The organism is Yoonia maritima, from assembly GCF_002933395.1.
In the GTDB taxonomy this organism is placed as follows: domain Bacteria; phylum Pseudomonadota; class Alphaproteobacteria; order Rhodobacterales; family Rhodobacteraceae; genus Yoonia; species Yoonia maritima_A.
The window spans coordinates 1-54,707 of record NZ_PKFN01000007.1 but is presented as its reverse complement, the minus strand read 5'-3'; the positions used below and the strand labels follow the sequence as shown (position 1 = coordinate 54,707).

General features: G+C 53.6%; 62 protein-coding genes, 1 tRNA gene and 1 pseudogene (1 of these 64 running past the window's edge). 31 read left to right on the top strand and 33 right to left on the bottom strand.

Features of this window, described 5'->3' with window-relative positions:
- Both CYQ09_RS01705 and CYQ09_RS01700 read left to right on the top strand, forming a co-directional pair.
- A protein-coding gene (locus CYQ09_RS01705; protein ID WP_106743729.1) for a DNA gyrase inhibitor YacG crosses the window boundary here: on the top strand, positions 1-80 show its 3' end. It extends 106 nt beyond the left edge of the window; 80 of the gene's 186 nt are visible here — the last part of the coding sequence; its start codon lies beyond the left edge, outside the window; the stop codon is at positions 78-80.
- Positions 81-174: 94 nt separating this feature from the next.
- Positions 175-249, top strand: a tRNA-Phe gene (locus CYQ09_RS01700).
- Positions 250-805: 556 nt separating this feature from the next.
- On the opposite strand, the gene CYQ09_RS01695 is transcribed toward CYQ09_RS01700, so the two are convergent.
- The 5 genes and pseudogenes from CYQ09_RS01695 to ychF form a co-directional block, all read right to left on the bottom strand.
- Positions 806-3,640, bottom strand: a complete 2,835-nt coding sequence (locus CYQ09_RS01695) for a UvrD-helicase domain-containing protein (protein WP_106743727.1) — start codon at positions 3,638-3,640, stop codon at positions 806-808.
- A 519-nt stretch (positions 3,641-4,159) separates the two neighbouring features.
- Positions 4,160-4,612, bottom strand: a pseudogene (locus tag CYQ09_RS18610) (AAA family ATPase); the annotation flags it as partial.
- On the bottom strand, positions 4,582-4,824 hold the full coding sequence (locus tag CYQ09_RS01685) for a terminase gpA endonuclease subunit (protein ID WP_106743724.1): 243 nt from the start codon (positions 4,822-4,824) through the stop codon (positions 4,582-4,584). The gene CYQ09_RS01685 and the pseudogene CYQ09_RS18610, both read right to left, overlap by 31 nt.
- Positions 4,825-4,877: 53 nt before the next feature.
- Positions 4,878-5,207 (bottom strand): hypothetical protein, encoded by a 330-nt coding sequence (locus tag CYQ09_RS18220; protein ID WP_162617533.1) that lies wholly within the window; start codon positions 5,205-5,207, stop codon positions 4,878-4,880.
- 167 nt (positions 5,208-5,374) lie between these two features.
- The gene (ychF, locus tag CYQ09_RS01675) at positions 5,375-6,472 is read right to left on the bottom strand and encodes a redox-regulated ATPase YchF (protein WP_106743720.1); all 1,098 of its coding nucleotides are present in this window, start codon (positions 6,470-6,472) and stop codon (positions 5,375-5,377) included.
- Between the two features lie 144 nt (positions 6,473-6,616).
- On the opposite strand from ychF, the gene trpA reads away from it, so the two are divergent.
- The 4 genes from trpA to CYQ09_RS01655 all read left to right on the top strand — a co-directional run bounded on the left by trpA (position 6,617) and on the right by CYQ09_RS01655 (position 9,834).
- Positions 6,617-7,408 (top strand): tryptophan synthase subunit alpha, encoded by a 792-nt coding sequence (gene trpA / locus CYQ09_RS01670; RefSeq protein ID WP_106743718.1) that lies wholly within the window; start codon positions 6,617-6,619, stop codon positions 7,406-7,408.
- The gene (locus tag CYQ09_RS01665) at positions 7,408-8,208 is read left to right on the top strand and encodes a hypothetical protein (protein WP_106743716.1); all 801 of its coding nucleotides are present in this window, start codon (positions 7,408-7,410) and stop codon (positions 8,206-8,208) included. Before trpA ends, CYQ09_RS01665 begins: the two co-directional genes overlap by 1 nt.
- Before the next feature lie 59 nt (positions 8,209-8,267).
- On the top strand, positions 8,268-9,431 hold the full coding sequence (locus CYQ09_RS01660) for an alpha-hydroxy acid oxidase (protein ID WP_106743710.1): 1,164 nt from the start codon (positions 8,268-8,270) through the stop codon (positions 9,429-9,431).
- Between the two features lie 202 nt (positions 9,432-9,633).
- Complete coding sequence (locus tag CYQ09_RS01655; RefSeq protein ID WP_106743708.1) at positions 9,634-9,834, top strand: hypothetical protein; 201 nt, start codon at positions 9,634-9,636, stop codon at positions 9,832-9,834.
- 53 nt (positions 9,835-9,887) lie between these two features.
- Here the strand turns inward: CYQ09_RS01655 and CYQ09_RS01650 are convergent, their stop codons facing one another.
- The 3 genes from CYQ09_RS01650 to CYQ09_RS01640 form a co-directional block, all read right to left on the bottom strand.
- A complete protein-coding gene (locus CYQ09_RS01650) occupies positions 9,888-10,946 on the bottom strand; it encodes an MFS transporter (RefSeq protein ID WP_239495829.1) in 1,059 nt (352 codons plus the stop codon).
- 290 nt (positions 10,947-11,236) lie between these two features.
- Entirely contained in the window at positions 11,237-12,622 is a 1,386-nt protein-coding gene (locus CYQ09_RS01645; protein WP_106743706.1) for a PepSY-associated TM helix domain-containing protein, read from the bottom strand.
- Positions 12,623-12,686: 64 nt separating this feature from the next.
- Positions 12,687-13,010, bottom strand: coding sequence for a hypothetical protein (locus CYQ09_RS01640; RefSeq protein ID WP_162617532.1), 324 nt, complete (start codon positions 13,008-13,010; stop codon positions 12,687-12,689).
- 319 nt (positions 13,011-13,329) lie between these two features.
- Here CYQ09_RS01640 and CYQ09_RS01635 point away from each other — a divergent pair, with 319 nt between their 5' ends.
- Positions 13,330-13,962: a 50S ribosomal protein L25/general stress protein Ctc gene (locus CYQ09_RS01635; protein ID WP_106743702.1), complete on the top strand. Its 633-nt coding sequence runs from the start codon at positions 13,330-13,332 to the stop codon at positions 13,960-13,962.
- Between the two features lie 124 nt (positions 13,963-14,086).
- On the opposite strand, the gene CYQ09_RS01630 is transcribed toward CYQ09_RS01635, so the two are convergent.
- Complete coding sequence (locus CYQ09_RS01630; protein ID WP_162617531.1) at positions 14,087-14,812, bottom strand: class I SAM-dependent methyltransferase; 726 nt, start codon at positions 14,810-14,812, stop codon at positions 14,087-14,089.
- 86 nt (positions 14,813-14,898) lie between these two features.
- Positions 14,899-15,528, bottom strand: a complete 630-nt coding sequence (locus tag CYQ09_RS01625) for a cation transporter (RefSeq protein WP_106743699.1) — start codon at positions 15,526-15,528, stop codon at positions 14,899-14,901.
- A gap of 74 nt (positions 15,529-15,602) precedes the next feature.
- On the opposite strand from CYQ09_RS01625, the gene CYQ09_RS01620 reads away from it, so the two are divergent.
- The 6 genes from CYQ09_RS01620 (at position 15,603) to CYQ09_RS01595 (ending at position 19,967) form a co-directional block, all read left to right on the top strand.
- On the top strand, positions 15,603-16,019 hold the full coding sequence (locus CYQ09_RS01620) for a MerR family transcriptional regulator (protein ID WP_106743697.1): 417 nt from the start codon (positions 15,603-15,605) through the stop codon (positions 16,017-16,019).
- A gap of 32 nt (positions 16,020-16,051) precedes the next feature.
- The gene (gene pth, locus CYQ09_RS01615) at positions 16,052-16,726 is read left to right on the top strand and encodes an aminoacyl-tRNA hydrolase (protein ID WP_106743695.1); all 675 of its coding nucleotides are present in this window, start codon (positions 16,052-16,054) and stop codon (positions 16,724-16,726) included.
- A complete protein-coding gene (locus CYQ09_RS01610) occupies positions 16,723-17,748 on the top strand; it encodes a DUF2332 family protein (RefSeq protein ID WP_106743693.1) in 1,026 nt (341 codons plus the stop codon). The genes pth and CYQ09_RS01610 overlap by 4 nt, the downstream gene beginning before the upstream one ends.
- Positions 17,749-17,809: 61 nt before the next feature.
- A complete protein-coding gene (locus CYQ09_RS01605; RefSeq protein ID WP_106743691.1) occupies positions 17,810-18,985 on the top strand; it encodes a serine hydrolase domain-containing protein in 1,176 nt (391 codons plus the stop codon).
- A complete protein-coding gene (locus tag CYQ09_RS01600; protein WP_106743689.1) occupies positions 18,963-19,346 on the top strand; it encodes a DUF2237 family protein in 384 nt (127 codons plus the stop codon). The genes CYQ09_RS01605 and CYQ09_RS01600 overlap by 23 nt, the downstream gene beginning before the upstream one ends.
- 111 nt (positions 19,347-19,457) lie before the next feature.
- The gene (locus tag CYQ09_RS01595) at positions 19,458-19,967 is read left to right on the top strand and encodes a hypothetical protein (protein WP_162617530.1); all 510 of its coding nucleotides are present in this window, start codon (positions 19,458-19,460) and stop codon (positions 19,965-19,967) included.
- Between the two features lie 134 nt (positions 19,968-20,101).
- On the opposite strand, the gene trpB is transcribed toward CYQ09_RS01595, so the two are convergent.
- The 4 genes from trpB to ihfB all read right to left on the bottom strand — a co-directional run bounded on the left by trpB (position 20,102) and on the right by ihfB (position 22,720).
- Positions 20,102-21,328, bottom strand: coding sequence for a tryptophan synthase subunit beta (gene trpB / locus CYQ09_RS01590; protein WP_106743685.1), 1,227 nt, complete (start codon positions 21,326-21,328; stop codon positions 20,102-20,104).
- 94 nt (positions 21,329-21,422) lie between these two features.
- A complete protein-coding gene (locus tag CYQ09_RS01585) occupies positions 21,423-22,073 on the bottom strand; it encodes a phosphoribosylanthranilate isomerase (protein ID WP_106743684.1) in 651 nt (216 codons plus the stop codon).
- On the bottom strand, positions 22,073-22,429 hold the full coding sequence (locus CYQ09_RS01580; protein ID WP_106743682.1) for a lipopolysaccharide assembly protein LapA domain-containing protein: 357 nt from the start codon (positions 22,427-22,429) through the stop codon (positions 22,073-22,075). Before CYQ09_RS01580 ends, CYQ09_RS01585 begins: the two co-directional genes overlap by 1 nt.
- A gap of 9 nt (positions 22,430-22,438) precedes the next feature.
- A complete protein-coding gene (gene ihfB / locus CYQ09_RS01575) occupies positions 22,439-22,720 on the bottom strand; it encodes an integration host factor subunit beta (protein WP_106354922.1) in 282 nt (93 codons plus the stop codon).
- Positions 22,721-23,136: 416 nt separating this feature from the next.
- On the opposite strand from ihfB, the gene CYQ09_RS01570 reads away from it, so the two are divergent.
- Together CYQ09_RS01570 and CYQ09_RS01565 are read left to right on the top strand one after the other, a co-directional pair.
- Positions 23,137-23,778, top strand: coding sequence for an NAD(P)H-dependent oxidoreductase (locus tag CYQ09_RS01570; RefSeq protein WP_106743681.1), 642 nt, complete (start codon positions 23,137-23,139; stop codon positions 23,776-23,778).
- Between the two features lie 104 nt (positions 23,779-23,882).
- Positions 23,883-24,569 (top strand): pentapeptide repeat-containing protein, encoded by a 687-nt coding sequence (locus tag CYQ09_RS01565; protein WP_106744524.1) that lies wholly within the window; start codon positions 23,883-23,885, stop codon positions 24,567-24,569.
- Here CYQ09_RS01565 and CYQ09_RS01560 read toward each other — a convergent pair whose 3' ends face one another.
- On the bottom strand, positions 24,570-25,334 hold the full coding sequence (locus CYQ09_RS01560) for an NAD kinase (protein WP_106743679.1): 765 nt from the start codon (positions 25,332-25,334) through the stop codon (positions 24,570-24,572).
- Positions 25,335-25,520: 186 nt separating this feature from the next.
- Between CYQ09_RS01560 and glyA the strand changes: the two genes are divergently transcribed.
- On the top strand, positions 25,521-26,816 hold the full coding sequence (glyA, locus tag CYQ09_RS01555; protein WP_106743677.1) for a serine hydroxymethyltransferase: 1,296 nt from the start codon (positions 25,521-25,523) through the stop codon (positions 26,814-26,816).
- 51 nt (positions 26,817-26,867) lie between these two features.
- Here glyA and CYQ09_RS01550 read toward each other — a convergent pair whose 3' ends face one another.
- Complete coding sequence (locus CYQ09_RS01550) at positions 26,868-27,479, bottom strand: hypothetical protein (RefSeq protein WP_162617529.1); 612 nt, start codon at positions 27,477-27,479, stop codon at positions 26,868-26,870.
- 156 nt (positions 27,480-27,635) lie between these two features.
- Here CYQ09_RS01550 and CYQ09_RS01545 point away from each other — a divergent pair, with 156 nt between their 5' ends.
- Positions 27,636-28,517, top strand: a complete 882-nt coding sequence (locus tag CYQ09_RS01545) for a DUF817 domain-containing protein (protein WP_239495827.1) — start codon at positions 27,636-27,638, stop codon at positions 28,515-28,517.
- Here CYQ09_RS01545 and CYQ09_RS01540 read toward each other — a convergent pair.
- Positions 28,447-28,815 (bottom strand): hypothetical protein, encoded by a 369-nt coding sequence (locus CYQ09_RS01540; RefSeq protein WP_106743673.1) that lies wholly within the window; start codon positions 28,813-28,815, stop codon positions 28,447-28,449. The genes CYQ09_RS01545 and CYQ09_RS01540 overlap by 71 nt on opposite strands.
- 78 nt (positions 28,816-28,893) lie before the next feature.
- On the opposite strand from CYQ09_RS01540, the gene CYQ09_RS01535 reads away from it, so the two are divergent.
- The 3 genes from CYQ09_RS01535 to CYQ09_RS01525 all read left to right on the top strand — a co-directional run bounded on the left by CYQ09_RS01535 (position 28,894) and on the right by CYQ09_RS01525 (position 30,295).
- Complete coding sequence (locus CYQ09_RS01535; protein ID WP_106743672.1) at positions 28,894-29,646, top strand: alpha/beta fold hydrolase; 753 nt, start codon at positions 28,894-28,896, stop codon at positions 29,644-29,646.
- Between the two features lie 56 nt (positions 29,647-29,702).
- Positions 29,703-29,819, top strand: coding sequence for an entericidin A/B family lipoprotein (locus CYQ09_RS01530; protein WP_106743670.1), 117 nt, complete (start codon positions 29,703-29,705; stop codon positions 29,817-29,819).
- Between the two features lie 116 nt (positions 29,820-29,935).
- Positions 29,936-30,295: a hypothetical protein gene (locus tag CYQ09_RS01525; RefSeq protein ID WP_106743668.1), complete on the top strand. Its 360-nt coding sequence runs from the start codon at positions 29,936-29,938 to the stop codon at positions 30,293-30,295.
- Between the two features lie 135 nt (positions 30,296-30,430).
- Here the strand turns inward: CYQ09_RS01525 and CYQ09_RS01520 are convergent, their stop codons facing one another.
- Both CYQ09_RS01520 and CYQ09_RS01515 read right to left on the bottom strand, forming a co-directional pair.
- Positions 30,431-30,937: an alkylphosphonate utilization protein gene (locus tag CYQ09_RS01520; RefSeq protein ID WP_106743667.1), complete on the bottom strand. Its 507-nt coding sequence runs from the start codon at positions 30,935-30,937 to the stop codon at positions 30,431-30,433.
- A gap of 43 nt (positions 30,938-30,980) precedes the next feature.
- Complete coding sequence (locus tag CYQ09_RS01515) at positions 30,981-31,280, bottom strand: TraR/DksA family transcriptional regulator (protein WP_106744522.1); 300 nt, start codon at positions 31,278-31,280, stop codon at positions 30,981-30,983.
- A 145-nt stretch (positions 31,281-31,425) separates the two neighbouring features.
- Here CYQ09_RS01515 and CYQ09_RS01510 point away from each other — a divergent pair, with 145 nt between their 5' ends.
- A complete protein-coding gene (locus tag CYQ09_RS01510) occupies positions 31,426-31,569 on the top strand; it encodes an entericidin A/B family lipoprotein (RefSeq protein WP_106743665.1) in 144 nt (47 codons plus the stop codon).
- Positions 31,570-31,643: 74 nt separating this feature from the next.
- On the opposite strand, the gene CYQ09_RS01505 is transcribed toward CYQ09_RS01510, so the two are convergent.
- The 4 genes from CYQ09_RS01505 to CYQ09_RS01485 form a co-directional block, all read right to left on the bottom strand.
- Positions 31,644-32,840, bottom strand: coding sequence for a hypothetical protein (locus CYQ09_RS01505; protein WP_106743664.1), 1,197 nt, complete (start codon positions 32,838-32,840; stop codon positions 31,644-31,646).
- A 637-nt stretch (positions 32,841-33,477) separates the two neighbouring features.
- Positions 33,478-34,116 (bottom strand): RNA helicase, encoded by a 639-nt coding sequence (locus CYQ09_RS01495; RefSeq protein ID WP_106743660.1) that lies wholly within the window; start codon positions 34,114-34,116, stop codon positions 33,478-33,480.
- 99 nt (positions 34,117-34,215) lie between these two features.
- Positions 34,216-36,015 (bottom strand): translation elongation factor 4, encoded by a 1,800-nt coding sequence (lepA, locus tag CYQ09_RS01490; protein WP_106743659.1) that lies wholly within the window; start codon positions 36,013-36,015, stop codon positions 34,216-34,218.
- A gap of 145 nt (positions 36,016-36,160) precedes the next feature.
- Positions 36,161-37,726, bottom strand: a complete 1,566-nt coding sequence (locus tag CYQ09_RS01485) for a DUF4034 domain-containing protein (RefSeq protein WP_106743657.1) — start codon at positions 37,724-37,726, stop codon at positions 36,161-36,163.
- 211 nt (positions 37,727-37,937) lie between these two features.
- On the opposite strand from CYQ09_RS01485, the gene CYQ09_RS01480 reads away from it, so the two are divergent.
- On the top strand, positions 37,938-38,273 hold the full coding sequence (locus CYQ09_RS01480) for an arginine transporter (RefSeq protein WP_106743655.1): 336 nt from the start codon (positions 37,938-37,940) through the stop codon (positions 38,271-38,273).
- On the opposite strand, the gene CYQ09_RS01475 is transcribed toward CYQ09_RS01480, so the two are convergent.
- Both CYQ09_RS01475 and CYQ09_RS01470 read right to left on the bottom strand, forming a co-directional pair.
- On the bottom strand, positions 38,233-38,664 hold the full coding sequence (locus CYQ09_RS01475; RefSeq protein ID WP_106743654.1) for a low molecular weight protein-tyrosine-phosphatase: 432 nt from the start codon (positions 38,662-38,664) through the stop codon (positions 38,233-38,235). The two genes, CYQ09_RS01480 and CYQ09_RS01475, sit on opposite strands and share 41 nt — an antisense overlap.
- A complete protein-coding gene (locus tag CYQ09_RS01470) occupies positions 38,664-39,344 on the bottom strand; it encodes a site-2 protease family protein (RefSeq protein WP_106743652.1) in 681 nt (226 codons plus the stop codon). Before CYQ09_RS01470 ends, CYQ09_RS01475 begins: the two co-directional genes overlap by 1 nt.
- A 138-nt stretch (positions 39,345-39,482) precedes the next feature.
- On the opposite strand from CYQ09_RS01470, the gene meaB reads away from it, so the two are divergent.
- The 5 genes from meaB (at position 39,483) to CYQ09_RS01445 (ending at position 45,636) form a co-directional block, all read left to right on the top strand.
- Complete coding sequence (gene meaB, locus CYQ09_RS01465; RefSeq protein WP_106743651.1) at positions 39,483-40,472, top strand: methylmalonyl Co-A mutase-associated GTPase MeaB; 990 nt, start codon at positions 39,483-39,485, stop codon at positions 40,470-40,472.
- A gap of 221 nt (positions 40,473-40,693) precedes the next feature.
- Positions 40,694-40,978 carry a 50S ribosomal protein L28 gene (gene rpmB / locus CYQ09_RS01460; protein WP_090196094.1) on the top strand — a complete coding sequence of 95 codons (285 nt, stop codon included), beginning with the start codon at positions 40,694-40,696 and terminating at the stop codon, positions 40,976-40,978.
- A 161-nt stretch (positions 40,979-41,139) separates the two neighbouring features.
- On the top strand, positions 41,140-43,545 hold the full coding sequence (gene hrpB, locus CYQ09_RS01455) for an ATP-dependent helicase HrpB (protein WP_106744521.1): 2,406 nt from the start codon (positions 41,140-41,142) through the stop codon (positions 43,543-43,545).
- Positions 43,546-43,625: 80 nt separating this feature from the next.
- Positions 43,626-44,078 (top strand): NUDIX hydrolase, encoded by a 453-nt coding sequence (locus CYQ09_RS01450; protein ID WP_106743650.1) that lies wholly within the window; start codon positions 43,626-43,628, stop codon positions 44,076-44,078.
- Between the two features lie 76 nt (positions 44,079-44,154).
- Positions 44,155-45,636 carry an inorganic phosphate transporter gene (locus CYQ09_RS01445; RefSeq protein ID WP_106743648.1) on the top strand — a complete coding sequence of 494 codons (1,482 nt, stop codon included), beginning with the start codon at positions 44,155-44,157 and terminating at the stop codon, positions 45,634-45,636.
- Between the two features lie 85 nt (positions 45,637-45,721).
- Here CYQ09_RS01445 and argF read toward each other — a convergent pair whose 3' ends face one another.
- From argF to CYQ09_RS01430, 3 genes are read right to left on the bottom strand one after another with little or no spacing between them, the layout of a single operon-like run.
- A complete protein-coding gene (argF, locus tag CYQ09_RS01440; protein WP_106743646.1) occupies positions 45,722-46,627 on the bottom strand; it encodes an ornithine carbamoyltransferase in 906 nt (301 codons plus the stop codon).
- A gap of 36 nt (positions 46,628-46,663) precedes the next feature.
- A complete protein-coding gene (locus tag CYQ09_RS01435) occupies positions 46,664-47,146 on the bottom strand; it encodes a GNAT family N-acetyltransferase (RefSeq protein WP_106743645.1) in 483 nt (160 codons plus the stop codon).
- A 5-nt stretch (positions 47,147-47,151) separates the two neighbouring features.
- Positions 47,152-48,318, bottom strand: coding sequence for an aspartate aminotransferase family protein (locus CYQ09_RS01430; protein WP_106744520.1), 1,167 nt, complete (start codon positions 48,316-48,318; stop codon positions 47,152-47,154).
- 239 nt (positions 48,319-48,557) lie between these two features.
- On the opposite strand from CYQ09_RS01430, the gene CYQ09_RS01425 reads away from it, so the two are divergent.
- A complete protein-coding gene (locus CYQ09_RS01425) occupies positions 48,558-49,436 on the top strand; it encodes a DMT family transporter (RefSeq protein WP_106743643.1) in 879 nt (292 codons plus the stop codon).
- On the opposite strand, the gene CYQ09_RS01420 is transcribed toward CYQ09_RS01425, so the two are convergent.
- Positions 49,433-50,236: an ABC transporter permease gene (locus CYQ09_RS01420; protein ID WP_106743641.1), complete on the bottom strand. Its 804-nt coding sequence runs from the start codon at positions 50,234-50,236 to the stop codon at positions 49,433-49,435. The two genes, CYQ09_RS01425 and CYQ09_RS01420, sit on opposite strands and share 4 nt — an antisense overlap.
- Positions 50,237-50,469: 233 nt before the next feature.
- Between CYQ09_RS01420 and CYQ09_RS01415 the strand changes: the two genes are divergently transcribed.
- Positions 50,470-51,078, top strand: coding sequence for a GcrA family cell cycle regulator (locus CYQ09_RS01415; RefSeq protein ID WP_106743639.1), 609 nt, complete (start codon positions 50,470-50,472; stop codon positions 51,076-51,078).
- 108 nt (positions 51,079-51,186) lie between these two features.
- On the opposite strand, the gene CYQ09_RS01410 is transcribed toward CYQ09_RS01415, so the two are convergent.
- Positions 51,187-51,441: a hypothetical protein gene (locus tag CYQ09_RS01410; RefSeq protein WP_106743637.1), complete on the bottom strand. Its 255-nt coding sequence runs from the start codon at positions 51,439-51,441 to the stop codon at positions 51,187-51,189.
- 67 nt (positions 51,442-51,508) lie between these two features.
- On the opposite strand from CYQ09_RS01410, the gene CYQ09_RS01405 reads away from it, so the two are divergent.
- Positions 51,509-51,901 (top strand): YbaN family protein, encoded by a 393-nt coding sequence (locus CYQ09_RS01405; protein WP_239495826.1) that lies wholly within the window; start codon positions 51,509-51,511, stop codon positions 51,899-51,901.
- 16 nt (positions 51,902-51,917) lie between these two features.
- Here CYQ09_RS01405 and CYQ09_RS01400 read toward each other — a convergent pair whose 3' ends face one another.
- From CYQ09_RS01400 to CYQ09_RS01390, 3 genes are all read right to left on the bottom strand, one after another.
- Entirely contained in the window at positions 51,918-52,415 is a 498-nt protein-coding gene (locus tag CYQ09_RS01400) for a Dps family protein (protein WP_106743636.1), read from the bottom strand.
- Positions 52,416-52,486: 71 nt separating this feature from the next.
- Positions 52,487-52,684, bottom strand: a complete 198-nt coding sequence (locus tag CYQ09_RS01395) for a CsbD family protein (RefSeq protein WP_106743634.1) — start codon at positions 52,682-52,684, stop codon at positions 52,487-52,489.
- A gap of 92 nt (positions 52,685-52,776) precedes the next feature.
- Positions 52,777-52,968: a PLDc N-terminal domain-containing protein gene (locus CYQ09_RS01390; protein ID WP_106744518.1), complete on the bottom strand. Its 192-nt coding sequence runs from the start codon at positions 52,966-52,968 to the stop codon at positions 52,777-52,779.
- Between the two features lie 152 nt (positions 52,969-53,120).
- Between CYQ09_RS01390 and rimO the strand changes: the two genes are divergently transcribed.
- A complete protein-coding gene (rimO, locus tag CYQ09_RS01385; protein ID WP_106744517.1) occupies positions 53,121-54,512 on the top strand; it encodes a 30S ribosomal protein S12 methylthiotransferase RimO in 1,392 nt (463 codons plus the stop codon).
- Positions 54,513-54,707 lie beyond the last annotated feature (195 nt).

The following is a 54,707-nucleotide window of genomic DNA, read 5'->3' as shown; positions in this document are numbered from 1 at the left end:
CAATTCCAGCCGCCAATCCCGACGATGCAGAAGAGTTGGAAAACGAACTTCGTGCCGCCGAAGAAAAGAAACCGCACTAAGTACGAAATTAACCCAACTTCCCTCTGGACACCCCCCGCCCCCGCGTCTAAAACGCCGCTACCCAAGGGGATGCAGCAAGCATATCCAACCCGTGCCCGGGTAGCTCAGGGGTAGAGCAGTGGATTGAAAATCCTCGTGTCGGTGGTTCGATTCCGCCCCCGGGCACCATTTAACACACTGATAAAAATTAATAAAACCCGCCGTGGATGTGGCGACTGTTCTTGTCGCATTTGACTTGGGTGCCATATGGGTGACATCAGCCTGAGCCAAAATGGATTGGTCAGATCATTTCCATTTGAATGACCGCTATTTGGAACATCCTTGCAGTTTGGTCGGACTCGCCCTTGGGTGGCATTTTGTGAGTGAAGTATTGCCAGCATACGGCTAGTCTTGAAATGAGTGGTTCCTGCTGCATCCAGAAAGTGCATCTGTTTCAGGATGTTGTGATTGCCATTCACGGTTTTGCTAAAACCATTTGAGATGTGTTCCCTGCGATTTGGGAAAAGTGAATTTTGAGAAACGGATGGTCAGACAGTGTTAAATAAAGGTTCAGAATGGCGCAGGTGAGCATCTACGAATTGTCGCGAAGAGCCGACTTGGCATTGCCCAGGAGGAGGGCAAGGCGTAATCGGTCCGATTTGAATTTTCGCAGATATCGCGCGCATTTTTCCGAAAGGTTGCGCTGTGGAACTGAGGTTGGCCATTACTCCCTAGTTGGGCCCGGCTATGACTTCGAAATCTTCGCCTTTCCTTTGCAGCGTGGGTAGCTGACACATCCAAGAAACGCTCCGTATCGCCCTTTCCTTTCGACCAGCCAGCCGTCTTCACAACTGGGACAGCTCGGGTATTCAGCGCCGCAAGAACACTTGCTCAAACCTGTGCTTTTTTTTCGAACTGGCAGACCAATACCGCAGGAAGAACAAGCATTCAAAGAATGTCCGCAGAGCGTGGCATGTTCGCACCTGTACCATGTCCGGCCATCTTTGGTCGGGACAGGAACCAAATGCCCACCACATTCGCCGCAGGTATGATTGAATTCCACTTGGTCGTCAGCGCCAGCTGTCCCGTACTCAGGATCATCCAGTAACTCGGTAATGAAAGCCGATTGTTTTGAAGCTGAACCCATGAGAGTCACGGATTTTCGGGCACGTGTAAGCGCAACGTACATAACCCGGCGTTCTTCGGCATTCTCAAATGGCTCAGCCTCCGGCGAAACAAGGCTTAGGAGTGGGTCGTCAACAATTTCTGACGGAAAGCCTGTACGGCCACGAAACATGTTCAGGATCACCACGTGATCAGCCTCCAGCCCTTTGGATGCATGGATCGTGCGAAACGAGATGTCCAAATCAGAGAACTCGCGACGCAGTTGCGCAAGATTGGATGGGGCTAAGTGTCGATAACGGCCAAGCAACAAAACCGAGACTGGCTGCTTTCGTTGAGCCGTCCCTTGCAATGAATGAAGCACTTGCTCCAGCTTGTTTTTCTCGTCGGCTTTGATCGTCGAGACAACCTGCAACGCAGGCGTATCTGACGTGCCTGCTGGTATCACTGTCTTGTTCAACTGAGCCGGGTTTTGTAGCACAAATCTCTTCGCAGCATGTGCAATCTGATCGACGGAACGGAAAGTCCTTCCCAGATCCACAGTGCGATGAACTCCTGATTGCCCGTCAAAGACGCCCCCAAACTCGTCGCCGAAATTTCGCATGAGGTTGATGTCAGACCCGGCAAATCGGTAGATCGATTGCCAGTCATCACCAACTGCGAAAATGCGTGCATCACTGTGTTGGGCTTTTAGAGCTTTGACCAAGCGCCCTCGGCTGCGCGATATGTCTTGAAACTCATCCACTAAGATGTGTTTGAACGGGCTGGCATACTCTCCCGTCTCGGCATACTTGGTCGCCCGAAGGATCATATCTTCAAAATCGATCCGTCCGTTTAACTGTTTTTGGTACTCCAAATAGACAGGCTCAAAGATTGACAGGAACGCCTTGGCACGTTTGCCAAGTTTCAAGGTCTGCCCCTTCTCGGCGCATTCGTTGATGTGGTATCCACCCCCTTTGTAGTGCTTCAAGAAGGTTCCAAGAAGCTGCACAAAACTGTCTGCTTGGTTTAGCTCCACCACCCTGTCAAAGAGCGTTTCTGGTGACCTCGGACTGATGGTCTCAAAGGGCGCAATTTTCTCCGCAAGCGCCTCAAGCAGCTGACCGTCTTTACGCTCATAGCTGAACGTCTCGATCAAAGTCGTTTCATGTTCAGCGTGAACCCCGCGCTTCCATTCCATACCCGCGAGATATTCTTCGCGATCAACAAATGGAGCTGTCGTCAGGCGATAGCTTCCATCTGACGATTCCGTACGGCGAACCCCAAAGTGCTCAATGTAAGTGCCGCTTTTTGTTAAGCGAAAATCTGGGCAGTAATCACGGAAACCGCCTTCGGAAACCTTGTGCTCGTAATCAGGTTCGTACTCGTACTCGATGCCGTTCTCATACAGCCAGTTGGCAATCATCAACTCTTCAAAGCTTTTGACCTGCTCCCCTTGAAGGGTGCGGAGGTCGAGCTTTTCAATGTAAGTGTAGTAACTGTGCTTTTTCTTGAAATCCCACTCGCTTTTTTCTTCCAAACGGGTGTGGGAGAACCAGCCAACAATAGACTTTGACACCTCTGAAGCCGTCTTGACCAAGGCCCTCAGAATATCTCGGATCAAGGCCAGATACGCCTTGTCGTCGGTAGCATGTGCGGCCAGCGCTGGCTTGCTTCCCTCAACTGTTCCTATGATGTCATAGGCCAACGAATGAAACGTTCTGGCCTCCAACGGCTCACCGCACTTTGCCTCAATCCGCTCACTCATTTCTTTGGCGGCAGCACTTGCAAACGCCAACAGCAGAACTTCCTCTGGTCTGCGTGCACCAGACTTTAACAGGTAACCAGCTTTGGCCGTTATGACGCTGGTTTTTCCTGAGCCTGCGCCTGCCAAAACCAGTGTTGCATCTTCATCCGAAACGATTGATTTTCGCTGTTCTGGTGTCAGTGGATTGCTTTCAAAGGTTTCAAAGAATTCTGACCACTCAACCAGTTGGCGTTCCTCAAATGCTGAGATCGATTGCTGCCTAATCTGCTGGGCATGTTGCAAAAACGACTGAGTTTCTTTGATTTGATCTCGATGGACGTCCCCTAGAGCCTCCTGTGGTAGCTTTGAAAGAAGGCGCTGGTCGAGACCACGAGCGCGTTCCAGAATTGGAGCCACCACGCAGGCTGCCGGATAGGCTACTGGGTTCGAAAGCCCTTCAATTTCCAAGAGTAACGCATCGATGGCCCTTCGGCTGTTTTCAAATTCGGCTTGGTTGGTCGCTTCCCAGTCCGAGCGAATGCTATCCGAGAAGTCTACCGCATCTTTGAACCGCGCTCCTTTGAGCAAATGAATAGGTTCGTCATCAAATTGGAGCCTTAGTGTAGCCCCGCAAAACCTACTCTCAACTGTTGGAGCCGAAGAAAGCTCTCTCAGCGTGCCAGTGGCCGCACGGCTAGCTTGGATGACAATCTCATTGCCATCATACCTCATGACTTTGGCATGCTTGCCAAAGGGGTTAAGAAGGAAGCCCACCAACGGTTTTGGCTGTAAACGGTTCAATATTAAGGAACTTTCAAGTAAATATAACAGAAGAGCTAGGTTCTCAGGATATCGACCAATGAGAAGACCTTAAAGCCGAAACCGGGAAATTTCCGACTAGCTTTATCTGATCGTAAAGAGGTTAGAATTGACCGCTGGGTGCGTTATGGGTGCCAAAAGCAGTGGGCTAGAGTGAATTGGGTTGGTTTACTCTGCGATTGATTGGAGACCACAGGGCATTGAAGCTAAAGAATTTTTGCGTCGGCCTGAACCAGAGTGCGAGAGTTTGACTGGACACCTAGGAAAATTGAAAATCCTCGTGTCGGTGGTTCGATTCCGCCCCTGGGCACCATTTAAATCAAATTAATACAATGACTTAGGCGGCCTTCCTGTTTAGACTGTAAGGCCGAATAAACTCTTGGGTATCATTGGGGTATCTTTTTTGCCGATGCCATGCCGCAGACCGCTGAACTATTTTGTTGCTCGTATGGCCTCGGTCAACGCCGGCACTTCAATAACCTCACAACGCGTCCGTAAAGGCACAGACACATGTTGCAGGCTGTTGGCAGTCAAGATCCAGCTGACATGCGACATATTGCAAACCAACCCGCTGGCCGGGCAGTGAAACTTGCGCGCGGTTCCACGCTCCAAAAACGGCAGGAGAGCATTTGGCAGTGAACTTGATGTCCCGCCTGATGACCGCACACCACCTGCTGCTTTATCGACCTCATTCACGATGATCATGGGGTTAGGGCAGCCGGTATCTGCGATCAGCCGTAAAGGCTCGCCGATTTGACGTGTGGACCAGCCTGCTTCAACGCCAGCAACCCGAAACGCGGCCGCACCTGCAGATGCATCAATCTCAGTCGTCGCTGTTCCAGCATGCGTAGCGATCAGGTCTGCAAGGCTCGACTTGCCGGTCCCTGGTGGGCCGTACCCTCAATTATTTCAAGGTCAGGACATGAAACAACGTGCTGCAAAAAGGTGCTCTTGCCGCTATCAATCACGGCAGCGTCTACGTTCAACACGCCGCCCAGCGGGTGACGGAACTGGCGGCGCAAGGCGTCTTCCACCTCAATCCAAGTTTCGGCTTCGGTCGGATCGCCCCAAATCGGGACATTGCCCAGCACCCGCATATCGCCTTCAGCCGTCCAGCCCGCACCCGAGCATATGTCGGGCAGGTGATGCGTCACGGTATTGCAGCTGGCCTTGCGTCCCGCGACCCCAGCCCAGATTTGCGGGGGCTCGTCGCATCACCAAAGACGAAAAACCACGCCGCAATTAAGGATCCGAAACTCTTCGGTGAGTTTCTGAATACTTGCGATGAATACTCGGGTAATCCGGTGACCGTTTTGGCAATGCAGATTGCACCTCTCGTCGCATTGCGCTCAATCTTGGCGGTATCCATACCCTTCGGCACCCCGTAGATCAGCGCTTCATTTGTGCGCAACCCTGACAGAAGTTCCGCAAATTCTGCGATGTCAGCAATCTCTCGAACCGAGCACGTCCCTTCGGACATTTTCCCGCCCGGCTCTTTTCGCGGTCGGTGATGACTGGCAGTCCATCTACCGCTTTACGGGCGTTTCGAAGAGATCTATAGAAGAATCATATGTAGGGGCTCTCGCCACAATATGGCTATACTCCAGCACAAAACTACAGACTTATACTCAACCCCGAAGCATCGTTTTATGTATTGAACAAGAAATGCATCACGTCGCCGTCTTTAACGATGTAGCCTTTGCCTTCGGCCTTCATCTTACCAGCTTCTTTCGCGGCTTGTTCGCCACCAAGGCCGACAAAATCGTCATAGCCGATTGTTTCCGCACGTATAAACCCGCGTTCAAAGTCGCCATGAATAACGCCAGCGGCCTGTGGGGCGGATGTTCCTTCTTTGATAGTCCATGCGCGGGCCTCTTTCGGGCCGACGGTAAAATAAGTCTGTAGGTGCAACAGTTCGTAGCCAGCACGGATCAGACGGTCGAGGCCCGCTTCCTCTAGGCCCATTTCGCCCAAAAACATCTCGGCCTCTTCAGCGTCCAACTGGCTGATCTCTTCTTCGATCCGGGCAGAGATCACAACATGGGAATTGCCCTGCGCCGCGGCCATTTCGGCCACACGTGTGGATTGGCTGTTACCAGCGCCAGCGCTTTCTTCTTCGACATTGCACACATAAAGAACGGGCTTGGTAGTCAGCAGTTGCAGCATCTTCCACGCCTTGGCGTCATCGGCATCGACCTCAACGGTCCGTGCAGGTTTGCCATCTTCCAGCACAGCTTGGGCCGCCTCAAGCAAGCGCACTTGCTGAACTGCATCTTTGTCGCCGCCACGGACCTTACGTGTTAGGTTCTGCAGGCGCTTTTCAATGCTTTCCAGATCGGACAGCATCAGTTCGGTTTCAATCACATTGGCGTCTTCAACCGGGTCAACGCGACCTTCGACATGGGTAATGTCGTCGTCTTCAAAGCAACGCAACACATGGGCAATCGCATCACATTCACGGATGTTGGCAAGAAACTGGTTACCTAGACCTTCCCCCTTGGACGCGCCTTTGACCAGACCAGCGATATCAACAAACGTCATCCGGGTCGGGATGATCTGCTTGGACCCAGCAATTTCAGCCAATTTATCAAGGCGCGCATCAGGCACAGCCACGTCACCCACATTGGGTTCAATCGTACAAAACGGAAAGTTCGCAGCCTGCGCGGCGGCGGTTTTCGTCAACGCATTGAACAGGGTTGATTTGCCCACATTTGGCAAACCCACGATACCCATCTTGAAACCCATGTCAGCTCTCCTTGAAACTCTTGTGGGCTTCTAGGGGGGGAATGGGTTTGGTGCAAGATAAACAGGGTGCAATTGCGTGCGCCCCATTGATTTTCCGCCTTTCTTCGCGCAAACTCGAACCCAAGAATTATACTGGGGATTGAGATGAGCAGAATCGACGCGAAATTTGCGCAGTTGCAGGCCGAAGGCAAAAAGGCATTTGTTGCCTATGTGATGGCAGGTGATCCCGATTATGACACCGGGCTTGAGATCGTCAAAGGTCTGCCAGATGCGGGCGTCGATATCATCGAACTTGGTGTGCCCTTTACCGACCCGATGGCAGACGGTTCGACAATTCAGCTGGCGGGCCAGCGCGCGCTCGAGGCAGGTCAGACGCTTGAAAAAACGCTGCAATATGCCCGTGAATTCCGCAAAAATGACGACACCACGCCGATTGTGATGATGGGGTACTACAACCCAATTTATTCGCGCGGCGTTGATAAGTTCCTAAAAGACGCGGTCGAGGCCGGGATCGATGGGCTGATCATCGTGGATCTGCCGCCCGAAGAAGACGACGAACTGTGCATTCCCGCCCAAGCCGCAGGTATCAACTTTATCCGTCTAGCGACCCCAACGACCGACGATAAACGCCTGCCCAAAGTGCTGCAAAACACATCCGGCTTTGTTTACTACGTCTCCGTCACAGGCATCACCGGCACCGCCGAGGCCCAAGCAGGAGACGTCGCCCCAGAGGTCGCACGGATCAAAGCCAAGACCGACCTACCCGTGATCGTAGGTTTCGGGATCAAAACACCCGAAGCCGCCGAAAACATCGCGAGCATCGCCGATGGCGCCGTCGTGGGGTCCGCCATCGTCGACAAAATCGGCAAAGGCGAAAGCGTCGCTGACGTGCTAGCGTTTGTGAAGTCGTTGGCGGATGGGACGCATCGGGGGTAATGAACGATCGCGGAAGTGAATTGAACCAACACACGCCGCTGACGGGTATTCTTGAGCATATCTATGGCACAGCGCGTGATGCGTTTTTCGGTAACTTTCTATTTTTCGCAACACTTGGTCTAATCCTTGTCGGGATCGAAGCCTTGTTACTACAAGGCAATCCCGTGTTGGCGTTGTTGAGTTTGATCATAAATGTGGTGTGCGCCGTGCCTATCGCATTTATTGGACACCGGATCATGATGCTCAATGAATCGTTCCGACCGCGGGACCTTTTTACAACGCGCGTTATTCCTTCGCGAAGATTTCTAAAAACATCCCTACCGTTTTTTACGTTGAATGCGGCAATCTACGCATCAATCATCTTCTTGTTGTCCGCAGAAACATATCTGGGTCCTAATATCGTCCCGGCGTTCCTCCTTTTTCCCATCCTTATTTTGATTTTGTTCAATTTTTACTTTTTGGGGCGGTTCGGATCTGCCTTACCGGCAGCCGCAATTGGTACCAACCCCGGCCTTGCCCAGGCCGCGTTGCGCAGTAAGGGGCGGCGCTGGTTCCTCGTACAAAACATTCTGATTGGACCGGTTTTATTTGGATGGGGTACGAACAAGTTGTTTGCCGAATGGCAAAGAGCTGGCTTGCCATACTCTGTCTGGGACGATTACGGCACTTTCAGCCTGATCGGCACAATTATGAGTTACCTCTCACAGCTTGTGGGTATTTTTGCCCTGTTGTTACTCGTTTCCGCACTTTGCCAAGCATACCGCAGCGGTGAGGCAATCTTAGGACATGAAACGCCTTAGCATCTTGCATGAAGCCCTAATATCGGTAATAAATAATTACCAATTTCAGGATCTCAGCCATGCCAGTCATTACCACTATCGACGACCTTAAGCGCCTGCACAAACGTCGCGCGCCTAAGATGTTTTATGATTACGCCGAAAGCGGTAGCTGGACCGAACAGACGTTTCGCGAGAACACGACTGACTTTGACCAAATCCGCCTACGCCAACGCGTCGCGGTGGATATGTCGAACCGCACGACGAAATCCCAGATGATCGGGCAGGATGTGGCGATGCCTGTGGCGCTCGCCCCTGTTGGGTTGACGGGGATGCAATGCGCGGATGGGGAAATTAAGGCGGCTAAAGCCGCCGAAAAATTCGGCGTTCCTTTTACCCTATCCACCATGTCGATTTGTTCGATCGAGGATGTGGCCGCGAACACCAAAAACCCATTTTGGTTTCAGCTATACGTCATGCGAGACGAAGAATTCGTCGACAACATCGTAGCCCGCGCCAAGAACGCAGGCTGTTCGGCGCTGGTCCTCACGCTTGATCTGCAAATTCTTGGACAGCGGCACAAGGACCTAAAGAACGGTCTAACCGCCCCGCCCAAGATGACGATCCCGACTATGATCAACCTATCGACCAAATGGCGCTGGGGGATCGAGATGCTGCAAACCAAACGCCGCACGTTTGGCAACATCGTTGGTCACGCGAAAAATGTTGGTGACACCAGCAGCCTGTCATCTTGGACCGCTGAACAGTTCGAACCCAAACTAGACTGGGGCATGATTGCAAAGCTCAAAGAAAAATGGGGCGGCAAACTGATCCTCAAGGGTATTCTAGACGTCGAAGACGCGAAGAAAGCGGTTGAGATCGGCGCAGACGCGATCATCGTGAGTAACCACGGTGGTCGCCAACTTGACGGTGCACTTTCCGCGATCCGCATGCTGCCATCCATCGTGGCGGCTGTTGGGGATCAAGTAGAGGTCCACATGGACAGCGGCATTCGCTCTGGCCAAGACGTGCTCAAGGCTTTGGCACTGGGTGCAAAGGGCGTCTATATCGGTCGCGCGTTTATCTATGGCTTGGGCGCGATGGGCGAAAAAGGCGTTACGACGGCGCTCGAGGTCATTCACAAAGAGCTCGACGTTACGATGGCACTGTGCGGGCGGCGTGACGTGACCACGCTTGATCCCGAAGTGCTATTGATACCGCAAGATTTCGAAGGAAATTGGCGTTAGTAGATAGGCTTTGTGAAACCGTTTTCAACATTCGTGTGAAATGCACCACCTTTCTGAAAATTCGTTCAGAAAAGGGGAAAAATTCGCGATGAAAACATTGACCTCACATCAATTCAAATGAAGTTTACCAGCGAATGCTGCTCAGGCGAAAATTTTGCCAATCAGCACTCGCGTGAAAAAGTAATTAACTAGGAGCACTACAATGCGCATCACAACAACTCTCGCCGCTGCGGCTACTCTGGCTGTCGTTTCTACATCTGCTTTTGCTGGCGGTGTTGCACCCACTGTCATCGAAACACCAGAAGTTATGGAAGCACCAAAAACGTCTTCTGTAAACCCAACATACATCGTTGTTGGTGTTGTTGCTGCGCTGCTCATCGCGGCTGCTGCGTCAGAAGACTAAAAAATGTCCGCTGCTTCAGCGGATATCAAATCAATCGGCACATGCTGATAGGATTATGGGGTTGGCGCTTTGCCAGCCCCTTTTTTATGCCATTTTGGCAGTTTTGCGATGATCAACGCCAAAGGTATCGCCGTGAGTAACAATAGCGCCACGCCAGCAAAGGCCATACGCAGCCCGAACGCATCTGACACAACCCCCATAAGGACAGGGGCGAAAAAGAAGCCCGAAAACCCTATCACCGCAGTGCGCCCAATGGCTTCGGTACGCAAATGCGGCGCGACAAGCTGACCAACCAACGCAAGCCCCATCGGCCCAATAACGGAAACGCCTAATCCCAAGATACCGAAACCCACATATGCAACCAAAGGAACAGGGGCGAACGCAGCAATGACCGCGCCGCAGGCGGAAATAATTGCGGCCACAATAACAACTGTGATTTCACTCCAACGGGCCGCAACGGCCTGCCCTGAAAAGCGACCAATCGCCATCGTCAGGCCCAACATCACCGGCCCAAGCGCGCCTTCGGCCGCACCCCCGTGCAAAGTACGTTCAAGATGCAACGCAGACCAAGCCTCCACTGTTGCTTCAGACATGAAGGCCACCAGTACAACGGCACCACAAATGACGATCGGCCAAAGCGGGTAGCGGGCATTCACACTGTCCGCATCTGGGGCAACATCAGTAACCTCCATCCAGACAAACGACACGATAAGGCAGCTTAGCACCGCAAAACCCGCGAACACAGGCGCGGGCGGAAGGCCCGCTTCGCGTGTGAATGCAACGACCAAAGCTGCAGCACCATACGCCACTGAAAACATCGCATGGTTTGCGTTCATCAGCGGTGTTTCATGCGTTGTCTCAAGCATACTAACCCGCGCATTCATGATCACATCCAACAGACCTGACGCCAAACCGACCAAAGCGAGCGACGCCGCAAATGCCAGCGGCGTCGACATAAACCCGGGAACCAGCCAAGCGGCCGCAAGAAAGGCAACGCCCACTTGCAAAGCACGCGCGCCAAGCCACCGATCCATGATCGGCGCAAGCCACATCGAAGACACAAGCCCGGTCGCCGATCCGAGCAGCAATGTGCCAAACATCGCGTCGGACACGTCCAAAGTGGCCTTAATATGTGGGACATATGCGGCAAAGCACCCCCAAAACATGCCGACGACAACAAAGGCGGCAGCGGGGCGACGGGATAGAAAAAGAGCGTTCTAAATAGACATGACGCAATGGCTGACCGATATTTTCTCCCAAAGCAAGTTTCAAATTCTTCAACTATCACCCGGGCTTCCGTTCGCTCTCAAAGCGCTACGGACTTGGACCCACGAAAGCCGCATAACACGCACTTCTCCGGCATCTCACCACACCCAACCAAAGCTGGGTGTGCTGCCATAATTTAGCTTAGTACATCACGTAGTTTCGGTATCCGCGACAGGATCAGCGTGTCTATTGCTAGCACTGTAAGAAGCGCCAAACCGGCCATTGGGAATGCCATTGATACCCCCAAACCGACCAATGCCGCCCCCTGCCATAGCGGCATTTCTTTTGGCATTGGCGGCGCAGCAAGACGGCCTGCTTTTGTTGGGCGGCGTTTCCACCACAGCACAAGCGCGCTGACGCATAGGAATATCACCGATAGACAAACGACAGTGTTGGCCAAGACACTCCATAGGCCCAACGTGCCCATATGTAGCGCAATCCCAACAGCCATTGCTTTGCCAGCAAGCGAATAGTCTGCGTAGCGTACATCGGCCAGAACTTTGCCAGTGAACCGGTCAACGTGCACCGTCCGGTCAGACGTTGGGTTGGTACTATCTGTGCTCATTGAATCGCGGCTTAGGGTCCAAACACCCGCGTCGCCGCTCGGCACGTTTAGCTGATACCGCGCATCAAAGCCGATCTCGCGCGCCAATGCATCGACCGTATCGATTGTCACCGCACCGGTGATAGCAACCTGCCCCGCGTCACCGCCCGACGCAGGCATCGGCGTTTGCTCTAGCGCCCATGGGACTTCGTGGCGACTATGGTTCATGCTTGCGTGTGTCTCGTCTGATAGGGGGATGTTATCCCATTTTTCAGCCGGAAACTGGCTCCAAGCTTGGACCATTTTACCACCCCATATTCCAGCCCACGACAGGCCCGAAATCAAGAAGAGCACCAAGATCAGAGACACCCAAATCCCCACAACACCGTGCAAGGATTTCCAAAGACCGCGCCCTCGCCCGAATGTCGGTAACAAAGCCCGTTTCCACCCGCCCTGCCGTGGCCACCACATGTACAAGCCCGTCGCAACCAGCACGAGGCAAAGCGACGCTGCCGTCTCAATCATCCGATCCCCTGCCACGCCAAGCATCAGATCACTATGGATACCGTCGACAAAGTCGTACCAGCCGCTGCGCCGCGGAAAGGTTTCAATCACCTGCGCCGTGTAGGGGTCAACTGCGACCATGATCGCGTCATCCCCTTGATCCACACGAAATAGCGCCGCAACATCGTCGGTCCGTGGGGCAACATATTGCTTCAATACCCCATCGGGAATGGCAGCCACCACAGCATCCGCTTGGGTGGAAATCGGGGCTAATATGTCTTGTGGTGTTACCACAGTGCGTTCCCCGTCCCGCCCATCAATCCAAGCGATCCACAGCATCAACATACCTGTAACTGCAAGGATGGTAAGGAATGGGATCACCACTAGGCCAGTATAAAAATGCCAGCGCCATGCAGCAAAATAAAGTTTATTCACGCCACCCGCAGGCTGCGTATTCGTATCAGTCGTCGTCATAAGTTGGCTCCAAGCCTATTGCTCTGCCGGTTGGCAGATGTGTTGAACTCAATTGGGAGAGAGATCAGGCGTGGGGCGGTGCCCGCGACAGCCGCGCAGGGTCTAAGCGTTGCGCGTTTCGGATGTTTTGGGCAACGGCGATCAGCTTGTCATAGTCACCAGCCACAACCAGAGGTGGGCCATGGCAAACTGATGGCAGCACTACAGCTGCAATCAAATGACAGGCCGCACAATGCGTAAATGCAGCTTTGCTAGGATCAGTCGTATCACCACAAAGGTCAGAAAATGACCCGCCAGCAGCCAAATACGCGGCAAGATCAGCGGTTAGCGCAGGTTTCTTTGCGACTGTCGACACGCCTGCCGCCGCCAAGGCAATGAACAATGCCAAGGTAACAAAAAGCCTACTGGTGATGCCAAATTTGTGACGCATGAGGGGCGGTGTATTGGAATTATCTGCCAAGCGCGAGTGCGGTTTTGACGCAGGTAAAGTCATCTGAACCAAACACCCCCTAACCGCGCTAAACCCCTTGTTTTGCCGCCAATGCGGCGGCACAATGCACCTACCGATCAAGACAAGCCCCTTTCGAACGAAAACAGTGTTTAAAAGGTAAAAATGGCTTTCCAAACGTGCGAATCTCGCCTATAGCGCGGGCTTCATCGGGCTCGGACACCCTTGGAGGCGGGCCCCTACATTAAGGAATATGACTATGGCTGGAAAGATCCCAGATCTTAACGCCAAGGTACGCGCGGGGACAGGCAAGGGGGCCGCCCGCCAAGCTCGCCGTGATGGCGACGTACCTGGCATTGTTTATGGTGGTGGCGCAGAGCCCCAATCCATTAGCATCCCATTTAACTACCTGCTGACTATGCTGCGCAAAGGCCGCTTTATGTCTACGCTTTTCAACCTCAAGGTTGAAGGCCAAGAAGACGTACGTGTGATCTGCCGTGGCGTTCAGCGCGACGTTGTCAAAGACTTGCCCCGCCACATCGACCTGATGCGCCTTAAGCGCACAAGCCGTGTGAAACTTTTCATCCCTGTTGAGTTTGTTAACGCAGACACATGCCCAGGTATCAAAAAAGGCGGCACGCTGACTGTTGTTCGTAACGAAGTCGAACTTGACGTTCTGGCTGGCGACATCCCTGATCACCTGACGATCGATCTGGCGTCACACGAAATGGGCGACACCATCCACATCAGCGAAGTAACACTTCCTGAAGGTGCGAAACCGGTTATCGACCGTGACTTCGTCATCGCAAACATCGCAGCACCACGTACGCTGGCTGCCGACGATGAAGATGAAGCAGAAGAAGGCGCGACTGAAGAAGCCGCAGCAGAATAATCCAACGCAGACGCGTGGATCAAAGGGCACCCAATCGGGTGCCCTTTTTCGTTACAATATTATGTTTTAGGGCCAAATACGCTGGTCACACGCGCACTTCGACATAAAATCAACACCGCGCAGTTTACCCACCCGCATTCAGTATTGGAAAAACCCGATGCCCCGGCGTTCGCTCTATTCCCATATGGCTCAGGTCACGCGGTCTAGCGATGTTTAGCTTTTTCACCTGATCAATGCCTTTTCTTACGGGTTTGGTGTTCGCATCATCGAACACAACATAGCCGTCTTCATTCATAAGCGGCAATATCGCCAGAAGCTCGCGCAGGTGGGTATCTTTAGCACCATCAAGGTGGACAGCATCAACCACTGTTGTTTCATTTTTCAAAGCAAACTTTGGCAGCTCAACAAGCGAATTCCCTTTGATAAAGGTACAACGGCCAGGAAACTCTTTCTTGAGCCAGCGAAATGCTGCAGGCACATATTTGTGTACAGGTGCCCAGCTTGGATCTAGCGGCTCGCACACATCAATACCGACAACCTTAAGCGATGGGTTCGCACTGAGCGCAAGAAATAGACTATGCCCCCCATTCACCCCTACCTCTAAAAGAGACGAAATGTGCTTTGCCAATTGAAAAAAATTCTTCCGCTTTACTTCAAAACGTTCAAGCAGTTCGCCTTCAATAAACTCTAGATCCTTGTGCGCATAAAATAGATTACCGTTTAACGACGGTAACTCATCCATCCCATGCATCGTTTTTGCCAAGGCTTTATTCAAAGACAGTAATCTCTTGCGCCACGCAGGATCGGTGACCATGTCCTCGTATCTCTCGTAATTATAGGTATGTGCCATCGCGCTGTTCCATCCACTCACTGCCCCTACCACCATGTAAGGTGTAAGGGGCTTTTAGGTCACGATCGTAGCGTTGTTAAGAGCAGTCACCCATGTTGATGGCCAGCGGACGCGCGCCCTTCGGCCAAGGACTGTCTGATAATCTGCACCGCCGAAGATAAAAACAGCCCCGCCATGATCGCAGCAACAATCAAGTCCGGCCAGCCCGTCGCGGTTCCCCAAACACCAAAGGCTGCAATCATAACCGCAATATTCCCAATCGCGTCGTTGCGTGAACATAACCAGACGGACCGCACGTTGGCGTCGCCATCTTTGTAACGCATCAGCAGTCCCACACTGGCAAGGTTAGCGACAAGCGCCAGAAATCCAATGATCCCCATTACCTCTGCAGTTGGCACACCAATTGTGAATACACGGTAAGCCGTCGATCCAAACACCCACATCCCCATCAGAAGCAGGCTAACCCCTTTGGCCAATGCAGCCGTGCTACGCACCCGTAGTGACGCACCAATAACGGCCAATGAAATACCATAAGTCACTGCATCCCCGAAGAAATCCAACGCGTCGGCCTGCAATGCTTGGCTACGCGCCATATGACCGGCTGTCATTTCAACCACGAACATACCAGCGTTAATCGCGATCACGGCCCAAAGACGCCGTTTATAGTCGGCTGACACCCCTTCAAATTGGGCATCATGCCCGCAACAACCTGCCATCTTAAGATCCTTTCATCTTTGCGACTCATGATCTAACGTCTCTAGTAACTAGAGGTTCAAGAGGTTTTTTTTAGATGTTTTCCATCGGCACACTTTCTGACCGTACGGGGGTCAAAATCCCGACAATTCGTTACTACGAAGAAATGGGGTTACTGCCTGAACCTGAACGCACGGCAGGCAATCAGCGACGCTATACACAGGCTGGGCTGGACCGGTTGGGCTTTATCAAACACGCTCGCGATCTGGGATTCACCATCGAGTCGATACGCGCGCTAATTGATCTAAACGATCACCCGGATCATTCTTGTGCGACCGCAAATGCCATTGCCACAAGCCAACTTGATGACGTGCGTGCCAAGATTGCGCGCTTACAGCGGCTGGAAACGGAACTGGTCCGGATCGCCACCCACTGTGACGGAAAAGGGCGGGCAAGCGATTGCTATGTTCTGACATCTCTTGCCGATCATAGCCTGTGCGAAACCGCGCACTAGCGCTGCGGTGCGGCATGGGTTAAGTAAACGCTATGAAACTTATCGTAGGCCTAGGTAATCCCGGCGCGAAATACGCGCAAAATCGTCACAACATCGGCTTTATGGCCATGGATGTTATCGCAGCAGACCACGGTTTTTCACCGTGGCGTAGCAAATTCCAAGGACAGATCTCCGAAGGGCGGTTTGGCTCTGAAAAGGTTGCCCTGCTCAAACCCGAAACATTCATGAACCTGTCTGGCCAATCCGTAGGCGAGGCAATGCGCTATCTTAAACTTGCGCCCGAAGACATCATTGTGTTCCACGATGAGCTGGATCTTGCTCCCGGTAAGGTTCGCCTGAAAACAGGTGGCGGTCATGCGGGACACAACGGATTGCGGTCAATCCACGGGCACATCGGTCCTGATTACGACCGCGTGCGAATGGGCATCGGGCACCCCGGCCACAAGGATGCGGTCGCTGGATACGTGCTGCGCGATTTTGCCAAGTCTGACGCTGAATGGCTGGACGATGAAATGCGCGGGATCAGTGATGGCATCGTAAATCTTGTTGCGGGTGACGGACCCAAATTTCTAAACGCGATTGCGCTACGCGTCGCGCCCCCGCGGTCATCGACAAGCAAGCCAAAGCCGAAACCAACGGTCGCAGCACCAGAGCCAGACAACGACTCGCGGTCGCCCATGCAAAAATTGGTGGATCGCTTTCGGTGATCCCCGCGAATGTCTCTGCGGCATTCGCCAATCAATCCCAATCCTGTACGGAACTTGGGTCGCCCTTTATGGGCCAACTCATGGGCCTTTGCGCGGCGCGCGAATGGCCTAACTGCCCGGTCACGGATCGGATATTCCAATGGAAAGGTGATCTAAGTCCGCGCAGCCAATCGGTGCCCTTGCGGCTTGCCGGAGCATTACATGCCGTACGCCTAAATGGCGACGCCGTGCTTGATGCGGTCTATCCACCCCATGCCGTGCCAGACGGCATTTTATGGCAGGCGGTCAGCCAGACACTGTGCGACCAATCCCCAACCATCATGGCATGGCTCGACAGTCCACCTCAAACCAACGAAGTCCGTAGGTCTGCCGTGCTTATCGCCGTCGGGCATCTCTTGACTGATCGCTTTGGCCTGCCAATCCGCACATCTGAGTTGGGCGCAAGTGCCGGCCTGAACCTGCAGTGGGATCGCTATACATTAGAGGTTAACGGGCAGCGTTTTGGCCACGATACCCCCGTCCTCACGCTGCGCCCTGATTGGACTGGCCCCCTGCCCCCAAAGACCCAGCCAAACGTGATTAACCGCGCAGGTGTGGATTTGAACCCGCTTAAGCCGCAAAGCGACGCACTACGCTTGCAGGCCTACCTATGGCCAGACCAACCCGAACGGCTGCGACTCACTCAGGCGGCCATTGCCGCAGCTCAGACACCGGTTGATCAAAGCGATGCGATTGATTGGCTGCGCTCCCGGCTTCACCATAAACCGGGCGAGCTGCACCTGATCTACAGCACCATCGCTTGGCAGTATTTTCCAGCGGACAAACAGGCCGAAGGAACGGCGGTGATTGCCAACGCGGGCGAAGCGGCAACAGATGATACGCCTCTTGCTTGGTTTGGGATGGAGGCAGACGATCAAAGCCCCGGAGCGGCGCTAACGCTGCGCCTATGGCCGGGCGACTTAACCATACCTCTCGGACGCGCTGATTTTCATGGGCGCTGGGTGCATTGGGCTGCCCCATAAACAGGCATTGTAACGCTAGGCTCGGCAAGGCATGTTCAGCTGAATTACGACGGAAAACATAATGAACATAATATCTTCGGCGGCAATCGCCACTTTTGGCGGCTTAGTGGCCTTAGCATTTTGGAAACGGACAGAGCTTAGACGACTACGCCATGTGTTGAACCTTTTTTCAGCCGACAAGATCGTGCATAATTTCTCACACATGAACTCCGTGTTCCTGTCGGATCAACTTCCTGCTTCATCCGCTTCAATTCCGCTTAAGACAGGCACAACCGCTACACTATCGCCGCAGGTGCATCAGTGGATCAAAGACCGCAATGTGACCGCGTTGGTCGTGCTAAAAGACGGTGAATTGGTATGCGAAGACTACTTTCACGGCACTGGGCCAAATGATCTGCGGATCAACTGGTCAGTATCAAAAAGCTATCTGTCGGCCCTATTTGGCGTAGTCTTGGCCGAAGGCGCAATCGAAAGCATTGACGACCCCGTCACCAAATACGCGCCCGAACTATCTGGCACCGCCTATAAAGATGCGACAATCAAAGACGTCCTGCAAATGTCGTCGGGCCTTGCCTTTGACGAAGACTATCTTGCCTTCTTTTCCGACATTAACCGGATGGGCCGGGTTCTTGCGCTTGGCGGGTCAATGGACGGCTTTGCAAAACGGCAAACCAAAAGCGCCGCGCAGCCCGGTGAACGGATGGAATATGTCTCTATCGACACTCACATCATCGGGATGGTTATCAGGCGTGCAACAGGGCGCGGCATCGCGGAACTGCTGCACGAAAAAATCATCGCGCCATTGGGCATGGAACAAGCCCCCTACTACCTTACTGATGGCAATGGCGTGGCGTTTGTTTTGGGCGGCTTGAATTGCACAACCCGTGACAACGCCCGCTTTGGGCAAATGATGGCGCAGGGTGGTCAATGGAACGGCAAACAAATCGTGCCCGAGGATTGGGTCAACGTGTCAACAACCGCGAGCGCAAAAACCGCACCTGATGAAATCGGATATGGTTACCAATGGTGGATACCACTTGGCTATGAAGACGGGCAAGTATTGGCCCGTGGCATTTACGGGCAATACATATACATTGATCGTATCAACAACGTCGTCATCGCCACGCATAGTGCCGACCGGGCATTCCGCGAAGATGGCGTCAGCCGCGAAAACGAAGTGATCTTTCAAGAGATCGCAGAAAGCCTAAAGAACCATGGAAAAAGACCCGTCCTTTAACGTCCTTGGCAGCAGCCTGACCCCTTGCTCTACAGAACCGATGACCGGGTTCTTTCGCAATGGGTCATGCGATACCTGCGCCCAAGACCAAAGCAGCCACACAGTCTGCGCCGTGATGACGGATGAATTTCTGGCCTATTCGAAATACGTCGGCAACGACCTAAGCACACCGCGCCCCGAATACGGATTTGCGGGATTGAAAGCTGGCGACAGCTGGTGCCTATGCGCAAGCCGGTTCCTGCAAGCACACGAAGAAGGCTGCGCACCGCAAGTCAATCTGCACGGCACCCACGTCCGCGCGCTTGAAATCGTATCGATCGACGTGCTGCGGATCTATGCAACCGAACGTCCTGCCAGTTGACAAACGCCCCATCAACCGACAGGTGTTCAACCCCATAATCCACCCACAGACACATAGTAGCAAACGAGGAACCGGCCTAAACCAACGCAACCAAACACCGGAGAATTGACTATGGCCATTCATCATTTCCTACCTTTGCTATGCCTTACTGCAAGCATCCCAACCATGGGCATAGCGCAAAACGCCAACCTCGGCGGTTTAGAAAATTCCTACGAAATCACGCAGAACCATGACTATCATGATGTTGTGAACGGCTTGGTCGTGACCAATTATGAAATCGAAGACGTCTCGATCACAACGCTTGGCCGCACACGGATCATGGCAAACAATGGCGTGCACAGACGCGAGGTGATTGTCAGTCGGACGACAGGTGAAGTCCTGTCAGACCTTATCTTGGACTTGCCCGTCAGCCGGCAAGACGCCGCGCGACAGGCCGCGATGGCAGCAGCCAGTGAACCACAAACAAATCAAAACAGGTTAGGCATCGACATCAGCGGTTTAGTAACGCTGGGCGTCAACAATAAATCGGGCGGGCACGGCAGCGCGACGATAACAGCCGGCAAGGAAAACATCGGCGGATCAACCGTTGATGCTTGGGTCAGCGTAACCAACGGTTTCTAACCTCTGGCCCAGTCGATGCGATTCTCGCGAGGTTAAGGTAACAAATCGCCCCCAACTTATGGGGGCTTTGTTGATGCAATGATAGCAACAACCGAAGCAGAAAATCCCCCTGCCCCGGTCATTCCAAAAGTAGCTTAGGTCTTCATATCAAAGCCAAGGTGTTTGGCGACGGTAAAGATATCTTTGTCACCACGCCCACACATGTTCATGACCAGCAGGTGATCTTTGGGCAGTGTTGGTGCGATCTTCATCACATGCGCCAGCGCATGGGACGGTTCCAACGCAGGAATAATCCCTTCCAGCGCACAGCAAAGCTGGAACGCCTCAAGCGCTTCGACATCTGTGATCGACACGTATTTCGCGCGGCCAATCTCATGCAGCCATGCGTGCTCTGGTCCGATACCCGGGTAATCAAGGCCAGCCGAGATGCTGAAGCCTTCCAAGATCTGGCCGTCATCATCTTGCAACAGATACGTCCGGTTCCCGTGCAGCACACCGGGGCGACCACCCGTCAGCGACGCGCAATGTTCCATTTTGGCGTTCACGCCTTTGCCGCCGGCCTCTACGCCGATGATGTTGACCTCTTTATCGTCAAGGAACGGAAAGAACAGGCCCATCGCGTTGGAACCGCCACCGATCGCAGCAATCAACGTATCAGGTAACCGACCTTCGGCGGCTTGCATCTGCTCTTTGGTTTCCTTGCCGATGATGGCCTGAAAATCACGGACCATCGCAGGGTATGGGTGCGGACCCGCAACCGTGCCGATGCAATAGAACGTGTCGCGAACGTTGGTTACCCAGTCACGTAGGGCATCGTTCATCGCGTCTTTTAACGTGCCACGACCAGAGGTCACAGGAACAACTTCGGCACCTAACAGGCGCATGCGGAATACGTTCGGGGCTTGGCGTTCAACATCGTGCGCGCCCATATAAACAACGCATTTCAGACCGAATTTTGCACAAACGGTCGCCGTTGCAACGCCGTGCTGTCCAGCACCTGTTTCAGCGATAATGCGGGTCTTGCCCATACGGCGGGCCAGAATGATCTGCCCAAGTACGTTGTTTATTTTATGCGCACCCGTGTGGTTCAGCTCATCGCGCTTAAGATAAATCTTAGCGCCGCCCAGATGCTCTGACAGGCGCTCTGCATGATAAAGTGGGCTTGGGCGACCGACATAGTTCGTCCAAAGATCATTCATCTCTGCCCAGAACGCATCGTCCGTCTTGGCAAATTCATACTGTTCCTCAAGTTCAAGGATCAGCGGCATCAGGGTTTCCGAAACAAAACGGCCCCCAAAATCACCAAAGCGTCCCTTTTCATCGGGACCGGTCATGAAACTGTTGAATAGATCGTTGGGCATGTCACACCTCTTTGTATCGTGCCCGTCAGGACTATCGACATTGGTCAGGATGGTAAAGCAAATGCGGCCCAGCAAATACCGGGACCGCTGAATTTTAAGCGCTTTGTGCAGCCGCGCAGAAAGCTTTCATTAGATCCGCGTCTTTGACACCTGGCGCGGATTCAACACCCGAAGCAACATCAACTTGCTTGGTTCCGGTACGCATGATCGCCTCAGCCACGTTATCGGCATTCAAGCCACCGGCAAGCATCCAAGGTTTGGTCCAATATTTACGCCCTGACAACAGCGACCAATCAAAGCTGATCCCATTTCCACCGGGCAAAACAGCGTCTTTTGGTGGCTTTGCATCCAGCATCAACTGGTCCGCAACAGCGCTGTAGATATCAATCGCGTCCATATCCGCCGGGCCCGATATGCCCAGCACTTTCATCACTGGCAGCCCATAGCGTGCACGAATTTCAGCAACCCGCTCTGGTGTTTCGCTGCCATGAAGCTGCAACATGTCAAGCGGCACCCGATCTGTCAGCGCGTCAAGCAGCGCATCATCAGCATTCACGACAAGCCCGACTTTGGCGACGCCAACTGGTACTTCGACAGCAAGGTCGCGCGCTTCGTCAAAATTGACATAGCGCGGCGACTTCGGAAAGAAGTTGAACCCAAGGTAAGTCGCGCCTGCTTCTGCTGCAGACAGCACGTCAGCTGCAGTCCGAAGACCACAAACCTTAATCCGAATGCCAGCGTCCATCAGCTCGCGTTTTCCAACAGCGCTAGAACATCATCACTGCTTTTCGCGCCAACCGCTTCACCGCGAAGCTTTTTAACTTCGCGGCGTAGTGCGTCCAATTCACGGCTCTTCACACGGGATTCAGCGCGAATACGATGCTCGCGCACCCATTCCCAAAGGAAACCAATCAGTAGCCCCGCGCCAACCCCTAAGAATATAACGATAAACAACGGAAGCTGAATGTCAGGCGACAAACCGAGCAGATCCGCGACGGGCGTCGGCATTGCACGCACAGTCACTGCATCCCGGTTCGCCAACCCGATCAGGATCAAACACAAGCCAACAATGGCCCAAAAGACATAACGAATGGTTTTCATAGTACCCTCTTAGTTACCGTTTAAGCGATCCCGCAAGAGCTTTCCGGTCTTGAAAAACGGAACATGTTTCTCTTCAACTTCAACCGCTTCACCCGTGCGAGGATTGCGGCCGATACGCTGGTCACGTTTTTTCACCGAAAACGCGCCAAAGCCACGTAATTCGACACGATCACCACGCGACATAGCGTCCGTGATTTCTTCAAAGATAGTATTCACAATTTTTTCGACATCGCGCTGATACAAATGAGGGTTTTCATCGGCGATTTTTTGAATCAATTCAGATCGGATCATAACAAGTAGCCTCCCAAAATACACATATCAGATACAGCGAGTTTGTCCCCGCTTTTCAAACGACTATAGGCAGTTTGCTGCCTTCGGGAAATAGCGCTGATGCGGGGAATTCGCCCAAAATTCATACCTTATCATGATTATTCGGTCTGTTTATTGCCGTCACACCTATGATACGGCGAATCGTCCTAAATTCTGCGGCACAGCAAAATTTACCGATTCGTCCATGCTGCAGACGCACACACATATTGACCACTTGATCAATTTTAAAAGCGCATTCGGGGCTATCGACCAGCAAGATGTGCGGTGAAACACATGGTGTGTGCGCCACTACAGGGTTCCGAAGGTTCGCCGCAACCATCAACTGTTGATCAGAATAATCACACGCACGTTTATCCCGCAAAGACAGGAAATCTAAAATGCTTCTCGATCGCTTGAATTGGCGTTACGCCACCAAGAAAATGGACCCGGACAAAGCCGTCCCGGATGAAAAAGTCGACGCTATCCTCGAGGCAACGCGCCTTGCGCCAACCTCCAGTGGCCTTCAGCCGTTCGAAGTGATCGTAGTGACGGATCCAGCTGTACGTGCCAAACTGAAAGACGCCGCATTTGACCAAGCCCAGCTTGTCGATGGCAGCCATGTTTTGATCTTTGCCGCTTGGGATAACTATACCGAAGAACGGATCGACGGCGTGGTGAATGATACGGCCGCCGCCCGTGGCGGACTGACCGAAGCACTGACCGGATACTATGATCGCCTAAAAGGCATGTATCTGTCCCGCCCTGCCGAAGTGAACTTTGAACATGCCGCCCGCCAAGCCTACATCGGCCTTGGCATCGCACTCACCGCCGCCGCATTCGAAGAAGTCGACAGCACGCCAATGGAAGGCTTTGAAGCCGACAAATTCGACGAAATCCTAGGCCTGCGCGAACGCGGCCTACGTTCAGTCGCCATCCTGCCCCTAGGTTACCGCGATGCCGACGGCGATTGGCTGAATGATCAAGCCAAAGTACGACGCGCCACCGACAAGTTCATCACACGGGTTGATGCGGACAGCTAAGCTGCGCCTGACCAACACACACATACCCCCAGCGTAATTATTCCGTTGGGGGCATTCTATCGGCGGTGATGCTTGAATATCTACTCTCAAAAGAGGATCAAAAGATGGCGCGGCAACATGACGAGCCTCTAATCTCCCTGCCGACACGCACTGAACTTGTTCGGCTTAGCAATGCAGGTCAGCCGCAAACCCTAAATAACTGTCGCGGTGCAAACTTGGATTTTTCACGACTTGACCTGTCGGGCTGGAGGTTCGAGCACTGCAATTTGAACAATGCCGATTTCAGCAGCACGCAACTTGAAGGAAGCCATTTCAAAGGCTGCCGTGCAACAGGCGCGAACTTTCCCGGTGCAGACCTCACAGATGCGATCATCGACGGTGGCGACTTTAGCAATACCAGTTTTCGCGGCGCCACACTGTCATCAGCCAACATCATGCGTTGCAAATTAACCAGAACAGAGATGACAGAAGTGCGCGCACTAGATGTTAGCTTCAACGAAGTCCTCTTTGTCATGGCCACCCTGTCTGGTTTCTCGTTCAAGAACGCCACGCTGAAACAGTTAGACTTTAGCGAGGCTGATCTGCGCAACTGCGATTTTCGGGAAACAATATTCGAGGACTGCCTTTTAAGAGACGCCCGTCTGCACGACTGCAGGTTTGAAGGTGCCGATCTACGCGACGCGAACTTAGGCGGTATCCAAATATCGGATTCTACGCACTACAAAGGCGCTATCATATCGAAACAGCAGGCCGCCGAGCTTCTTAGCCAGCTTGGGCTGCATGTGCTTTAATCAAACAAATTGTTCTCTGATTAGTCGTTCTTCCAACCCATGACCCGGATCAAAGAGTATCCGGTGTTTGACCATAGGCTCTGACCTGATCTCGACACTGGCAACATTGCGCACTGACTTACCGTCAGCGTCGGCCATAACCGGGCGTTTACCGGGGTCGATCACATCAAACCGCACCACCGCACGTTTAGGCAGCAGCGCACCGCGCCAGCGGCGGGGACGGAATGCAGACATTGCGGTTAACGCAAGCACATCAGACCCGATCGGTAGGATCGGACCGTGCGCAGAATAGTTATATGCGGTCGATCCTGCAGGTGTGGCCAGCAATGCGCCGTCGCAAACCAGTTCCGGCATTCGCAAACGGCTATCCACCGTGATCCGTAGCTTTGCCGCCTGCGGGCCGGCACGCAGCAGGCTAACTTCATTAATCGCCAATGCCTCATGCATATGCCCATCGACAGTCAACGCTGTCATCGCAAGCGGGTTGATAACCTCTTCCACTGCGGCATTCAGCCGCTCAGGCAATTCCTCTGACTGAAATTCATTCATCAAAAAACCGACCGTGCCACGGTTCATACCGTAAACAGGAACATCCAGCCCCTTTGTGCTATGCAAGGTATCAAGCATGAAACCGTCACCGCCTAGAGCCACAATGACATCGGCCTGATCTTGTAAAACACTGCCATATAAGGCCGATAGCTCTTTCAACGCATTTTGCGCGGTCGGAACGGGACTGGCAACAAACGCGATTTTAGGCTGCGACATTGGCGAAAGTTTCCTCTTGTTCTGGATAGTTCTGATTGGATCGCACCTGAAACGCAAGACGCCGATACGAAACCTTCATGACGCGCTCATAAAGATCATGGTCGTTTTGATGCTTTAGAACAGGGCATTCCTACGGTATGAGAGGCCAGTCTTACCGCTTTTGGCACCTGAGAAGGGAAAACATCCATGACATCTGCAGTCCGCGACGCCGGCTTTTTCACCGAAACACTGGATACACGCGACCCAGAAATCCACGCCGCGATCCAAGGCGAACTGGGCCGCCAGCGCAAAGAGATCGAACTGATCGCATCCGAAAACATCGTGTCCGCCGCCGTGATGCAAGCCCAAGGCAGCGTGATGACAAACAAATACGCCGAAGGTTATCCCGGACGCCGCTATTACGGTGGCTGCGAACATGTTGATGTCGCAGAAACCATCGCTATCGACCGCGCCAAGCAGCTGTTTGGCTGTGAGTTCGTGAACGTCCAGCCGAACTCTGGTTCTCAGGCGAACCAAGGTGTGTATCAGGCGCTGATCAAACCCGGCGACACCATTTTGGGGATGTCACTGGACGCAGGCGGCCACCTGACACACGGTGCAAAACCAAACCAATCCGGCAAAATCTACAACGCAATCCAATACGGTGTACGCCGTCAGGACAGCCTGCTGGATTATGACGAGGTGCAGGCACTTGCGACTGAACACCAGCCAAAAATGATCATCGCTGGTGGTTCCGCCATCCCACGCATCATTGATTTCGCAAAAATGCGCGAAATTGCGGACAGCGTTGGCGCGATTCTGATGGTTGATATGGCCCACTTTGCGGGTCTTGTTGCGGCAGGCATCTACCCATCGCCGTTCCCACACGCACATGTTGCGACAACAACCACGCACAAAACATTGCGCGGCCCACGTGGCGGCATGATCTGCACCAACGACGCGGACATCGCGAAAAAGGTGAACTCTGCCATCTTCCCCGGCATCCAAGGCGGCCCGCTGATGCATGTCATCGCTGGTAAAGCCGTGGCATTCGGCGAAGCCCTACGCCCCGAGTTCAAAACCTACCAAGAACAAGTCGTCAAAAACGCCCAAGCCTTGGCTGACCAGCTGATGAAAGGCGGCCTTGATATCGTATCCGGCGGCACCGACAGCCACCTGATGCTGGTCGACCTGCGCCCCAAAGGCGTCAAAGGCAACGCGACTGAAAACTCGCTTGGTCGTGCGCATATCACCTGCAACAAAAACGGCATCCCGTTTGACCCAGAAAAGCCAATGGTCACATCCGGCATCCGTCTGGGTTCACCCGCAGGCACAACACGCGGGTTCGGCGAGGCCGAGTTCCGTCAAATCGCTGATTGGATCGTCGAAGTCACCGACGGGCTTGCCGCCAACGGCGAAGAGGGCAACGGCGAAGTCGAAGCCAAAGTCCGCGCCGAAGTCGAAGCGCTCTGCGACAAGTTCCCGATGTATCCAAACCTATAAGAATAATTGGGTGGGCTTCGGCCCACCCAACTCACGCACTTAAAGTTTTTTCTAGTCAGTTTTATCTAGCTTATCAGACCGACGAGTTTGAATTCGTTCAATATATTGATCAACTCGATCTGAGAACTCAGAAATTCTATCCGCGCATTGACTTCTCTTGTCCAATTTTAGAGCAAGAACTATATCCTGCTTTAGCTCGGAAAATGGAAAAACGTCTCCCAAAATTCCAACTGGCCACTCATGGTCGCAATCTCGAAACTTATCCATAAGCGCACTCAGCAAAGCCGTGCGATATTTTCCTGATGAAGGTTCAGAAAAATACGCACGTTTGAGCAAGTCCTCTCGGTCGCACCAGCTAATACCTAGAGGTTGCTTCATATAATAGATTAGATTTTGAAATGTCATTCCCATCAGATACAAACACTCAGGATCATCTCGTTTGTACCCTTCCAATAGTACCGGGTAGGCGATGACATCATATATTTCATGTCGAATTTGAAAAGAGCGGTTCCTCTCGACACTCAAGAGATTGGCATGCGTCCAAATTTCTTTATCCGCAAAGCTCGACACCGATTTTACAAAAAGCAGAACTGATTTTTGCGCTTCATCCCGAAGGCCAAGACGTTCATACTTTAGAAAATCTTGATAGTGGTCTTGGGGCACGAAATTCTCCTTGTCACGCTGACTTCGTATCAAAGCCTGCTCCGACGGCACAAGCAGTTCCTTTGACACTTGATAAACGGGACAGTCATAGAGGCTTCTTGAATAACTTCACAAAACATCACGAAATTTTTTAGAGATACGTTGCATGCTAACACCATGACCCAAACCCATATCACTGAACGCCGTCTTGGCGATGCCATGCGCCGCCGGCTTCCCGCTAGGGTGGCCGAATTTGTCATGTTTGTTCTCAAACAAGCATGGGCCTGCCTATTTGGCGCCTGCCTTTTGGCGGCGATTATTGCGACCAAGATGATCTGGCATGACGATTGGCCCCTCGCCCGTTATGACGCGCTTTTTCTAATCGCCCTTGGACTGCAGGCGTTGTTTTTGTGGTACAAGCTAGAAACATGGGCCGAGGCGCGCGTGATCTTGTTGTTTCACATCACTGGCACCGCGATGGAGTGGTTCAAGGTTAGCGCCGGGTCATGGGGCTATCCCGAGCCCGCTTTGTTCAAGCTATACGGTGTGCCGCTGTTTTCTGGTTTCATGTACGCCGCCGTCGGCAGCTACATGGCGCGAGTGATCCGCTTGTTTGACATGCAGTTCGCCCCCTTCCCACCGATGGCGCTGCACTTTGGGTTGGCCGTGACGGTTTACGTCAACTTTTTCAGCCATCACTACATCTGGGATTTCCGCAATCTGATGTTTGCGGCGACGGTCCTATTCTACATCCGCACGCGCATTTGGTTCCGGATCGGCGCAAACTGGTACTGGATGCCCCTGCCCCTCGCTGCGTTCTTTAGTAGTTTATTCCTTTGGATTGCAGAAAACATCGGCACGCTGACAGGCACATGGATTTACAGCGGGCAAAACCCGTTGGAACTGGTCAGCTTTGCAAAGATCGGGTCGTGGTATCTGTTGCTTTATGTGGCCTTCGCCACTGTCACGTTGGTCGTCAAAGACCCACTTAGACAAAGCCCCGTTGCACCAAAACGTAAAGTAGAACAGCCCCAGTCACCAACAGCACAAGCGCAATAGACGCGGCAACATTAACGGCAGCCGTGATACGTCGTTCACGCGGATTGATCGTGTTCAGATAGGTCACCGCATTCCGATGCGCACGTTGTGCATGCGATGGGTCAACCATACGCGCCAATTTCGGGTTTTTCACCAAATCAGCAGATTGAACCATATACGCCAAATCACGTCGCACAGCGCGCGGCACTGCCCGCCCAGCCTTGCGCACCTGCACGGCAAGCGAAGGACCACGCACGCGTAACTTGGTCTCAAGCAACCCGCGAATCTCTGCCACCTGTTGATCAATCGTATGCACCATATTCCATCCGGTAATTGTAAACGCTGCTTCGCTCAATGCCTCTGGCACTCTGGTCGTACAAAGGGTTAGAACAGATGCATGTTAAACACGGTACGATATGATGGGCCCGCGGGCACACCCCTTTTAATTGCACATGGTCTGTACGGATCTGCACGAAACTGGGGGGTGATCGCCAAGCGCGTGTCGGCAGAACGCCCTGTGATCGCAGTGGACATGCGCAACCACGGAAACAGCCCGTGGTTTGACAGTCAAAGCTATGCCGACATGGCGGAAGATTTGGCCGAAATCATCGACCAACCGATGGATGTTTTGGGGCATTCGATGGGGGGCAAAGCCTCTATGGTGCTGGCACTGAAATACCCCGAAAAATTGCGGAGGCTGATCGTCGCCGACATCGCACCGGTTGCCTATCAACACACTCAAATTGGGCCGCTGAATGCGATGCGTCAGGTCGATCTATCAGCAATCGCCAACCGTAACGACGCGAAAGAGCAGCTTGGCGAACTTGAACCAGGTGTCGCAGATTTCCTATTGCAAAGCCTTGATATGAAAGAAAAGCGCTGGCGGCTAAACCTTGATGTGCTCGACAGTTATATGGCACAAATCGTCGGGTTCCCTGACGTCGCCGGGACATTCGAAGGCCCGACCCTGTTCTTGTCAGGCGCAAATTCAGATTACGTGCTTCCTGAATATCGGCCCATCATAAAACAGCTATTTCCGAACGCAAAATTCGCAAAAATTCCGGACGCTGGCCACTGGCTCCACGCGGAGAAACCACGCGAGTTCGAAGCCGCGGCAACAGCTTTTCTAAACATGCCAACCGCGGGTTGATTGGTGGATTGCCAACGACTAGGATTTTCACGAAACCGTAACCCAGAGGGCACTAGATGCTGATCCGCGTTTTTCTCATTCTATCCGTCTTTAGCCTATCCGCCTGCGAGACTGTCAAAGGCGTCGGACGCGACATCACCAACGCAGGCGAAGCGGTCAGTGACGCGCTTTAACGACGCGCTTATCTTTCGGGCGTTGCGCGCATAATTTTGGCAACACAGTCAGGGCATCTTGACTCAACCAACTACAAACTGGTCGCATCCTTTTATTCATCAAAAAGGAGATTGCCATGATCGCCCCATTTGACATTTGGTCCCCCATTTTCAGGGCACCGTTTTCGGGTGACGTCACCCAAGAAATCACGCCGCGCCTGTTTTCACCCGAAATCAAAGGCAACGCGATAATCGAACATAAGATCCAGACCGAAGTCGCCAGCTATGGCAAACAGCTAGGCAAAGTGCTTGAGGCGCTGAAACTACTGTCAGACAAAACCGGGGTCGCCTTGCCGGAAATCGACAGGCTGATCACCGAGATTGAAGAGGTAAAATCCGATACCAAAGACGCATTGCGCACCGACGCTGAAAATGCGCTGGCACGGCTAAAACGCGCAGATCACGCCGCATGGACACAGCTTACGCAGCAGCCTTAAATCACGCATGACGTCATAAAGGTTGCGACACTTAGACCGCCCATCAGGGCAACAAAAGCATGGGGAAGGTAATAGTACATCGGGCGGCTCCATCGTTAGACAAAGCTAATACGCAGCCGCCTGAAATTTCCGTCGTTATTTTTTCTTAACGAACTCAGTCAGGATGACGATACGCTGCCCCTCAACCCGGCCTTCGATGTGGCCTGCGTTTTCAGCGACTAATGAAATACCGCGGACCGCCGTGCCACGTTTGGCGGTAAAGCCCGCGCCTTTGACAGGCAGATCTTTGATCAAGACCACAGTGTCACCCGCATTCAGGGTCGCGCCATGGGCATCTTTGTGTTCGCTTGCTGCGACCACGTTATCGGCCCATGCGCGGGTCTCATCGTCCAAATACTGCTGATCGGCCAGATCAAGCGCCCACGGCGTGCCGATTTTCACCAGCACCCGCGCGGCAAGCACGGCAATACCGGGGTCTTCGGACCACATTGTACTGGCAAGCGCGCGGAAATGATCCTCGGACGGGTTATCAAGCTGCGCGACACACGTCCCGCAAATCTCGACGGTTGCCCCTTCAGGGCCACCCGTCACAGGAAAGCTTGAAAGCGGCGTATCGGGCGTTTGGCAAAGGGGGCAAATCATATCTCTGGGATACCCGGTTTGCGGCCCAAGGGCCAGCGGTTGTTCAGGCACATGTCTTGCAGAATGGCGTGTCAGGCAACAGCGTCAACCGTGCGTCAGAAATCTGCTCACCGCATTTCTGACAATAGCCGTATGTACCCGCCTTGATGCGTGCAAGTGCCGCGTCAATCCGCTTAATCTCGGCCAAGTCACTATTCCCCAGCGCCTCTACCTGACGTTCGGTTGATCGGTCATCCCAGTCCTTGGACGGCGGATCGTCCAACTGATCTTCGATCTCAACCATATCGCCCACCAGCTCTGCGCGACGCGCGATTAGCGTCTGTTCATAGGTATCAATATCCATGTCGTGCCTCCTAAAGCTTTCACGACAATGACCGGGTTTCAGCCGTGACGCTTTGATTTGGGTCAAGACAATCTGCGCAATTATGGAACCGACGCGACAATCACGCGTTGACCCCATAGATATTTATAAATGAAAGGACGACCCAATGCGTAAGTCACCCATGATTGCCCTGATCCTAGCCGCCTTTACCCTTAGCGCCTGCGAAACCGTCAAAGGTGCCGGCCAAGACATTTCCAACGCAGGCGACGCGATTACAGAAGAAAGCCAAGACGTACAAAACGATCTTTAAGCGCGATCGGACAGAATTTTTTCAGGTCTTGCACGATGCGAGGCCTGAATGCGTTTAACGGCGCCGTAACCAGACTATTGGTTAAACGCACTGCGCATTCTGTCGATCATTCGTTTCACCACCGCTCTCACGCGGTTGCGTTTGAATTGCCGCGTAAGCTCACGTTCAAAATCGTCCATGCCAGCCTCGTGGCAAGCCGCGTGGATATCACGCCAAAAATCCCAAGTGTAATTATTCTTCTTTTTCCACGGCAGCTTCAATTGACGAAGATCGTCAGCGACAATTTTCTTATTGAACATTTCGCACTTGTCGATGCTCCCACACAAAAGCAACTGCATTTGGGTACGCAGGCACTTTTCGCACCGACCGCAATTATATTCACCGTCAAAGTTTGAATAACAGACTCTTAGCGTTTTTAGCAACTCAGGGGCGCATTCTGAAATGACTCGAATCTTCTCCATGCGATCTGCACGGCATGAAAAATGCCTGACAGTTTGACGGTCGCACGACCACATGGGATCAATCATCGGAGAACTAGCATGCGGCATGATATCTTTGTATTTTGCATATGAACCAATCAAAGCCGTATTCACGATGGGTGCGAAACACTTCGCGATACCGCCAAGTATCGCGCTAAAGCCTAGTTCGTCCCAGCTCACGATCTTGCCCTGAAACTCGCGCGCATTCGTGCGAATATCAACGCAGCGCAGTTGTTCATTTTGGGCAACCGACGCCTGCAAAAGATCTTTGGTTTCATTCCAAAGCTCATCCTGTTGCAGACCGATATCCATCCCCTGAATAAGCCAAAGATCAGAAACCGGCACTACTCCGAATTGGGTTTCCAACCGTCTGTGTTCAGCAATATTATAAAGAGAATCCACGCCACCGGAATAAAAAGACCCCACCCGGGTTTGCGGGTTACGTGGCAGATCATACGTCGCGACCTCAAGCGGAATTATTTCGCATAGGTGCGGGAAATCGTTCGCATAAATCTCCATCGCCTCAAGCATATTAATAAGCAATGATTGCGATATTGGCGTTTTTATAACCAACCGCTCTTTCAGACACATCGCCGCCGTCAAACAAATAAGCGCAAACGGTCCGGCATCGGGCGTATCGGGCACAAAATACGCCTCGGGCCAGTCAATCCAAAGCTCCATCGTCGCAGCGTTATTTGCAGTAAACACCTTACCCGGGGTCTCGATCTCAACCACAGATGAAACACGGACACGCCCGTCAGATTTGGTAATTTCGGTAGGATGTATAATCATTTTTTTCACAATTCACTGGTCGAGGCATCGCTATCACAACTTCCAATATTGCCACAAATCATTATTGGATTTCTCGTCACTTGAGGCAAGCCGCGCTTGGATCGACAAACGGTCCGAGGGACCGCGTGAGGCGCAAAAGAGTACGGCCACAGAAGGCGTTTCGTTAACACGGTGCCCATCAGTATCCGGCGCGTGGACCTCGGGGGTGAGCCGCGTCCTGGAAACTGTCGAGGACAGTTTCAGCGGTAAACGCGCAAAGCGCGGGGGGTGCGAAGCGCCCTCCCCATGGGGGAGGGTTTGAACCGTCTTGAAATTGATCCAGTGGATCAATTAGGGTGAAAATGGGCGAAGCCCTCGCCCGGGCGCTGCCAAATCGGAGATTTGGCTTTCACAGGTTTTTCCTATTTTTTAGGTCATGAATACACGATCCTACTATCATCCTTGATGCTTTTCCTTCACTTCGGTCAGAATCGATCTCATAAGTTACTGATAGATAAACCTCACCGTCGATTTTCGTCGTATCAGCTTCTAAAACTCCTGGCGTATTGCGTACATTAGTTAACAACTGTTCAACACCATCAATAAGGCCCCCCTGACTCTGATTTCCAATATAGAGAAGTTCGGTTTGTTTCATACTTTAAGGGTGAATTCCGCCATACAGCTGAGTTAATTTATTTGACGACTTTACGTACATATGTTCAGAATTACGCGCTTGATTTCGCATGGCCCGCAATTCAGTCTTTATTAGCGACATTTCTTCTAATATTAGTTCGTCCGCTGGCGCTTTTTCGACGGAAAGGTCTGCTACTTTAAACGAACCAAAGCTCTTTAAAAAACTATCGCTACCGTCTGAACTTGCCGTATTTTTAATCTTTGAAACGAGAGCGTTATGAAATGCTTCTACTTTTGTATACCTCAAATCGCGTGGATAACTTATGGTATCAAACGGAGATGTATCAAATGAATATGGCGTCTGATCATCTTTGATGATTACGGTTGGCTTGTCGAATGCTAGCCTCATTCCCAACTCAAACATGACGTTTGCATTTCGACCACTAATGTCACACACGACTACTGGGCATTCATACAAGTTCTGAACAATTCGTTTCTGGATTACGCCTGCATCGTCCGCATCGCTCACGAGATGAGGCGTGAAGCCAGCTTCCCTTGCAGCTCGTTCCAAAAGAATTAGAACTTCTTTCCAATGAGCTTCGCCGCAGCCATCACATTCAGAAATCGGCATAACCATTCCGCACTTCGGATTTAACTTACTCATCGAATACACCATTTTCTAAATATAGTTGTCGTATGTAGTAACTGCTGGAACGGCCTTCATCTTCCTCTTTCCCACACGCGCTCCAAAAACGGACAGCTCTTAGCTGTCCATTTTAAGCGCGGAAATAAACGCTTCCTGAGGAATATCCACTTTCCCAAACTGCCGCATCTTTTTCTTACCCGCCTTCTGCTTATCTAGCAGTTTGCGTTTCCGAGACGCGTCGCCGCCGTAGCATTTGGCGGTCACGTCTTTGCGAAGGGCCGATAGGGTCTCGCGGGCGATGACTTTGCCGCCGATGGCCGCTTGGATCGGGATTTTGAACATGTGGCGCGGGATCAGGTCTTTTAGCTTTTCAACCATCGCCCGGCCCCGCTGTTCAGCGCGGTCGCGGTGCACCATCATCGACAGCGCATCAACGGGTTCGTCGTTGACCAGAACCGACATTTTCACAAGGTTATCCTGCTGATAGCCCGTCATTTGATAATCAAACGACGCATAGCCCTTGGTCACCGATTTCAGGCGGTCGTAGAAATCAAACACGACTTCGTTCAATGGCAGGTCATAAACCACCATCGCGCGGCTACCCGCATAGGTCAGGTCTAGCTGCACACCACGGCGATCTTGGCACAGTTTCAGCACGTCACCCAGATAATCATCGGGCACAAGGATCGTCGCCTTGATCCGCGGTTCCTCGATATGGTCCACATGGGTCATGTCAGGCATGTCAGCAGGGTTGTGCAGGTCAATCATCGTCTCGTCACGCATATAGACGTGGTAAACCACCGACGGCGCGGTTGTGATCAGCTCAATGTTATATTCGCGTTCAATCCGGTCGCGGATCACCTCAAGGTGCAGCAACCCAAGGAAACCACAGCGGAAGCCAAAGCCCAGCGCGGCAGATGTTTCCATCTCGTGGCTGAATGACGCGTCGTTCAGCGCCAGTTTATCAATCGCATCGCGCAGGTCTTCGAATTCGGCGCTATCCACGGGGAACAAGCCACAGAACACAACCGGTTGCGCAGGCTTAAAGCCCGGCAGCGCGACTTCGGTGCCCTTTTTCTCGGATGTGATGGTATCACCCACCCGCGTATCGCGCACCTGCTTGATGGATGCGGTGATGAACCCAATCTCGCCCGGCCCAAGATCAGCGACATCCTGCATCTGCGGACGGAACACACCGATTTTGTCGATCCCATGCACAGTCCCGTTGGACATGAATTTGATCCGGTCGTTTTTCTTCATGGTGCCGTCGATGATCCGCACCAGAACGATCACGCCCAGATAGCTGTCGTACCAACTGTCCACCAGCATCGCCTTCAGCGGCGCATCGCGGTCGCCCTTGGGCGCTGGCAGCTTATGCACAATAGCCTCAAGCGTTTCGACAATACCAACACCGGTTTTCGCTGACACGCGGATCGCTTCAGACGCGTCGATCCCGATCACGTCTTCAATCTGTGCGGCAACTTGATCGCATTCGGACGCAGGCAGATCGATCTTGTTTAGCACAGGCACAATTTCATGGTCCGCATCAATCGCGTGATACACGTTAGCCAGCGTCTGGGCTTCGACCCCTTGGGTGCTATCCACAACCAAGAGCGACCCTTCGACCGCACGCATGGACCGAGACACCTCATAGGCGAAATCCACGTGACCCGGAGTGTCGATCAGGTTCAACACATAGGTTTCACCGTTTTGCGCGGTATAATCGATGCGCACCGTGTTGGCCTTGATCGTGATCCCGCGTTCACGTTCGATATCCATGCTGTCCAGCAGCTGCGCCTTCATGTCGCGCAAGGCCACCGTGTTGGTCTCTTGGATCAACCGATCGGCAAGCGTGGACTTACCGTGGTCAATATGCGCGACGATAGAGAAGTTACGGATGTGATCGAGGTCAGTCATGAAGGGGAAGCCCTATGCAAAGTTTGAACCGTCAATGGCCAAAGAACAATGGTTTTGCAAGAGCAGAGATGATGTCGAACAAGCCTCTTCAGGTTCAATTCGGTTGGTGACGCACCGTTCAACCAGCCAAGCTCGCTTAAAATATTTACCGGTTAGCAATACCTTCGTGCAGAGCGTTCATATCTGGGCGCATAGGTTGGTACATCAACTCACTGATGGGCGCTGTCTGCTCTTTTTGACATAGTCCTTCAGTGCTAACCCGCTCTATAGCAACAGGGTAAAACCGCGCCCACAACGTCAAATCCGAACACGCTCCATCGGGCTGTGGGGATACGTCACATACTTCACGAAACAGTCTATCGAGGCGCACAATCGGACATAATAACTCTGCTACGACTTCATCATCAGTCATATTTAGTGGTGCGTTGTAGTCGACCATTAACTGATGCTCGGCATAGGTACGTGATTTGAAATCAATCATCGCGGCTATTTGATCCGGGTAGTAATCGCTATAGTAAATCGCATTAACAAAAAACGGATCCGCGAGCGCAGGGTCCATCGCGGTCAGCTCTCCGTTCAGGGTAGAAGCTGCGCGGGCCCATGCAGACCCATCAAACAAAACAGCGGTAGCGTGACGTCTTATCAAGATTTCGGCGCGTTCATTGTCAGGTGAATAGCTAAAGGACATGGGCAACGAATACTTGCGCAATAAAATATCGATAAGATCCGAGTTATAAGGATCGTGCGCAATTGCTATACTTGCTTCAGCCTGCCAACGTGCATCAAGTGCATGCATCTGCTCCTCAACCCGATCGTTATGTCGGACATGACGTGCTAAATGCTCAGCAAATTCGTAGTCAGAAACACCAACATGAGATAAAAACGATAGAATTAACTCTTGATCCTCGTCGTTTTTTCTTTCGGCCGCTCGCCGTAAACGCGCACGAAGCATGTTTGGGTGAATACTGTCACCAAGAAGTCGCGCGGCGTATGATTTGGCCTGATTTGAAGGTGTTGTGCTATGGATCAAATCAATAGTGCATACATCCGGGCTGTACCCCTCCTCGACATCGGTGATTTGTCCCGCATATTGTTCACACAAGGCAACAATGCCTTGATGCCCGACCCCGCCCCATTGCGGTAATGTGAGCAAGCTAATCCTCATGAGGGAATCGCGGCTAGGGGTCGCAGTCATTACATCATCGACAACAACACCGACCGTGTCCCAGTCTAGACGCTTAGTTGTCAGTTGGTGGGTAAACACTGCGTCAGACGCGAGCACATAATCAGGTGCATCAGCATAGGCCTCCAAGGCAAGGTTCATTCCTCGGTTTTGCAGATCACTAAATGCATGAAGCGCATCTGGATGGGTATCGGAAACGAACCTAGTCCCTCTCAGTCTCCATGCTGTTTCTCGCATCTGAAACGCCCTTAGGGACTTCGCATAGGGTGAAGTGGGATATTTCAGCAGCCAATCTTTAACAAATTCGATCACGTCGGGATGCGATACATTTAGTATCGTGGCGAGTTCGCGGAGTTCGGCAAAACTGATGGTCCCATCAAGACTTTCGGCATGGGCTTGGCGCAGTGCCTGTTCCGCACCATCAATGTCCCCTGCATACGCCAATCCACGCAATTCTTCGGGCGTTATTGCGGCCTGCAAGGATGCTGCTTGTAAACAAAAAAGTGCTAAGGAGAGCCAAATACGCATTAGAAAATTCCTGAGTAAATTTATTTAATGCAATCATCACGATGCAACCAATGCAAGCCTGAAACTAACACTCATGATCCGAACACGATCCCATTGCTGCAGCCCGCCACCACATTCCCCAATTGCATCGCGCCCCTTCCCTCGCCATAATCTGTCCCGAGGGCATCATCAGTCGGACCGTCTGCGCAGACAGCGGCCAGAGAGAGGCAATATGCGGTATTTATTTTTAGTCGGGGCTTTGGCTTGTTTGGCGTCTTGCGGCGGCGATAGCCGTTCGAGTGGCGTTCCCAGTGCGACAGGCCCTATCAGTCAGGCCTGCATGGCCGCGGATCGTAAGGCGGCGTCGCCTGCACTATGTGGCTGCGTGCAGGGTGTGGCAAACCAAACGCTTTCGGGCCGTGATCAATCCCGCGCGGTGGCGTTCTTTACAGAACCGCAACTTGCCCAAGACACCCGTCAATCAGAGAACCCCAGCTCAGAAGCATTCTGGAAACGCTACAAAGGCTTCACCGAGATGGCGTCTCAAGTCTGTGTTCCCGTAGCATAATCCGCGCGGCATCTTCGATAATATCAAGACACCCGTCAAAATCACGGGTGTAATACGGATCAGGCACGTTTTGGGCCGCCATCAGGCGCACAGGCGTGTTGTTTCCACTGGGCCGAAGCCGTTCAATGTCTGCCCTGTTCTGCCGATCCATCGCGACGATCAGATCAAACGCATCGAAATCCGCCGCCGTGAATTGGCGTGCCCGCAGCGGGCTAAGGTCATACCCACGCTGCCCTGCCGCGTCTTGCATCGGACCATAAGGCGGATCACCAACATGCCAGCCCCCGGTTCCTGCACTATCAAGCGTTAGTTGCGGCGCCATGGCACGCACAACGCCTTCGGCCGCAGGCGACCGACAGATATTCCCCAAGCATACGAACAAAACACGCATCAGGCCAACTGCCCGCGCGCCATACGGTAATGCGACGGGATCGAGGGCATAAAGAACAGCACCCAGCCATAAGTGGCATAAACAAAGATCATCGCAGGTATCCAAGCGATAGCCATCACCAAGCCAATAACGCCAGCTGTCCGATGTGCCACGCCGGGCTTTAGGAACCGCAGCAAAAGCAGATGGAGCAACTTGCCACCATCCAAAGGCTGCACTGGGATCAGGTTAAATATGAATAGCGACAAGTTCAGGAACCCAAACATATACAGATAAGACGCAAACTGCCTCATCGCCTCAGATGGCAAAGCCTCTGCGCTCCAAATCATTTTGACCGCAATCGAACACAGCGCCCAAAGCGCAAGGTTCACAATTGGTCCCATCGCGATGATCAGCTCGCTTTGATAGCGCGTCGTTGACCGGGCAGGCTCGCAAAAGCCGCCACCGCCGTACAGCATAACGCGTCGCACAGGTATGCCTTGAACGATGCAAGCCCACGCGTGGCCGAATTCATGTAAAGATATCGCAAGCACGAGCATCGTCGCAAAAATCAGGCTGCCTACCAAATTGCCACCCGACAGCACGACGATGAATAAAACGAGCATCGCCAAAGACTGCCCCACATCCACCCGCACGCCAAAAGGCCCCGCGAACTGGAACACCACCGTATCGTTACCAAACATGCAATCCTGACCTTAAACCAATTCTGCTTTCATAAGGTTCAATATCAAAGCCCCACATATCGCAACACTTATTGACCCACTCTGGCTTGCGACCCTAAGCCACTAGACAGCCGCCACCTGCCCGATATGAATGCAAGCATGAGCAAGAAAATTGATATCACTGCCCTCGCCGAGGGCGTTCGCACTGGCGACCGCCGTGCATTGGCCCGCGCGATTACCCTGGTCGAAAGCGGACGCGCTGACCATCGGACCCAAGCGCTTGAACTTCTCACGCTGCTTGGCACCGACCGCCAAGCCATGCGCATCGGTCTGTCGGGTACGCCCGGCGTCGGGAAATCGACATTCATCGAAAGCTTTGGGTTAATGCTGACGGGCCAAGGGCTGCGGGTGGCCGTTCTTGCAGTCGACCCATCCTCTGCCCGGTCTGGCGGTTCGATCTTGGGTGACAAAACCCGGATGGATCATCTTGCCCGCGACCCCAATGCGTTTATCCGCCCCTCCCCCAGCCAAACCCAACTTGGCGGTGTGGCCCGCCGCACCCGAGAAGCCGTCGCGCTTTGCGAGGCCGCAGGATACGACGTGGTACTGATCGAAACTGTGGGTGTTGGGCAATCAGAAACGGTTGTGGCGCAGATGTCCGACCTCTTCCTTTTGCTTTTGGCACCAGCTGGCGGGGACGAATTACAAGGCGTCAAACGCGGCATCATGGAAATGGCCGACGTGATCCTCGTGAACAAAGCAGACGGAGACCTAAAGGCACAAGCAACCCGGACCCGTGCCGATTATGCCGGGGCACTGCGGCTACTGCGCAAACGCCCCCAAGACCCAGAAGGGTTTCCCAAAGCGCTGACCGTATCCGCACTTGAAATCGTCGGGCTCGAGACCGCATGGGACGAAATAAAAACCCTGCGTGACTGGCGACGCGAAACCGGCATTTGGGACCAAACCCGCAAAGACCAAGCCAGCTATTGGTTCAAAGAAGACGTCCACCAAGGGCTGCTCCAACTTTTGCTGGATGATCCACAAACCAAAGAGCAAATGCAAATTGCGCAAAACGATGTCGCCACCGGCAAAACAACCCCTGCTATGGCCGCCGAAACAGTGCTTTCGCGTTTTCGTAGAAGCTAAGTAGGCCAACAAACCTTTGACCAACTATTCGCAGGCACAATAAATGGCACCCAGTTGGGCGAATTGATCGGCCAGCGATGGCAAATCGGGTTGACGGGTCTAAGGAATCCGCCTATCTGGCGCTAATCTTATTCACGACCCTGCCTTGGTGGGGCCATCACCCCTATGACAGGACGCCCAAACATCTGGTTTGGTGATGTCCACAGTACAAGGAACAGCTCATGTCGCGCCGTTGCGAATTGACCGGAAAAGGCCCGATGTCGGGCAACAACGTAAGCCACGCTAAGAACCGCACACGCCGTCGGTTCCTGCCAAACCTGCAAGACGTTACACTGCAGTCTGACGTGCTTGGCCGTTCGTTCAAGTTCAAAATCTCTAACGCTGCTCTGCGCACCGTTGATCACCGCGGTGGTCTGGACGCGTTCATGGCGAAAGCCAAAGATGCTGAGCTTTCTGCAGACGCACTGAAAGTGAAAAAAGAAATCTCAAAAGCAACTGCTGCTTAAGCGATTCTCTTTTTAGAGTTTATGAAACCCGGTTGCCTTTTGGCTGCCGGGTTTTTCTGTTTGCAGGGGTGGATTAAAATCCACCCTACGACGCCTCGACAAACGCGACGCCCGTAGGGTGGGTCTTGACCCACCCCTCTTGAATGGCCCAGACACTGGCCATGACTACCCTTCCTATTGATCCCATCTTACCCGAACTGATCACCGCCATCCGCGCCCAAGGCTGTGCAGTACTGCAAGCCCCGCCGGGTGCAGGTAAGACCACACGTGTCCCGCTGGCTATGCTCAAGGCTGATCTCACGGACGGCAAGATCATCATGCTAGAACCCCGCCGACTGGCCGCGCGTGCAGCTGCCGAACGCTTGGCAGAAGGGTTGGACGAAAAACCGGGCCAGACGGTCGGTTACCGTATGCGTGGCGACAGCAAGGCGGGTAGCAAAATCGAGGTCGTGACCGAAGGCATCCTGACCCGCATGATCCAGTCTGATCCTGATCTGACCGGGGTCGGCGCGATCATCTTTGACGAATTCCACGAACGGTCCTTAAACGCCGACCTTGGACTCGCGCTTGCATGGGAATCGCGTCAGGTTTTGCGACCTGACCTCATCGTTGTGGTCATGTCCGCAACCCTAGACGCAGCACCAGTTGCCGCCCTGCTCGACAACGCGCCTATCATGACTTCTGAGGGTCGGTCATTCCCGGTCACCACCCACCATCTCGACAAATCCCTGCCCAAAGGAACCCGGCTTGAGGCTGCGACAGCGGACCTGATCGTCAAAGCCGCGCATGAGACCAGCGGCGGGATGCTCGTATTCCTGCCCGGCGAAGGTGAAATTCGACGCGTCGCGCAAAACCTGTCAGGCCGTTTGCCCGAGGATTGTCAGATCCGCCCCCTTTACGGCGCCTTGCCGTTCAAAGACCAACGCGCCGCCATTGCCCACGTGAAATCGGGACGCAAAATCGTGCTGTCGACTTCCATCGCTGAAACCTCGCTCACCATCGAAGACATCCGCGTGGTCGTGGATGCAGGCAAATCCCGTCGCGCACGATTTGACCCCGGTTCAGGCATGTCCCGCCTTGTTACCGAACGCGTCAGCCGCGCCGAGGCCACCCAACGCGCAGGCCGTGCGGGCCGCGTCGCCCCCGGCGATGCGTATTGCCTTTGGACCAAAGGCGAAGAAGGCGCCCTGCCCGCTTTCGCCCCAGCCGAAATCGAAGCCGCCGACCTTTCCAGCCTCGCACTTGAAATTGCGACATGGGGCAGTGACGATCTGCTCTTCCTAACACCCCCACCCGAATGCGCCTTGGCCGAGGCGCGTTCCCTTCTACAGGGGCTTGGCGCGTTGGATGCTGACCTACGGATCACCGCGCATGGGCGTGCGCTGGCGGCACTACCGCTGCACCCTCGCCTTGCCCATATGCTACAAATCGCCGGCACACAGGCGGCACCGCTGGCTGCTCTCCTTGCTGCACGCGATCCTTTGCGCGGTGCATCCAGTGATCTGTCGCTTCGGATCACCGCACTGAACCGCCGCTATGATGGGCCGGGCCAAGTGAACCATGCGGCCCTTTCACAGATCAAATCTGAAATACCGCGCCTATCCAAAGGGTTGCCTAAGGCTGCACCAATGTCGCTGGCCTGCATGGCCGCACTGGCCTATCCTGATCGCATCGGGCTGCGCCGCAAGGGCGATGACCCGCGCTACGTCTTGTCCGGTGGCAAGGGTGCTGTGTTGGATGCAAGTGATCCTCTCGCTGGGCAACGCCTGATTGTTGCGACCGATCTGGATGGCGACAACCGCGAGGCGCGCATTAGACAAGCCGTTGCCATTACTGACAGCGAACTGCGCGAGACCTTTGGCGACCAAATCAAATGGGCTGATGTTTGCACGTGGTCCCGCCGCGAAGGCCGGGTGCTGACGCGTAAACAAGAACGGCTAGGCGCATTGGTGTTAGCTGACCGCAACTGGTCGGATCCGCCCGACGATGCAGTAGCCGTCGCAATGCTAGATGGCATACGGCAACTGGGCCTGCGCCCGAACGCGGCTGCGAACCGGTTCCGTGCGAGGGTCGCGTTACTTGATGATCTGCCAGCGATGGATGAAGATGCGCTGATGAATAGGCTAGAAACATGGCTTTTGCCCCACCTAAGTGGGGTGCGCAGCACTGCTGATTGGAAATCGTTTGATCTGCTACCAGCCCTTCGCGGCATGCTAGATTGGAACCAGATGCAGCGGCTTGACCAAGCTGCGCCTGCGCATTTCGAAACACCACTTGGGCGCAAAATACCAATCGACTACGACGGAGAAGCACCCGGCATTACGCTGCGCCTACAAGAAATGTTCGGTGTCACCAAACACCCAACCGTGGGGAAAACCCCGCTTCGCGTGACGCTTCTCTCTCCGGGTCAAAAACCGGTCCAAGTCACCCAAGACATCGTTGGCTTTTGGGCGTCATCATATGCCGATGTCCGGCGCGACATGCGCGGTCGCTATCCACGCCACCCTTGGCCCGAAGACCCGACCCAAGCGGACCCCACTTTGCGCGCAAAACCGCGCGGCACATGAGGGTGATTTGCATTCCGAATCAGCGCGTGTTAATAAAAGGTCAATAAAACAAGACTATTGGCAGGCAGACGATGACTTCCATGTTGAACACCCTGTGGCAGGGCGCATTGCGTCCGCTCTTTAAACGACCGCCTGCTTTGCAGGTCGCAGCCCTGTGCCACCGCGAAGGTGACGCCGGCACAGAGGTGCTGCTTGTCAGCAGTTCAAGCGGGCGTTGGATCTTGCCAAAAGGCTGGCCCATCGACGGGCTGTCCGCAGTCGAAGCCGCCAAGCAAGAAGCATGGGAAGAAGGCGGCGTGAAAAAAGCGTCACCCGACGAAACCGCCGTGCAATCGTTCATCGGAGAAAAGCGTTTCGACAACGGCACGGTCATTCCCTGCGAAGTTAAAGTCTTTCCGTTTAAGGTCAAAAAGCTATCGAAAACCTACCCCGAAGCAGAGCGGCGTGATCGCATGTGGGCGTCACCATCACGGGCTGCGGAATTGGTTGATGAACCTGGCTTGCAGCAGGTCCTCAGTGACTTTGCGGTCTAAGGCATAACTTTATAAACATATTGTGACATCACCCCAATAACGTTACCCCCGGCCCAATTCAAAACCGAGGGACACAATGCCTGAATCAAAACCATCGCACCAATGGAAGACGCTTGATCGCGATCTTGGCCGTATCGGCGCAGTCGAATACGCAACGCAATACGTAGGCAAACCCTTGGTGGGATTGGGCATTTCGCTCGCCTTTATTATCGTAGCCGCACTTGCAAGCACGCTGTTTTTCGGCGGTGATTCAGTGTCTTATGTCGTCATCGCCGCGGCTGCCTTTGGTGCCTATATGGCGGTTAACATCGGCGCAAACGATGTTGCCAACAACATGGGCCCTGCGGTGGGGGCGAATGCGCTGACCATGGGGGGCGCGATTGTCATCGCCGCACTTTGCGAAAGCGCAGGCGCATTGCTTGCCGGTGGTGACGTGGTTTCCACCATCTCGAAAGGGATTATTGACCCTGAAAGCGTCGCAAGCAGCGAAATCTTTATCTGGGCAATGATGGCCGCTTTGATTTCATCCGCATTGTGGGTGAACCTCGCGACTTGGATCGGCGCGCCCGTGTCCACGACCCATTCGGTTGTTGGGGGCGTGATGGGCGCCGGTATCGCCGCCGCTGGTTTTGCTGCCGTGAACTGGCCAACGATGGGTGCAATCGCGGCCAGCTGGGTGATCTCACCGCTTCTAGGTGGCGTTATTGCGGCTGCGTTCCTTGCCTTCATCAAATCCGCGATCATCTACCAAGACGATAAAATCGCAGCCGCCCGCCGTTGGGTGCCGGTGCTGATCGGGATCATGGGCGGCGTGTTCTCAATGTATCTCGCGATGAAGGGGCTTAAAAAGATCGTAAAGATCGATCTAGTCACAGCTTGCCTGATTGGTCTGGTCTTGGGTGCGACCATCTACGCCGTGTCTGCTCCGCTTGTGCGCCGTCAGTCCGAAGGGCTTGAGAACCGCAACAGGTCTTTGAAGGTACTATTCAACATTCCGCTGATCCTTTCCGCAGCTCTGTTGTCATTCGCGCATGGTGCCAATGACGTTGCCAACGCCGTTGGGCCACTGGCCGCAATCGTGCACGCCGAAAGCTTTGGCACTTTCGCCGGCAAAGTAGATATTCCAACATGGGTTATGGTGATCGGCGCGTTCGGGATCTCGTTTGGTCTGATCCTATTCGGACCAAAGCTGATCCGCATGGTCGGCAGCCAGATTACCAAGCTAAACCCGATGCGCGCTTACTGCGTCGCCCTATCAGCCGCGATCACAGTCATCATCGCAAGCTGGCTGGGCCTTCCTGTATCATCAACACACATCGCTGTGGGTGGCGTCTTTGGCGTTGGTTTCTTCCGCGAATGGCACGAAGAGCGCCGCGTGCGCAATTCGTCAGCCAAGCGCCCAGAAGCCAAGCGCATCGCCCCAGAAGAACGCCGCCGCCGCAAGCTGGTACGTCGGTCACACTTTATGACGATCATCGCAGCATGGGTGATCACAGTGCCTGCAGCAGCGTTGATTTCAGCTGTCATCTTCTTGGGACTACAAGCCGCGTTTGTCTAAGGTGCGGTGGATTAAAATCCACCCTACGAAAAAAGAAGGGCCAATTCCTGATTAGGAATTGGCCCTTTTTGTTGGTCACTTAAGATTACTTGCCCAAACAGTAGCGCATGATTGCCTTTTGAGCGTGCAGACGGTTTTCCGCCTCATCAAAGATCACCGAATGTTTCCCGTCCATAACGCTGCTTGTTGCTTCGTCGTCACGGTGCGCTGGTAGGCAGTGCATAAATAACGCTTCATCCTTGGCCTTCTCCATCAAAGCATCATTCACCTGATAACCGCGCAGTTGGTTGTGGCGACGCTCACGGGCAGACTGTGGGTCGTGCATAGATACCCACGTATCGGTCACAACAAGATCAGCGCCTTGCACCGCCTTATCGGGGTTACGCTCTGTTGTATAAAGCCCAGCAAGCGCGGGTTCAGGGTCAAGCGTTTCTGGCCCTGTAAACACCAGGTCAAAATCGAACTGTTTTGCGGCATGCGCAAAGCTGGCAAACACGTTGTTGCCGTCACCGGACCAAACCACCCGCTTGCCTTTGATCGGGCCGCTGTGTTCCTCGAATGTCATGATGTCAGCCATGATCTGACACGGGTGCGTACGATCTGTCAGGCCGTTGATCACCGGAACCGACGCGTATTCCGCCATCTCTAGCAGGGTCTGTTCCTCGAATGTACGGATCATGATCATGTCAACATAGCGCGACAGCACGCGGGCGGTGTCGGCGATGGTTTCGCCGTGCCCAAGCTGCATATCGCTGCCTGATAGAACCATGGTCTGCCCACCCATTTGGCGCACCCCAACATCGAACGACACACGGGTACGGGTCGATGGCTTTTCAAAGATCAGCGCGACCATGTGATTGGCAAGCGGTTGGTCCGCGTCCAGGGTCCCTTTGGGCAAGCCCTTACGCGCGTCTTTCATGGCGCGGCCATTACGGATGATTTCATACAGATCTTCTGCGGGCGTCGTGTGGATATCAAGAAAATGCGTCATAGAGTTCGCTTTGTTGTTGGGCCATCGGCCAGTAAATCATAGGTGAGTCATCACCTGAACAAGTTTGCCATCATTGGTGCTAGCCAGTCGTCGGGGCTGAAACCCCGCCTGCTTATAGATGGATATGGTTCGTGTATCGGTCGAATTTGGACCTACCGCAACCAGCGCATTGTTTCGGCGCATGTCGCGGACGCGTGCTTCGATATAGCCGGTTGAATGCCCCGGCCCCAAGAAATCTGGATTGCCGACAAATGTCGACATGCCACGCGACCCCTTTGGTAAATCTGCATACTCAGATTTCTTTGATACCTGCGTATCAAAGTCCCTGATAAACGCGAACGGTATACGCGCCACGCCAACAATCCGCATATCGACGTTCGGATCGTCCAAATCCTGTATAATCTGCGCAATCTGTCGTTCCGCATCCGGCCACCACGCCTTGACATGCGCCACCGTGAACCAGCGGCGCAATAAAGGTAGATCATCCCGAGTTAACTGACGGAAATCGTAATTGCGCATATACCCTACATCTGTGCGGCTGCTGCATCCAACAGCTCAACCGCGACAGTAATGTCCTCATCTGTAATATTAAGTGGCGGCAACAGCCGGATCACATTGTCAGCCGCAGGCACAGTCAAAACACCCTGTGCATAGCCGGCCTGAACCACCTCTGTGTTCACCGCTTTGCATTTCAGACCCAACATAAGGCCTGACCCACGCACAGCTTCAAATACATCAGGGTGGGATGAAACCAACCCTTCCAACTTTTGGCGCAATAGCCCCGCCTTGCGGTTTACCTCTGCAAGAAACGCATCATCGGCGATGATCTCCATCACCTTTGCACCGACGGCACAGGCCAATGGGTTACCACCATAAGTCGACCCATGCGTACCCGCAGTCATACCAGAGGCCGCGTTTTCAGTGGCGAGAACCGCGCCCAACGGAAAGCCGCCGCCAATCCCCTTTGCGACCATCATAATATCAGGCGTCACCCCCGCCCATTCATGGGCAAACAGTTTGCCAGTACGGCCCATACCGCATTGGACTTCGTCAAGGATCAGCAGGGCACCATTCGCATCGCACAATTCGCGCATCGCTTTTAGATCCCCGTCAGGCACGGGACGAATACCGCCCTCGCCCTGAACAGGTTCGATCACCACAGCAGCCGTGTTTTCGCCCAGCGCATCCGTCAGGCCCATCAGGTCACCGAATTCCAGATGAACAAAGCCGGGCAACAACGGGCCAAAGCCTTTGGTCATTTTCTCAGACCCAGCAGCCGCAATACCTGCGCTTGACCGGCCATGGAAAGAGCCAGAGAAGGTGATGATATCGGTCCGCTCAGGCTGGCCTTTATCAAACCAATACTTGCGGGCCATTTTTACGGCCAATTCACAGGCTTCGGTGCCCGAGTTGGTGAAAAACACTGTGTCCGCAAAGGTCTTATCAACCAATGCATCAGCCAGCTTTTGTTGGGCAGGAATGTTGTAAAGGTTAGACAAGTGCCAAACCGACTGCGCTTGGGTCGTCAATGCGTCAACCAACGCGGGGTTGGCATGACCAAGCGCGTTCACCGCAATCCCAGCGCCCAAATCCAAAAATCGGCGCCCATCTGCTTCCGTCAACCATGACCCTTCGCCGGACACAAACGTCAGCGGGGCACGTGAATAGGTTGGCAAAATAGATGCGATCATGGCGATCATCCTTATCAATAAGCCCGATTGGTGCAGGACCAAGGGCAAAGTGTCAATGTTTTAGGGATAGTAGAAGACGTGACAAACTGCGGCGCTAAATTAGCGTCGGCGTCGGCTTACGTATGTTGTGCGCATCTTCATATGCCCCCGATAGCCTAAATCATTGAAGCCGTGAAGATAAAAAATGCCAGCAGCATTCTGACGTTGCAAAATTCGGCAAACGCGGTCCAGATGCGGCAATGACTTTGCGCGCACAAAATCCACGCCTTGCGGTGGCACTGATCGTCACAGCAACGGCATTCATCGCGGGCACTATGTTGCTCGCGAAAACGCTTGGCACCGATGTTTTGGGGCCGCCGTTGCACCCGCTACAGGTCAGCCACGGACGGTTTTTATTTGCGTTCATTGCGATCGGTACAGTGGCAAGCATTCTACGACCGAAAATCAAACAGCCCCGACTGCGGCTCCATATCGGCCGTACTGTGTTTGGATGGGCCGGGGTCAGCCTGATGTTTGCAGCCGCTGCCAACATGCGCCTGTCCGATGCCACCGCGATCAGTTTTCTAAACCCTGTCTTCGCAATGATCCTTGCCATCCCCCTTTTGGGTGAACGTGTCGGCCCTTGGCGTTGGTTTGCAGCCTTCGCGGCGATGATAGGGGCGATTGTGCTACTGCGCCCCGGCGCAAGCTCATTTCAATTGGCAGGACTACTGGCGCTTGGTGCAGCATTGATGATGGGGATGGAGCTCATCTTTCTGAAGAAACTGGCAGACAGCGAACCCGCCTTCCAAGTCCTACTGATCAACAACGGGATCGGGCTTGCTATCGCAACAGCGGCGGTTTTGCCGGTATGGGTCATGCCAACGGCACCGCAGTGGGCCGCCCTTGCTGGGATTGGGGTGTTAATGGCAACGGCACAAACCTGCTTTGTGAACGCCGTCGCGCGGGCCGACGCCAGCTTTATCACGCCATTCAGCTACATCACGCTGATCTTCGCAACGCTCTATGATGCGATCATATTCGGCGAACGCCCCGACCACATCAGCATGATCGGCGCGCTTCTTATCGTTGGCGGTGCGGTTCTACTTGCTTGGCGTGAAACACGCGCCAAAGCTTAGGCCTTTAGACGGTACCCAGTGTGCATCCAGCGCAAGCAAACGCTTAGCACGGCAACACAGGCAATACCGACGACAACGACACCAACCCAAGGGCTGCTATCGCTGACCCCAATCATCCCAAAGCGGACACCGTCGATAATATAAAAGAACGGGTTCGCGTGGCTAAGGACCTGAAGAAACCCGGGCAGCGCGTCGATGGAATAGAAGGTCCCCGACAAAAACGCCAAAGGGGTCACCAAAAAGTTCGAAATCGCCGAAAGCTGATCAAACTTATTCGCGAAGATGCCGGCAATCATGCCCAAGCCACCCATCAAGACAGATCCCATCAGGACAAACAGGACAACCCAACCCGGGTTCTGCATGCCAACGCCCAAGAACAGCATCGATCCAATTGCGATCACAACGGCAACCAATGCGCCACGCGCGACCGCGCCACCGATATAGCCAAATACCAATTCGCCCGCAGACAAAGGCGGCATCAACGTATCGACGATATTCCCCTGCACTTTCGCGGACGCAAGGCTCGAGGACGTATTCGCAAACGCGTTCTGAATAACAGTCATTGTCAGAATGCCCGGAGCAAGAAAACTAATAAAAGGAACCCCCATCACGTCACCACGCTGTGGACCAATCGCGATGGTGAAAATCATCAAAAACAGGCCCGCGTTGATCAAAGGGGCCATCACCGTCTGCGACCAAACATTCATAAACCTGCGAATTTCGCGGCGCACCAATGTCCAAGTCCCCAGCCAGTTCACGCGCCCAAAGCGGCGAACACCCATTGCAGTCTTTGTGGTCATGCTCAATGTCCTTATCCTAGCGCTGTGACATAACCTATCAGGCAGAATTGACCAGTGCAGGACGTAAAAACACGCGCCCACAGTGGCATCTAGATGGGTTCATTCTGCCATACCCGGCGAAAACCTTGATCCCGCGCTTCACATCCCTGCTCACAATGACTAATATAAGGCTTGAACAGATTTTCAGGCCCGACAAACTGCTTTGTCCGGTCCGCTGAACCAAAGGAATCCATATGTCCTGGACAGACGAGCGCGTCGAGACGCTCAAAAAGATGTGGGGCGAAGGCCAGTCCGCTAGCCAAATCGCCAAGGAACTGGGCGGCGTGACCCGTAACGCTGTGATCGGTAAGGTCCATCGCTTGGGCCTGTCAAACCGTGCTGGCTCTGGCGGTGCATCTGCTACCAAAGCAGCCCCCAAAGAGAAACCTGCAGCAGCGGCCAAACCGTCCGTGCCAAAGCCGGCACCAAAGCCAAAGCCAACCCCTGCTCCCGCCGCATCGGTGCCAGCCGTGAAAGAAGAGGTCGAACTCGACGAAAACGGCATCCCTATTTCGGCCGCTCGCCGGGCTATCATCCCTGCAGGCCAGCCTTTGCCACCACAGCCGTCAGCAAATGAAATCAGCCCCGAGGCACTGGCAAAAGTCAGCGAAGTCGAAAAAACTGCTAAGCGTATCAGCCTGATGGAGCTTACAGAAAAGACCTGCAAATGGCCCGTCGGCGACCCGGCCACTGACGATTTTTGGTTCTGTGGCCTTGGTGTACAAGCTGGCAAACCCTACTGCGAAGCCCACGTCGGCGTTGCATTCCAACCTATGTCTTCACGTCGCGACCGTCGGCGGTAAAATGAAATTACGTAGGGTGGATCTTGATCCACCAACCAAGGCCGCCTTTTTAGGCGGCCTTTTATCTATCAACCATCCGGATGCCGGACAGCATGACGCCAAGCCAAATTACTTATCCTGACCGCCTTCACGATCAAGCATATTTAGACCCACAGCAGAAAATTTGACACTGGCTGAATCGGGTACAATGTTCGAGTTAATATCGTTCCATGAAGTCCGATTCTTCTCGTGCAACTCCCAATCAATCGTTTCCCCCATCTGCTCCCCATGCAAGGTCATCAGGATGTACCAAGGATTCTGGTTCGGGTCTTTTGGGTTAGCTATGAAATCACTTTCGGAAAATATGCCTTTACCTTCCACCATCCCCTTACATCCGGCAAGCTTTGGCTTATCTTAAGTTTGTTGCTTCACCGTCGATGTCAGGAACCCCGTGCCTTTTACCTCTGCCTCTCGGACAAAGATAAAACGTGGCCTATGGCTGCTTGTTGGGTGGACTGCGCTTGGGCTTGGGGCCGTTGGGGTTGTCCTGCCGGTGTTGCCGACCACTCCGTTTGTGATCCTCGCGGCGTTCGCATTTGGTAACGGATCACCCAAGTTGCAAAAGCGTCTCCACGATCATCGCACTTTTGGTCCGATGATCGCGGAATGGAATGCCACAGGTGCGATCGCCCCGAAATACAAAGCAATCGCGGTCGTGATGATGGCCGCCGCTTTGACGGCCAGCATACTTATGGGGATGCGTCCCATGATCATCGCGATCCAATCCATCTGCATGATCGGCGCGGGCACATTTGTGTTAACCCGCCCGAACGGAAGCGCCTAGCGCGTCTTTAGCGAAATCAGCTTTTCGAGATTGAACGCAACATCCAAGCCGCCTTTTCATGAAAGGCCGAACGCGCAGTCGCGAGGTCCTCTGTTACAGGATCGCCCGCATCGCCAGCGGCTGCGATCAGATCATGAAGACGCTTCGCGATCTTGTTGTGATCTTCGGCAAGGTTCTGACACATACCCCCGGCGCTTTGTGGCGACGACACATCTTTGATCACAGATTCTGACAGCAACGCAGCTGACGACATCTGCGTCAAATGCCCAAGCGCACGAATACGTTCGGCAATCACGTCAGTCGCAGCGAACAGCTCTTCGTATTGCGTTTCGGTCAAATTGTGGACCGCATAAAACATCGGACCTTCGACGTTCCAATGCACGATATGGGTCTTGATCAATATACGATATGTATCTGCCAATACATCACTTAACCCATCAGCCACGGCTTTGGGGTCACCAACCCCTGTGTTCACATCATGCTCTTGGGGTTTTTCAGCAAGTACAGACTTCATTGGTCTCTCCTTCACTCTCGTACGTTTCGGTCAACGAAAAGAGGCGACCCGCAGGCCACCTCATCCGTTCATCAAGCGTTATCAAGGAACGTATCGACTTCTTCTTTCGCCTGCTCTTTGGTTTTACCGTATTTAGCTTGGATTTTGCCTTCCAACGCCTCACGGTCACCATTGATTTCGGCGATCTCATCATCCGTCAGTTCACCCCATTTAGCTTTCAGGTTGCCTGACATTTCTTTCCATTTACCTTCGATTTGATCCCAGTTCATTGGTTTTCCTTCCGTGTAAAAGCACCCGCTTAGCCGCCAATGTGCTAAGCGCTCCGTGCTGTGTTTCATTGTTCGAGGTGAGTGTTTGTCGCTTAGACAAGCCGCTTATTGGCGCGTGGTCCGGCGATCAGCCAAATGATAAAGCCGATGAGAGGCAGCAATAGCACCAACAACACCCACAATACCTTGTTTCCCGTCGAGCCACCTGAACCAACAATTGAAATAATCGCCACTACATCAAGGATGAGGACAAGCAGACTGCCGATACCGGTAACTTCCAACATTGTATTCTCCAATTTGTTCATCGTTCTCGGGAAGACAATGCACTGACGGCGATTTGGTTCCGCGCCATCAAAAAAATCTATTTGGAATGGCAGGTACATGCTCGGCCGTTATGCCCATTCCCAACACGCTCGCCCTTCGCTATATGGCCCCTATGACCCAGAACCCACCTTCGCTCCGCCCCGACCTTGCCCCTGCGGCCAAGATTACTGACGCCAGCCGCCCCGGCCAGCCGACCATCGGTATGGTCAGCCTCGGGTGCCCCAAGGCCTTGGTGGATTCAGAACGCATCCTGACCCGGCTCCGCGCCGAAGGTTACGCGATTTCGCCCGACTATTCCGGTGCCGAAGCGGTCATCGTAAACACCTGCGGGTTCCTTGATTCCGCTAAGGCAGAATCACTTGATGCGATCGGCGAGGCGCTGACCGAAAACGGCAAAGTCATCGTGACAGGCTGCCTCGGTGCAGAACCCGATTACATCCGGGAACATCACCCCAACATTCTGGCAGTCACCGGACCACACCAATACGAACAGGTGCTTGATGCAGTGCACAGCGCCGTTCCCGCGAACCCCGATCCATTCATCGACCTGTTGCCCGCGACAGGGGTATCCCTGACACCGCGGCACTACAGCTACCTGAAGATATCCGAGGGCTGTAACCACAAGTGTAAATTCTGCATCATCCCCGATATGCGCGGCAAACTGGCGTCACGGCCTGCGCATGCGGTGCTGCGCGAGGCGGAAAAGCTGGTGCAGGCTGGCGTCAAAGAACTCCTCGTTATCTCTCAAGATACCTCAGCCTATGGGCTGGACCGTAAATATGACGTTAATCCGTGGAAAGACGGCGAAGTCCGCAGCCATATCCTCGACCTCACGCGTGAACTGGGCAAGCTGGGCGCGTGGGTGCGGCTGCACTACGTCTACCCCTACCCGCACGTGCGCGACCTGATCCCGCTGATGGCCGACCCAAGCAACGGCATCCTGCCCTATCTGGATATCCCGTTCCAACATTCGCACCCCGATGTGCTGCGGCGGATGGCACGGCCAGCGGCGGGCGCAAAGACGCTAGAAGAAATCCGGGCATGGCGCGAAATCTGCCCCGACATCACGCTGCGATCCACATTTATCGTGGGCTACCCCGGCGAGACCGAGGAAGAATTCCAGCACATGCTTGATTGGCTGGACGAAGCCCAACTCGACCGCGTTGGCTGCTTCCAATACGAAAACGTCGACGGAGCCCGCTCCAACGCCCTGCCCGACCACGTCGCACCCGAAGTCAAACAAGACCGCTGGGACCGCTTCATGGCCAAAGCCCAAGCCATTTCCGAAGCCAAACTCGAAGCCAAGGTCGGCAAAACCCTAGAGGTCATCGTAGACGACATCGACGAAGACGGCATCGCCACCTGCCGCACATGGGCCGACGCCCCCGAGATCGACGGGAACCTGTTCATCGACGAGGGAACCGAAGGGTTGGCCGTGGGTGATGTCGTGAAGGTTGTTGTTGAGGAAGCTGGGGAGTATGATTTGTGGGGAAGACCGAGTTAAATTTTTAGGAATAGCAAATTGTCCGAAAACCGTATTTATCAAGTAGCACGCCTCACCGATAAACAAATTGTTCGACTGTTCAAAAGCATAGCTGAGTTATACCCAGAAAACACTATTGTGGACCTGTCGCGCTTTCGTGCCGCCCCAAGTGCTCGTTTAGGCCACCTTCCGTTCGAATGCGACAGGGCTTTTCCA

Excerpts from the sequence above, each read along its gene's own strand:
- CYQ09_RS01530 (WP_106743670.1), top strand. The coding sequence starts at position 29,703 with ATGCTGATCCGCGTTTTTCTCATTCTATCCGTCTTTAGCCTATCCGCC.
- trpB (WP_106743685.1), bottom strand. The coding sequence starts at position 21,328 with ATGCCCAACGATCTATTCAACAGTTTCATGACCGGTCCCGATGAAAAG.
- CYQ09_RS01525 (WP_106743668.1), top strand. The coding sequence starts at position 29,936 with ATGATCGCCCCATTTGACATTTGGTCCCCCATTTTCAGGGCACCGTTT.
- CYQ09_RS01415 (WP_106743639.1), top strand. The coding sequence starts at position 50,470 with ATGTCCTGGACAGACGAGCGCGTCGAGACGCTCAAAAAGATGTGGGGC.
- CYQ09_RS01635 (WP_106743702.1), top strand. The coding sequence starts at position 13,330 with ATGGCTGGAAAGATCCCAGATCTTAACGCCAAGGTACGCGCGGGGACA.
- CYQ09_RS01595 (WP_162617530.1), top strand. The coding sequence starts at position 19,458 with ATGGCCATTCATCATTTCCTACCTTTGCTATGCCTTACTGCAAGCATC.
- CYQ09_RS01420 (WP_106743641.1), bottom strand. The coding sequence starts at position 50,236 with ATGACCACAAAGACTGCAATGGGTGTTCGCCGCTTTGGGCGCGTGAAC.
- rpmB (WP_090196094.1), top strand. The coding sequence starts at position 40,694 with ATGTCGCGCCGTTGCGAATTGACCGGAAAAGGCCCGATGTCGGGCAAC.
- CYQ09_RS01580 (WP_106743682.1), bottom strand. The coding sequence starts at position 22,429 with ATGAAAACCATTCGTTATGTCTTTTGGGCCATTGTTGGCTTGTGTTTG.
- CYQ09_RS01470 (WP_106743652.1), bottom strand. The coding sequence starts at position 39,344 with ATGTTTGGTAACGATACGGTGGTGTTCCAGTTCGCGGGGCCTTTTGGC.
- CYQ09_RS01695 (WP_106743727.1), bottom strand. The coding sequence starts at position 3,640 with ATGAGGTATGATGGCAATGAGATTGTCATCCAAGCTAGCCGTGCGGCC.
- CYQ09_RS01660 (WP_106743710.1), top strand. The coding sequence starts at position 8,268 with ATGCCAGTCATTACCACTATCGACGACCTTAAGCGCCTGCACAAACGT.
- CYQ09_RS18220 (WP_162617533.1), bottom strand. The coding sequence starts at position 5,207 with ATGTCCGAAGGGACGTGCTCGGTTCGAGAGATTGCTGACATCGCAGAA.
- CYQ09_RS01625 (WP_106743699.1), bottom strand. The coding sequence starts at position 15,528 with ATGGCAGGTTGTTGCGGGCATGATGCCCAATTTGAAGGGGTGTCAGCC.
- CYQ09_RS01645 (WP_106743706.1), bottom strand. The coding sequence starts at position 12,622 with ATGACGACGACTGATACGAATACGCAGCCTGCGGGTGGCGTGAATAAA.
- lepA (WP_106743659.1), bottom strand. The coding sequence starts at position 36,015 with ATGACTGACCTCGATCACATCCGTAACTTCTCTATCGTCGCGCATATT.
- pth (WP_106743695.1), top strand. The coding sequence starts at position 16,052 with ATGAAACTTATCGTAGGCCTAGGTAATCCCGGCGCGAAATACGCGCAA.
- hrpB (WP_106744521.1), top strand. The coding sequence starts at position 41,140 with ATGACTACCCTTCCTATTGATCCCATCTTACCCGAACTGATCACCGCC.
- ychF (WP_106743720.1), bottom strand. The coding sequence starts at position 6,472 with ATGGGTTTCAAGATGGGTATCGTGGGTTTGCCAAATGTGGGCAAATCA.
- CYQ09_RS01585 (WP_106743684.1), bottom strand. The coding sequence starts at position 22,073 with ATGGACGCTGGCATTCGGATTAAGGTTTGTGGTCTTCGGACTGCAGCT.
- CYQ09_RS01655 (WP_106743708.1), top strand. The coding sequence starts at position 9,634 with ATGCGCATCACAACAACTCTCGCCGCTGCGGCTACTCTGGCTGTCGTT.
- CYQ09_RS01570 (WP_106743681.1), top strand. The coding sequence starts at position 23,137 with ATGCTTCTCGATCGCTTGAATTGGCGTTACGCCACCAAGAAAATGGAC.
- trpA (WP_106743718.1), top strand. The coding sequence starts at position 6,617 with ATGAGCAGAATCGACGCGAAATTTGCGCAGTTGCAGGCCGAAGGCAAA.
- CYQ09_RS01445 (WP_106743648.1), top strand. The coding sequence starts at position 44,155 with ATGCCTGAATCAAAACCATCGCACCAATGGAAGACGCTTGATCGCGAT.
- CYQ09_RS01395 (WP_106743634.1), bottom strand. The coding sequence starts at position 52,684 with ATGAACTGGGATCAAATCGAAGGTAAATGGAAAGAAATGTCAGGCAAC.
- CYQ09_RS01565 (WP_106744524.1), top strand. The coding sequence starts at position 23,883 with ATGGCGCGGCAACATGACGAGCCTCTAATCTCCCTGCCGACACGCACT.
- CYQ09_RS01450 (WP_106743650.1), top strand. The coding sequence starts at position 43,626 with ATGTTGAACACCCTGTGGCAGGGCGCATTGCGTCCGCTCTTTAAACGA.
- CYQ09_RS01535 (WP_106743672.1), top strand. The coding sequence starts at position 28,894 with ATGTTAAACACGGTACGATATGATGGGCCCGCGGGCACACCCCTTTTA.
- CYQ09_RS01495 (WP_106743660.1), bottom strand. The coding sequence starts at position 34,116 with ATGAGTAAGTTAAATCCGAAGTGCGGAATGGTTATGCCGATTTCTGAA.
- CYQ09_RS01510 (WP_106743665.1), top strand. The coding sequence starts at position 31,426 with ATGCGTAAGTCACCCATGATTGCCCTGATCCTAGCCGCCTTTACCCTT.
- CYQ09_RS01425 (WP_106743643.1), top strand. The coding sequence starts at position 48,558 with ATGACTTTGCGCGCACAAAATCCACGCCTTGCGGTGGCACTGATCGTC.
- ihfB (WP_106354922.1), bottom strand. The coding sequence starts at position 22,720 with ATGATCCGATCTGAATTGATTCAAAAAATCGCCGATGAAAACCCTCAT.
- CYQ09_RS01620 (WP_106743697.1), top strand. The coding sequence starts at position 15,603 with ATGTTTTCCATCGGCACACTTTCTGACCGTACGGGGGTCAAAATCCCG.
- CYQ09_RS01560 (WP_106743679.1), bottom strand. The coding sequence starts at position 25,334 with ATGTCGCAGCCTAAAATCGCGTTTGTTGCCAGTCCCGTTCCGACCGCG.
- CYQ09_RS01435 (WP_106743645.1), bottom strand. The coding sequence starts at position 47,146 with ATGCGCAATTACGATTTCCGTCAGTTAACTCGGGATGATCTACCTTTA.
- CYQ09_RS01600 (WP_106743689.1), top strand. The coding sequence starts at position 18,963 with ATGGAAAAAGACCCGTCCTTTAACGTCCTTGGCAGCAGCCTGACCCCT.
- CYQ09_RS01605 (WP_106743691.1), top strand. The coding sequence starts at position 17,810 with ATGAACATAATATCTTCGGCGGCAATCGCCACTTTTGGCGGCTTAGTG.
- argF (WP_106743646.1), bottom strand. The coding sequence starts at position 46,627 with ATGACGCATTTTCTTGATATCCACACGACGCCCGCAGAAGATCTGTAT.
- CYQ09_RS01540 (WP_106743673.1), bottom strand. The coding sequence starts at position 28,815 with ATGGTGCATACGATTGATCAACAGGTGGCAGAGATTCGCGGGTTGCTT.
- CYQ09_RS01430 (WP_106744520.1), bottom strand. The coding sequence starts at position 48,318 with ATGATCGCATCTATTTTGCCAACCTATTCACGTGCCCCGCTGACGTTT.
- meaB (WP_106743651.1), top strand. The coding sequence starts at position 39,483 with ATGAGCAAGAAAATTGATATCACTGCCCTCGCCGAGGGCGTTCGCACT.
- CYQ09_RS01480 (WP_106743655.1), top strand. The coding sequence starts at position 37,938 with ATGCGGTATTTATTTTTAGTCGGGGCTTTGGCTTGTTTGGCGTCTTGC.
- CYQ09_RS01485 (WP_106743657.1), bottom strand. The coding sequence starts at position 37,726 with ATGCGTATTTGGCTCTCCTTAGCACTTTTTTGTTTACAAGCAGCATCC.
- CYQ09_RS01515 (WP_106744522.1), bottom strand. The coding sequence starts at position 31,280 with ATGGATATTGATACCTATGAACAGACGCTAATCGCGCGTCGCGCAGAG.
- CYQ09_RS01390 (WP_106744518.1), bottom strand. The coding sequence starts at position 52,968 with ATGTTGGAAGTTACCGGTATCGGCAGTCTGCTTGTCCTCATCCTTGAT.
- glyA (WP_106743677.1), top strand. The coding sequence starts at position 25,521 with ATGACATCTGCAGTCCGCGACGCCGGCTTTTTCACCGAAACACTGGAT.
- CYQ09_RS01685 (WP_106743724.1), bottom strand. The coding sequence starts at position 4,824 with ATGCGGGTGCTGGGCAATGTCCCGATTTGGGGCGATCCGACCGAAGCC.
- CYQ09_RS01410 (WP_106743637.1), bottom strand. The coding sequence starts at position 51,441 with ATGGTGGAAGGTAAAGGCATATTTTCCGAAAGTGATTTCATAGCTAAC.
- rimO (WP_106744517.1), top strand. The coding sequence starts at position 53,121 with ATGACCCAGAACCCACCTTCGCTCCGCCCCGACCTTGCCCCTGCGGCC.
- CYQ09_RS01400 (WP_106743636.1), bottom strand. The coding sequence starts at position 52,415 with ATGAAGTCTGTACTTGCTGAAAAACCCCAAGAGCATGATGTGAACACA.
- CYQ09_RS01505 (WP_106743664.1), bottom strand. The coding sequence starts at position 32,840 with ATGATTATACATCCTACCGAAATTACCAAATCTGACGGGCGTGTCCGT.
- CYQ09_RS01545 (WP_239495827.1), top strand. The coding sequence starts at position 27,636 with ATGACCCAAACCCATATCACTGAACGCCGTCTTGGCGATGCCATGCGC.
- CYQ09_RS01475 (WP_106743654.1), bottom strand. The coding sequence starts at position 38,664 with ATGCGTGTTTTGTTCGTATGCTTGGGGAATATCTGTCGGTCGCCTGCG.
- CYQ09_RS01520 (WP_106743667.1), bottom strand. The coding sequence starts at position 30,937 with ATGATTTGCCCCCTTTGCCAAACGCCCGATACGCCGCTTTCAAGCTTT.
- CYQ09_RS01630 (WP_162617531.1), bottom strand. The coding sequence starts at position 14,812 with ATGGCACATACCTATAATTACGAGAGATACGAGGACATGGTCACCGAT.
- CYQ09_RS01665 (WP_106743716.1), top strand. The coding sequence starts at position 7,408 with ATGAACGATCGCGGAAGTGAATTGAACCAACACACGCCGCTGACGGGT.